We start from the raw sequence: 57176 nt of genomic DNA on the forward strand, positions 1-57176 counted from the left end.
CGCGCAGAAATGAGTTCGTCGCGGTCATAGGTCGCCAAGGCTGCTGCCAGGCTGTACGGCGTGTCGCGATAAGCGTCCTCGGCGGTGGCCAGCCACTGGTCGTGGTCCGCGCAGGCCTTGTCGACCATCGTGAAGACGCTTCGCAGTTGCCGTTCGACGCTCTCGCGCTCGGCCAGGAAAGCCTGATACTTGGCGAGGTCGATCCGCTTGGCCAGCCGTGCGCCATTCGGGGACAGTCGCTCGTCGGTGAGCACCTGGTAGCGCAGTTCTGCAAGCGACAGCTTGGGACGGTTGCCCACCTGTCGGCGCAGGTATTCCGCCCGCTGTAGAACCAGTTGTTCCGGTGGCGGGTTAGCACGGTCGTACATCGCCGCCAGGGTCTGCTCCAGCAAGGTGGCGACGAGGCTCTGGTGGTGATAGTCCTTGCTCTGTGCGCTCAGCTTTTCAACGTCGAGACGAAAGCAGGCGGGGATACTCGGGCGCTCGGCCGATGCGGTCTGGGGCTTGAACGGGCTGGGTTGGGCCGGCTTCAGGTCGCGTGCCTGGTGTTGGTAGGCAGCCACCATCAGGCTCAGGTCCTGGCACAACCCTTCGGCGTCGTTCAGCGCCACGACCACCGGCACCCGGGGTTGCGTGTAGGGATAATGCGCGGCCACGGCCAGCAGGTTCGCCAGCGGCAGGTTGGCGTCGGAGAAGTCGCTGCTCCAGGCCAGCGGCATCCGGTTTTCTTCGGGTTTGTAGTCTTCTACCCATTGACGCACGGCGCTGGCGGGCAGGACATGCGGCTGCGTGGACGGGGATTTTTCCCCGCGGGTGAGTTCCCGCATGTCCAGCGGACGCATGTGGCGCTTGCGCACGTTGACGTCGGAGCTCACCTGGGTGGTCGTCCCGTTAGTCCAGAGGTGCGGGCTGTAGCCAATCCAGACTTCCCTGGCGGTATCCGGGCAGGTGTCCGCCCAGACCCACAGCTGGCGTTTACCGTTCGCCCGGTATCGGTCTCGGCGGCCATACGCTTGCAGGCCTGAATACTTGAGCTCCAGATAGCCGCCCTTGCCATCGTATTCATGGACGATCAACTTTTCGCCCTTGGGGCCTTTCATGAAGACGTAGACATAACCAGGTCGCAACGCACGCAAGGTATAGGCCATCAAATCAAGTGCGGGAAAGCCCTGTTCGAGGCTGAACCCTGAGGCTTCGTAGCGGTAAAGCGGCGCATCTGAAGCCCTGGGGACGACGGCATAGCGAATGGGCAGGATGGGAACGCGCGAACTGCACGCAGGAGCCGATGTTGCACCGCCAGCGGTAGCGTTAGTCATGGGGGGATTCCTTTGCTTGCGCCAGGAGTGCCAGCTTGCGTAGCCGGGCTGGTGGCGATTCGGTCAACTCGTTGAGTAGCGTGCGAGCCGAGTCGCTGTGGAGCAGCCACGGATCATGGGCCAGCAGTTCGATAAGACGTTGCGCATCAGCGTCGTCATGGATATTGAGTTGGCCGGCGACGTTCAGAATCTGTTCCACCCATCGCCGGACCTCCTCAAGGGTGCGGGTGGCATAGTCGGGCATGGCTCGCACCTCATGCACACGACTGAGTAAAAAATGCTCACGGGTATTGGCCTCAAAGCGAACCAGTTCGTGCTCGCGCAAGGACAGCCCTTCATCAGCCTCGCCGGTGGCCGACGTAGCGTGTCGATCAAGGCGAAACCAGTCATGGACCGGCCCCCAGTTGTTGCGCCATAGAAGCGTTGTCATGGGGCCGAGCCAGGCTTCGCGATGGTCCTCATCCAGCGCTTCGAGCCAGGCCGCAAGATGCTGGGGGCGAATATCAGAAGTGGCCATGCTCTGGTCCGGAAGGGCGATCTGGACGAGGCTGCCAAGATGAGTCGACAGCGTGTTCAGATCGGCATCCGAGCCGATGACCAGTACGCCGCCGATGGGGGCCCAGACTGTGAGCGCATGCTCCATGAGGGCGGGCTGGTGGGTTGCATCCACGAGCAAGGGGCCACGCTCGTAATACTCGTCCAGCGGACCGCGTTTCCAGGTCCATGCGTAATGCGGGGAAGCGGCGAACTCATGGACCAGATCCAGCACGCCAGGCGCATAGGCGGGCAGAAGCTCGCCAGTCTGAGGAATAGGGCGGTAGGCCCAGTACTCCAGAAGTTCGGTTATCAGCAACAGATAGCGCAAGGAACTGTCAGGAAGTGAATTTACTGGAATGTCCTTGCCCAGTATCGTCGGCTTCCCCGGCGAAGAGAGTGAGGTCATCTTGCCAATCCCCCAATGCAACGGCAGTCAGCTAGCGGGCAGGTACCGTCAGGGCGACGACCGCATAAGCGATCAAGCGGCTTTTCAAACGCTGGAGCCCCCACAATGGAGAAGGGGTTACCTGAGCCACCGCTTTGCACTTCCATCGGTCCGTTGATCTTGATCGCTATGGCATCCAGCGTGATCCCCGAGCCATCAAGGCGAATCGAGCCACCCGCCCCTTTGATGACCAGCGCATCCGAGACCTGGATTTCATACTCTTTGGTCCAATGCCGAATCGCTTGCCCCGCTTGCAACTCGGCATGTCCTTCAACAATGTGTTCCAGATTTGCGCCGATGCTGACCCAGTGATTGGCGCCAGTCTTGTCGCGACGGTTGTTGTCGACCTCTTCGGTGCGGTCCTTGCCGGTACGGATGCTGTGGTTGCGGCCAATAGTGAGAAATTCGTCCTGACCGATATCGTGGCGGCGGTCCTGGCCGACGGTGATCTGCTCGTCATTGCCCACAGTTTCCTGGCGGTCGTGGCCGATGGTGATGGTTTCATCGTGTTCGACCTGTTCGCTGCGGTCATGGCCGACGAAGGTGGTTTCATCGTGGTTGACGTGGAGGTTCTGGTCCTTCTGGGCGTGGATATAAATCTCTTCCTGCCCAGCCTCATCCTCGAAACGCAGTTCGTTGAACCCCTTGCCCTTGTGGGTTGCGCTCTTGATGGTCATCCGCGTCTTGTGTTTCGGCAGCTCATAGGGCGGCAATTGCAGGCGGTTGTAGGTGCGGCCGATGATCAGTGGCTGGTCGCAGTCGCCGTCCAGGTAATGGATGACCACTTCCTGGCCGATGCGCGGAATTGCCATATGGCCCCAGGTCGCGCCGGCCCAGTTCTGCGCGACGCGGATCCAGCAGGAGCTGTGCTCGTCGTGTTGGCCTTCACGATCCCAGGGGAACTGGACTTTCACCCGGCCGTATTCGTCGGTGTAGATCTCCTCGTTCGGCGGGCCGACCACCACGGCGGTCTGCGGGCCGTCGAGGCGCGGGCGGGGCAGGGGCTCGGCGCGCCATTCGGCGTCATCCGCGACCAGCTCGGCCTCGTAGCGGTAGCGAGTACCCTGCTGGGCATCGGCGCTGTCTTCGGCCTGGCTGGTGTGCTGGATGCCGTGGTGGACCATGCGCACCGGCCGCCAGCCACGATTGAGGTCTTCTCGGGGATGGCCTTCCAGATAAAAAGAGATTCCGGGCTGCAGGCGCGGGTCGTCGCCCTCGACGCAGGCCATGCGCGCATCGCGGCGATGGCCGCGCAGGCGGTTGGTCAGGATCGGCTTGGCGACCTCGTCGAATTTGTGTCGGCCGGGGTAGTCGTAGCGCTCGTAGCCACGGCCCTGGTGGTCGAGGTCCATGCCATCCAGGCTGTGTTGGTGGGTGTAATTCGGGTGCTGGAAGGTGTAGTCGCGTTGGGTCTGGCGAGCGGTGCGCACGTTTTCGCTGTAGGCGAAGCGGCGCAGCGCCGGCTGCGGTTGATCGCCGCCGGGCGCCGGATTGTAAAGCACGGGTTCGTCGTCGAGACGACCGTGGATAAACAAGCGGTCGCTGTGGGTCAGCTGATGGCCCTCGGCGCTGTGGCGGAAGGAATAGAAGAAGCCTTCCTCGCGCAGGATCCGTTCGATGAAGTCGTAGTCCGTGTCGCCAGCCTGCACGCAGTACTCACGGGGTTTGCGTTCGAGAGTGACGCGTTGCTCGTAGTCCAGCGTGAGGCCGTGGGGCTTGAGCACGGCGTGGGCGATTTGCGGGACAGTCAGGGTCTGGAAGATGCGCCAGTCGGAACACAGCTTGAGCCGCGCTAGGCGCGGTTCGACCATGGCGCGGTAACGGGTCCGTCTGAACCCCGTGTCACCTTGCACGAAGGACGACACTGCGCCATGAACAAAGCGTACCGGCGTCTGGCCATGCCAGATCGTCAGCAGCCCCGGGCGATCGAGGACCTGGCCGAAGTCGATGGCGGGGTTGGGGCTGGTCAGTTCCAAAGCAAGCAGGAAGGTTTCGGACAAACCTTCGGTCAGAGTGAATTCGACGACATCGAAGGCGTCGGGGGCTTCACCGCCGAGAATGTCGAAAGTAAAGCGCAGATGGGATTGGCTGGGCATTGACGGGTTCCTTCCGTGCAGTCGCTCGAAAATGGCTGGGATGGTCAGAGTTTGAGAATGCTCTCCAGCGACTCCAGAACCAGTTGGGTGGTAGTACCAAGCTTCATGGCGAAGTAGGTATAAGCGCTTGCCACGATGACCAGGGCGAATGCCCAAGGTGTCCATAGTGGCCATTGGCGACCCAGGTGATAACTGCGGGTAACCACGTTGTCTGGGGCGTCAGTCAGTCGTTCTGGAGCGTCGCCACGTAGCGAACGGAGTGTCTTGTGCAGCTTGCCGATGATGGCGTTGAGGGTGTCCTTGTGGTTGTGCTGTTGGCCGTATTTGCCCTGGAAGCCCAGGCAGAGGCAGAGGTATTTGAACTCCAGGACGTCGCGATACTTGGCCGCGTCCATCTGCATGCGTGCCAGGACGGTGAAGAACTTTTCACCGCCCCAGGTTTCGTTGTGGTGATAGCTGAGCAGTGAGCGCTCTCGCCAGCGGGAGTTGACGCCCCAGGTGGTCGCCATCACAGCTTCGTCGATGAACGCGCAGAGGGCATAGCGGTAGGAAAGTTGTGTAGCGCCGTCATAGCCAAGTTGACGCACTTCCTCTGATAGGGCAGTGATGTGGTCACGCACCCTCTCATAGAGTTGGGTGATGTCGGTTTCTGAAAGCTTCCCGAGTCGGCGCAGGCGAATGACCAGGCCAAAGAGTGGTTGCGCGGCATCTACAAGTGGATTGAGGCTGTGTCCACGTAGTCGGAACTGCAAATCTTCGTCTGTATCGATGCCAGAAGCACCGTCAAACAGGACGTCGTCGATGGAGGTTTGCGGGGCGGTGCGCACAAAGTCGTTTGGCATGTCGAGCGACGTCCCCGTCGGTGTTTTGCTCTCGACGCGGTCATTGCCGACTAATACGGAAGTGTTCATCTCATTGACTCCGAATGGCCCAGAACTGCAATTCAAGCTCGGGGAAATCTCCGGTGATGTGGAAGCCGAACCCGTTGGTACTGTGTTGCATCAGCCGCTGCCAGCTGTCGTGTGTGCGGTCCAGTTGGAAGTAGGTGAAGCCGGCGTGGAATGGCAGATGGCGGGGAGCCACAGGTAGCGGACTGAGCGGTATGCCTGGCAGCTGCAGGCGAATCAGGTCCAGCAAGGATTGCTGCGAAGCGACCTTGGCCTGTTGCAGGAAGAGTTTGCGCATGTGCTCCAGCGGCATTCGCGCGCGCACGGCCAGGATGAAGTCGGCACTTTGCAGCAGGCTGGCGTCGTTCACTTGCGCAGTCAGCACCCCGTGTCCTTGCGCAACCAGTGGTAAAGAGATGGCGCGAGGCTGCAGTACCGTGCTGAGGACGCGACGCAGGGTTTCTTCCAGCATGCGGAACGAGGCATGCGGGTTGTTGTGTTGATAGGCTGGGTACTCCAGCGGCAATCTTCCCTCATCGGTGAAGGTGGTCAGCTCACCACAGGCCTGGCCACAGGCGAGGTAGGCGTCTACCGGACGAACGTCCGCATCCCGGGCCAGATGCCTGAACTGGTGCTGCCAGCGGTTGAGTGCCTGTAAGAGGTTGAAGTCGGTGACGTCGGCCACCCCCGACTGCTCCGGCGAACCGATGCGTTCGGCGATGCTCTTGGCACGCTCATGCATCAGGGCGCAGATTTCCTCCATGAAGTGCGCCAGCGGGCGGATTGCCTGAAGGTGCATGCCGGTCACATAGAACTTGTTATCCAACAGCAAGCTGCCGTCTGGCCGACGGTCGAGGATGCGGCCCAGGGCAAGCCCGGTAAAGGCACTGCGATCATCCCGCTCCAAGGCCAATTGCAGGTTGGGTACCGCGAGGGCGATGGAGGCATGGTCACCCTGATGGCTGTGGGTGTCGCGAATGTCCTCGGTGCGGTGGACGTACCGGGTCTTGGCGAAGGTATCGGGCCAGCGGACTTCTGAAACACCATGGGAGCGAAGTGGCAGCGTCAGGTAGATCGTCTGGTTGGCAGCGCCAGCGTCGATGATCGCCAGCGGCTCGGGTGGTGGCTGATCGTGTGGAATATCGAAGGCTGTGCCGTCGGGCATGATGCCGCGAGCGCGAACGACTGCAATCTTGCCGAAGGAGAGGAACTCCTGATTGAGCTCCAAATCGCAGAAGCCGTACCAGTATTTGCTGCCCAACCGCACATTGACGTAGTGCTCGAGGTAGCGGTCGCTCTGCTGGAAATGCTGGGGCTTGATGAACTGCCCCTCGCTCCAGATAACAGGATTGTGGGTGGTCATGGTGTTGTTCTCGCTTGAGTTGGCGCACGCCGTGCGGTTTGCGAAGGGCGGAAGCTCTCGTCAATGATGGCGACGCGGGTGTTCTGCAGGGTCACCAGTAATGCGTATTTGCGCCCTCGTGGTTCCAGGCGAAATACATCTTGAGAGCGCAAGGCGTTGGGGGCATGGAAGTCTGCGACCACCGCGATGTACCGGGTTTTCTCGTCCAGACTGCCGAAGTCGATGTGCTTGAACTGCCCGGGTACCAGGATGTAGTCGTCCGAGCTCACGTAGGTACTGCCTAGCGCTTTTTTGGGGGCAATGCGAAGCAGGTTCGGGTCTGCGTTTTCCAGAAGAGTGTCATCCTTGAGCTGCAGAATCCGGAAGGCGATGGGCGTAGCGCTGTTGGGCGTAGCGAGCGTAAGGTCTGGTGCAGTGTCCAGGCTGACGCCTGTCAGGTATTGTCCAAGCGCCAGATTTGCGGCTGCCTCCGAGTCGTCTAATACCAGAGGAAAGGGGGGCTGCGCGGCGTCCAGGTATCCCACTGGCGCCAGCAACGGTACCGAGATCGCAGTGTCTTCCTGGAGATGGTCGAGCAGGGTCTGCAGGCTGTGAATGAGCTCGCCCTTGGTCGCACTGTTCAGGTTCACCGCGAACGGGCCATCCTCGTTTGGCTCACTACCCTCTGAGTCGCCATGGGTGACCGTGGCAATGACGTCGGTCACCGGATTAGGGTTGACATCATTGCCTGCGTACAAGCTCAGGGCGATCTGCGTTACCTGGTCTTCGGCGTTACCGACCTGAGTGGAGGGGTCAATCAAAATCTGACCGGTTTTCTTGAATACATTGCCCACGGTGCTGCAGCCAGCAAGCAGCACGCTGGCGAGCAAGAGCGTGATGGCTTGCTTCATTGCGCCTCCGCACGCAATGCCTGGTCGTAGGCCTGGTCGAAAACCTCCCAGAACAGTTTGTCGAAACCTTGCTGGCGGCTCGAAATCAGTTCGTCGTAGTAGTGCTGGTACATTTGCCAGGTCCAGTCGCCAGGCGGTGACTCGTCGACTGGCGCCGAGCGGTAGCGGGCAAAGCGCTGCTCCAATTGCTCTGGCGCGAAGGCGTGCAACAGTGCGTTGAGGCCCGCGGCAGTGGCTTTGAGCATTGCACTCTGTTGCTGGCGAATCTGCTCAAGGGATTCCTCGACGGCCGCGGTCGGCGACAGGTGAACGACGCTGCGTGTGCTGGAGAAAAGCGCATGCACGGTATCGGGGTAGCTCTGGCCAAGGCGCAAGGGATTGTCTTCAATGGGCTGCAAAGTACGGCCAGCCAAGGTCATGCGTTGCTGATGCCCGGGTGGCGCTTCATGCAATGCGGTGAGCCCGCGTATCAACGCGCCGAGTGTCCTGCCAGCTTCAAATAACAGGGCGTGGGCAGCTTGTGGAGCCAATGCACCGACAGGAGCACCGAGCCCCTCCACCAGCGGTGCCACCCATCCGGCAGGATCGCCGCCGCTGGTGTATTGGTCATGCAGCCACTTGTTGGTGGTGCCAAGGCGTGGGTCTTGTTCCGACATGCGTGGGTCTCCAGAAGCAAGCAACGGTGAACCGGAAAAGGCTTCAAATCGGGTAGTGGAGAGGTCAGCCTGAGCAGCGAGTGGCGCCAGGCCATAGTGATTGGCATCGAGTGGGCTGCCGATTTCTGCACTCACCGTATGAGCGCGTTCGGCTTCGTCCAGGGCTTGAAGAGGATCAAGGTGGCCTTGGAGGGGAAGCGGCTCGGACAATGCCAGGAAGTCAGCTGCCACGGCGTCCTGCGGGGAAAAGGCTGGAATTTCATCGATCAAGCCATGCGGCAGACTGTCCAGATCCCCGATAGTCGCGCCAAGCAGTTCGCCTACCTCATGCTGTGAAAGATGCCGGGTAGAGTCCGGTAATGGATGTTGCTCATCGTCTGAACTGACGCAGATGCGGTAGGGGCCAATGTGCAGCGTGTCGGCACCGCTCAGCCTGACGCTGGTGGAGGCTCCGAGCGGATCCGCTTGGCCATTCACGCGAGTTTTGCCAGAGCGATCGAGGATGATGAAATGACCATCTTCGTGGCGGATTTCACAGTGGATGGGCTGGATGTAGCCTTTGTGGTCATGGAGGATCCAGTCGGCCCCCCGGGCTCCGATAGTGCCGCCTGCGGCATCGAAGGTATGTCGGGGGGCGCTGCCTTTCTGCAGCGCTTGAGGATTTTCGACCACCAGGGCCAGGCGATGGACGGAGATAACAGTGTTCATGTGCGCACCGTGACGCGGACGGGAGGTGGCCGACCGTGGTCGGGTTGTTCCAGAAAACTGGTCCAGCCCAACTGGGTACCGTCGGTCTGCCGCAAATGGAAGGGAGGAACTTCGTCTTCACACAACGTCAGTTCCAGATCGCAGGGAATCGGGTCGCGCAGCAGGAAAACGATCAGTTTGCGCAGGCGCTCGAAGTTCTCGCCGTGGGGCAGGAATTCCCGGAAGCGCTCCTGGCTCAACCGGGAAATGACGATGGTGAACTTGCAATGGCGCGTGCGTACGCTTTCGCCGATCTGGAAGTTCTCGCCCAGTTGGCCGTTGCTGCGGCCAAGTCGAATGCGATCGGAGTTGTCGATAACCGAGTAGCGCAGCTCGAAGTCTCGGATGTGGACCTGCGCCAGGTCAAAGCAATGCGCAATCAGGCCCGCCAGCATGGTGGGGGATCGGCTGCGCAGCACTACGGCACCGGCGAAGCTCAGCAGTCGGCTCCAGGCGATGGGGGTGGTCCCACGGGTGGTTCCGTGTTTCAAACCGATAAGCGCAAAGATACGCTGGGACAACTGATCGTCAGCGCCTGGGCGGAAGCGGACGTAGTAGCGATATTTGCGCCAGGCCTGATGCAACAATGTCAGCAGTCGGTGGTTGAAGAAGTCCAGGAAAGCGGGGCGGATACCCACACCTTGTCTGGCCTCATAGGCCAGTTGATCAAGGTAGAAACCGGGCAATGGCGAATCAGCGCCGTGCATTCCGAAGAAGTTCGCCTGAATCTGGTATTGATGCGGATTGCTGTCTTCCAGGCGCACGGCCGAAGCGACGTCAGAGGCTGGAAAACCCAGGCCGGCGTGATTGCTCAGGTAGATACGTTGGTGTTCGGCGTCAAAGCAGTCCGACGACTCCAGATCATCTTCGTGAAGCGCATGCAAGCGCTCCAGCAAGCGGAAGAAGTCGTGCCCTTTCGCTTCGCCCAGCAGGCGTTCACTCAGATCAGGGACTGTATACCGCTGCGCATCGGCCATGCGTAGTGCTCCTGATTGGTCTTGTTGATGGCTTCCAGTACGTGAAACGATGAAATACTGGCGTACAAGGAAAGAAAGTGACTCAACACCGTGCCAAACAGGTAGAGATCTCCCTCGCACGAAAAACCGTCTTGATCCAGGCTGATAACGGTACGCGTGCCGCGAATCGGCAGTCCCTTGAACAGCCGGTCAAGCGGAGTGCTGATGACTTCCTGCATGCTATCTAGTCGTTTTTGCGTGGCTCGTGCCCGCTGGATGTCATGCTGGGCAGCGAAGTCGTAGGTGCCGATGATTGCCTTCAGCGGCTCAGCCGAGAGCAACGACAAGTAGGTTGGAGACAGGTTGGAAATCAGGGTCCAATGCAAGTCACCCGCCAGGATGGGGCGATAGGAAGGTGTCGGTGCCGTCAGGTTCCGGTAGCGAACGAAGGCGGGTGTATCGCGTGTTTGCGCGCTGATATCACCAACGCCAAGTGCCAAAGGCAAGTCGCGATTGGTACAGGTCAGAGAGAAAGACACCGTTTCTTCCCGTCCGATATGGTGATGGTCGTCGCCGCGCACGAAGGCGACGTTGTGTTCAATCCCAGGGTCGATGAGTGACTGGGAAACCCGCGTGCGGTAGTAGAGCGTTGTGCGTCCTCGCTCATGATCTATCTGGTGGCGCAGCGACTCGAACGGCTGGTAGGTGCGCAGCCACTCACCAGGCTGGCCACTGCTCTCGTTCTTCCACCCATCGACTCGGTCGATGCTGAATATTTCGTAGGCATCCTGCCGCTGGCCGACAGGTTGCAAGCGATGCTCAACCACTTTGCCGGTCAACCGCACCGGCTCGGCATCATGTTCAAACAGATTGACTGCGGGTGCGCAGTACAGTGAAAAATCACCCTTGCGCACGCGGACATCCACCGGCATCGGGCGCGTGAAATGGAACTCGAAGCGGATGCCTTCGGTTGCTTCGGATGGCCAGAGTGCGCGCAGGTCATTGAGACCAAAGAAAAAGAAGCGCCGGGGGAACAGAAAGTATTCCTGGAGGATGCGATAGCCGTCCATGGCGTTCTTGGGGTACGGCAGCAATGCTTCTTCCGGATGGAAACCCGGGAAGATGACCTGATTGATCGGGATATACCTAACGATACCGGCAGACTCCATGCGGATCTCGCTCAGGTACCTGGCCAGCCAGAGATACAACGTCTGGGCGTTGTAATCGCTACCACTCAAGTAGAAATCGAGTCGATTGCATTCGTATGTGTCGGGCGGGTTCTGGCTCATGGTGGAAAGGTCTATTCGCACAATCGACTTCTCCAACGAATGCGCGTCGCTCACATCAACCAGATCGAACGGGTATATCCAAGTGTCCGTACAGGTGCGGAACTGGCAGGACATGCCATCGACCGGTCGCGACAGTATGCGAGTACCTTTGGGTACAGCCTGACGACCGGTAAGGGCGTAGCTTGTCGGTTCGAACTGCACGATGGTGGCGCTGGGCAGTGGTCGCAGGTAGTTCGGCCAAAGCATCTGCAATAGGGCATGCGTCAATTCCGGAAAATCATCCTCGATCTTCAGGCGCAGTTTGGCGGTCAGGAAAGCGAAGCCTTCCAGTAGACGCTCGACATCCGGATCAGTGGCCTCCTCTCCAAGAAACTGGACCAGTTGAGGATTGTTGCGTGCAAATACGCGTCGCAAGCGGCGCAGGTAATCCAGCTCCTCGCGAAACTTAGTCTTCAGTGGCATCTGGCCTCCGTGGCACTACTTCACCTTGACCTGTCGATCGTGGTGGTGAAACAGCAGGTCTATCTCCACCCGTTCTTGCATGTGGTTGAGGGGGATCAGACACTGCAAGCGCAAGTGCAAATCCTGCGGCTGTCCAGCAGCGGGCAGGGGGTGAACGTCGATGACCTGGGCCCGCGGTTCATAGGCAGCGACAGCCAGGCGAATATCCTGGCAAATCTGCAGGTGCAGATCCGCGCTACCGGCGTCTGCATCGTTCAGATCCCGTAGACCCAGGTTGGGGCAGCTCTGAGCGCTGCCCTGACGGGTATTGAGTATCAATTCCAGTTGGCGCTTGATGGCCCTGATGCGCTCGGCCGCCAGTTCCTGTCGAGTGCGCGAGCGCCGTGGCGGCAGTTCTGGATCCAGACGCTCGAACAGGCTTCCTTTTCCTGGTGACCGAGGCATGTGTCAGTCTCCCGTCATTCTTTGTCCAGGCGGCCAACAAGGGACAACTCGAAACTGGCGCCCATGTACTTGAAATGAGGGCGCACCGACAAGCCAACCTGGTACCAGCCGGGGCTGCCAGCAACGTTTTTCACTTCGACACTGGCCGCGCGCAGCGGGCGGCGACTGCGTACATCTGCCGAAGGGCTTTCCTGATCGGCAATGTATTGACGTAGCCAATTGTTGAGCTCGCGCTCCAGATCCTGACGCTCTTTCCAGCTACCGATCTGCTCGCGTTGCAAGACTTTGATGTAGTGCGCGAGTCGATTGATGATGAACATGTAGGGCAACTGAGTGCCCAGCATATAGTTGGTTTGCGCGACCATTCCTTCGGCCGTATTCGAGAACGTCTTGGGTTTCTGAACCGAATTGGCCGAAAAAAACACAGCGTTGTCGCTGTCTTTGCGCATGGTTAACGGGATGAATCCTTCACTGGCCAGCTCGAACTCCTTGCGGTCAGAGATCAGTACTTCCGTTGGAATCTTGGCTTGCAATTGGCCCAGGGATTCGTACAGGTGAACCGGCAGGTCGTCCACCGTGCCGCCGGATTGCGGCCCAATGATATTCGGGCACCAGCGGTACTTGGCGAAGCTATCGCAGATGCGGCTGGCCAGAAGGAACGAGGAGTTGCCCCACAGGTAGTTATCGTGATTTCCGTCGATGGTTTCACGGTAGGTGAAGCTGCGAGCCGGGTTTTCCAGTGGGTCATACGGCTGGCGCAGCAAGTATCGAGGCATGGTCAAGCCCAGATAGCGGGCGTCCTCGGAGTCGCGCAGGTTTCGCCATTTGGCAAAGCGCGGCCCTTCGAAAATGTCTTTGATCTCTTTGAGGTTGGGTAGGTCCTGCAAGGAGTCAAGGTTCAGCATCTCCGGGCCGGCCGCGCCCAGGAACGGCGCATGAGCCATGGCGCCGACAGAGGCGACATAGCCGAGCAGCTTGATATCGGGTGCCGAGGGGCCAAAAGTGTAGTTGCTGACCACGCAGCCTATGGGGTTGCCCCCGAACTGGCCGTAGCCGGCGGTATAGACATGCTTGTAGAGCCCACTGCGGGTTATGTCGGCGGCGCTTTCGAAGTCCTCCAGCAGCTCTTCCTTGGTGACGTGGAGGTACTCGATCTGAATGTTCTCGCGAAAGTTGGTCCTGTCCACCAGACCCTTGAGGTCACGCCAGGCGGACTCAAGCGATTGCAGTTCGGGATGATGAAGGATTGCGTCCATCTGCTTGCCGAGTTTGTCGTCGATCTCGGTAAGCATGCAGTCGACCAACTGTTTGTTGATCGGCTGCTCGCGCGTGTCGGATTTGAGTATTTCGCAAATGAAGGCGGCGACTCCGCGTTCGGCGATGGCATAGCCTTCCTGATTCGGCTCAAGACGCGTCTGGGCCATGATCTGGGCCAGCAGGCCGCCTTGCGGTTGGATGTCGTCTGTTGCGGAGACTGCGGCAGATTGCGCTTTCGTCATGTTTGCGTCCTTCAAAACTGGAGAAAAAAGAATGGCCTGGGGTTTGTGGCTTCAGGCTTCAGGAGATTCCAATAGTTGCTCCAGTTCCATGGCCAGCTTGCTGCGTGCGCTTTCGTCACCCAGCAGTGCCTGAATCTGCTTGCGGAAGGCGGGGATGTTGCCCATCGGACCCTTGAGTGCTACCAGAGCTTCCCGCAACTCCAGCAGTTTGTTCAGCTCAGGTACTTGGCGGGCAATGGCGTCCGGACCGAAATCCTTCATGCTCAAGAATTGCAAGTCGACACTGAGGGTATCGCTCTCGCTCCCTGAATCCAGAGTGGCAGGAACCTCCATTTTCAGGTTGAGCCCGGATTTGGCCATGACATCATCGAATGTGTCCTGGTCGATGCGAACGCTCGTGCGCTCTTCCACTGAAATATCTTCTCCGTGTCCCTTGAAGTCTCCTGTTACTAATAACTTCAAAGGAAGTTCAACTTCCTGATGTTGATCGCCTGTGGCGGGGACGTAACGGATGTTGATGCGTTCCTTTGGTGCAATCGAACCGTTCTTTGTTGCCATGGAGCACTCCTTTACTTGGCAAGTTTAATGCGGGTAATGCGACTGTCAGCAAAATTTCAAAACGTTGTCGCAGTGATGACCATGGCGTGACAGCGCTCTATTCACGTGAGTGGTTGGAGAGCTTCATGCCCGCCGTGGAAGTCGAGGCGCACCATTGAATAAGCTGCGCTTGAGCAACAGGACGCGAGGCTAGGGCTTGCACGGGCAGGGGGCAATAGGAAATTTCGCAGTGTGGGGGGTGAAGGTTCCCAACCTATGAAGTGTGTTTTTATGGGGGGGATTTATGTAGTAGGTGAACTTGGGAAATGTCTTACAGACATCAATTGGAGTGTGTGTTTTTCTTCGGCGCTACTCAAAGCTCATTGTGGTGGCGATTGGTTGCCGCAAGTGCCAGGCATCAAGCTTCAGTGATGTTTTTCGCTAGCGCTGGAAGTGTCATTTTTCTCGAGAGTTATTACCTATGATTATGGTTGATCTGGCAGGGCTCCTGGAACGTTTGAATCCAGTTTGTCGACAGGCCTTGGAAGAAGCGGGGAGTCTGTGTATAAACCAGCGCGGCGCTGAAGTAACCGTTGCGCACCTGCTCTTCAAGCTGCTCGATCAGCCGTTGTCCGATGTGCGCTTCGTACTGGCTGATGCCGGCCTGGGTACCGACGAGGTACGCAGGGCGTTCTCCACAATCTTCCCCGAGCAGGACGGCGGTTACGGGCATGCCTATCCATCGTTCTCGCCGTTACTGCTGGAGTTGCTGCAGGAAGCCTTGCTGCTCAGCACCGTAGAACTGGTGCAACCCGAACTGCGCAGTGGCGCCTTGTTTTTGGCCGCCTTGTTGAGTCCGCCTCGCTACTTGCCTTCTGCCGCCGTCCAGATGCTGGGTTGCATCAACCGGGAGGTCTTGCGAAAGCGCTTCGCCGAGATGCTCGCGAGATCGGCGGAGACGCCCGTTATGGCTGATGCCTCGATAGCGGTCAATGCATCGGTGGGTGGGGAAAGCGCCCTGCGCAAATACGGTCACGACTTCACGGCGCAAGCGCAACGAGGTGACATCGATCCCGTCCTGTGCCGGGATGCCGAGATCGACCTGATGGTCGATATCCTTTCGCGTCGGCGCAAGAATAACCCCATCGTGGTGGGTGATGCCGGCGTCGGCAAAAGCGCATTGGTGGAAGGCCTGGCGCTACGCATCGTACAACAACGCGTACCGGAGTCGCTGCGAGCAGTGCATCTGTGGGGGCTCGATCTGGGGGCTCTGCAGGCGGGTGCGTCGGTCAAGGGGGAGTTCGAGAAGCGCCTGAAGGCGGTCATGGATGAGGTCAAGGCGTCGCCGCAGGCCATAATTCTGTTCATCGACGAAGCGCACACACTGATCGGCGCGGGCAATGTTGCCGGTGGGAGCGATGCAGCCAACCTGCTCAAGCCGGCGCTGGCGCGTGGTGAACTGCGCACCATCGCCGCCACGACCTGGTCCGAATACAAGAAGTACATCGAAAAGGACCCGGCGCTGACGCGCCGCTTTCAACTCGTGAAACTGAATGAGCCCAGCCAGGAGCAGGCTTTGCACATCCTGCGCGGCTTGCGCCCGCTGTACGAGCAGGCGCATCAGGTTTATATCGGCGACGACGCCTTGCGGGCGGCAGCGACCTTGTCTGCCCGCTATTTGTCTGGGCGGCAATTACCGGACAAGGCCATTGACGTGCTGGACACTGCTTGTGTGCGAGTCGCGACCGCACGGGCCGAGCCCCCACGTCGCCTCACTGCATTGGAGAACGAACTACGGCAAATCGATGCCGAATCAGAACAGCTCTGGCGCGATGCGGGTGCCGGTCGCAAGGCTGACCCTGCCAGGTTGAGCGTCCTGGATGATGCCCGGCAACAGGCGAAGGAGACTATTGCACAGGTCAGTCAGGCTTGGGAGCGGCAGCGAGTGCTGGTCGATGACATTGTTGCCCTGCGAGCCAAGGGCACTGAGGATGGTCAGCGACCGCTTCTGGCGGACAAGGTTGTGCTGTTGGCCGAGCTGCAACGCGAATGTGCTTTATTGCATGCCGATGTGGGCGCCGAACAGGTTGCACAGGTCATTGCCGACTGGACGGGCATCCCGGCCGCCACCCTCAACAGCGACCAACTGGAGCGGCTCGAGACCTTACCAGTCACTTTGCGCGAGCGCATTAAAGGCCAGGATAAAGCCATTGAAATTATCCATCGCCATCTGCTCACAGCCATGGCGGATCTGCGTCGACCCGGTACACCCCTGGGCTCATTCCTGCTGGCAGGACCGAGCGGCGTCGGTAAAACCGAAACCGCTCTGGCGGTCACTGAAGCATTGTTCGCAGGCGAGCAATTCCTCACGGTCATCAATATGTCCGAATATCAGGAGAAGCACACGGTCTCCAGACTGTTGGGAGCGTCACCCGGATATGTCGGTTATGGCGAGGGCGGGGTGCTGACCGAAGCTATCCGCAAGAAGCCCTATTCCGTCATATTGTTGGACGAAATAGAGAAAGCACATCCTGAAGTGCTGAATATCTTTTACCAGGCCTTCGATAAAGGGGAGTTAGCCGATGGCGAAGGGCGGCGGATCGACTGTCAGAATATCCTGTTCTTCCTGACCTCGAACCTCGGTTTCGACGAGGGTGATGGCAATTTGTGCGACCTCGGTTGTCACGACTTGCGTCAACACCTCATCCGATTCCTCAAGCCGGCCCTGCTGGCGCGGATGCAGGTTGTGCCTTACCACTACCTCGACGAACTGACGTTGAAGGAAATAGTTACCAGTCGGCTGCAACGATTACAGCATCAATTTACTCGGAACTATGGCGCGACGCTGACCATTGAGGCCTGCGCGCGGGACGAATTGCGTACCCGCTGCACTCGGCATCAGAACGGTGCCCGGCAACTTGATACGAGTCTCGACGGTGAAATGCTGCCGCCCCTGTCTCTGGCAGTGTTGAAACGGCTGGCAAGCGCCGAGCCGTTCCAGCGTGCTGTCGTGACCTGGAACGGCTTTGCCTTCGACGCTGTGCTGAGCTGAGTGGAATCCAGATGCAGACTAGAGAGGTCGCCATCTTCGTCCGCGAGCTTGCCCAAACGTCCAGCGTGGGCCCACTGGCCGCACGATTCCTGCAGTCCGCGTGTGCGGTGCCTGGACTTTCAGATGGCGCCTGCTATTGGCGTGCGCCAACAGACGACAGCCTACAGCCCCTTGCCGGGCACGGGTCCAGTGCGGATCTACTCCCCATTTTGTCCATGGAAGAGTTGGACAATCCCCTGGTTTACTGTCTGCTGACGGGCAAGGCATGCCTTATCGAGCGCAAAGGTGCTTTGGTCGACGTGGGTGCAGGCTATGAAGCACTGCGCGAACGGCTGGTCGAAGGCGATGCCTTGATTGCGCTCCCCCTGTTTGATTCACAGCGCAAGGCGATGGGGGTATTGGCCCTGTCAGGGGCTCATAGTGCGCTTTTGGCTTGGCGGGAGGATGGCGTTTGGCAGGAGCTTGTGCAACTGCATGAAATCCTGATGGCTCAGCTCCACGCACAGCAAGGCGCGAAGGCACTTGCACATCATCAACGTGCCGAACAACTGCAGCGGGAAGTTGCGCAGGGACGCTCGCGCACACGGTTACTGGCGGCAGGCTTCATCGGAGTCGGGGCGACGGCCCGCCGTCTGCGCGAAGACATGTTGCGTCTTGCCGATTCTTCTTTGTCATTGCTGATAACCGGCGAAACCGGGTCCGGAAAGGACCATGCCGCCATGCTCATTCATCAGGCGTCTTCGCGCGAAGGCAAGTTTGTACCTGTGAACTGCGCGGCGATTCCAAAAGACTTGATCGAGGCTGAGTTATTCGGCGCAGCGCTCGGGGCTTATACCGGCGCCAAGCGAGCCCGGACGGGTTTGGTGGCCGAAGCTCACGGCGGCACGTTGTTCCTGGATGAAATCGGGGACATGCCGTTGCCGCTACAGGGAACCCTGCTACGGCTGCTCAACGAAAAGAAGTTTCGACCGGTGGGGACGACGCGCGAGCAAACTTCCGACTTCCGGCTGATATGCGCGACCCATCGCCCATTGCCCGATATGGTGCGAGACGGCCACTTCCGGGAAGACCTCTACTTCCGCATCCGCCAGCAGGTCTTACACATCCCTCCGTTATGTGAAAGGCCGGAAGATATCCCGGCCTTGGTGTCGCACGTCCTGCTGGAGCACAACCGAGTACGCAAGGCACGAGTGGCCGGCATTTCAGCCAGCGCCGTGGCCCGGCTCCAGGCGTATGGGTTTCCCGGCAACGTGCGGGAGTTGCGTAGCCTGGTGCTTTCTGCTGCGGAGCGCACGCCACCGGGTAAACGCATCCGCATCAACCTGTTGGCGGAACTGGAAGTAAAACCGCAAAAGGCGGCTACGGAACAGAACGCGCAGGCTGCTTTCGAGGATCTGTGGCGCACCGACAGCCTGCCCAAGGCACTGGCGACCTTCGAGCGTCTGTTGTTGGACGATCGCTTGAACCAGGTTTCGGGTTCTCGGCGGCAAGCGGCGCTCAGCCTCGGTATTCCCAAGCGCACCTTGGCGCGTAAATGCCTGGATTGGAACTTGAAGGGGAAGGACTCTTGATGAGGTTATATGGGGTACCGATACTGGTAGCAATTACCCTGCTGGGTTGCGATACGGGTCAAGCTTTGGTGGCAGCCGGACGCGATTGCACGATCATTGTATCGGCATTGGAGCGGCTGGCATGTTTTGATTCCACAGCAGGTACTCCACCGACACCACAAGCCGCAGCCTCAGTACCGGCTGAAGTATCGCCTGCACGTGCAAGCGTGCCGGATATTGTCTCGCTGGTCCGCCGTAATGAATCCGGGCGACAGCCGGAACAGACGAGCATGCTGTTGCTGCGTACTGACGACGCCTTGCCGGGGCAGTCGCAGGTGGTGATTTCCGCTCCAGCGCTTGATGGCCCGGAACCGCGTACGTACTTAGCCATCAGTTGCTTGCAGAATATCTCGCGACTGCAGTTGTTGACCGCTCAACCGGTGACGGTGAACCGAGCCAACATCCGGTTGCTGTTGGATGGTCGCCCGCTCTCTGCCAGCCGTCCCTGGCAGGTGCTGGAAGTCGGCACCGTGACGGATGGTGGCCGAGGCCTGGTCGCTATCGAACAGCTGCGCCACCTGACCCGACCCGGCCAGCTTCTGAAGGTGGAAAGTGATCACGCACCCTTCGATGGGCTGGAGTTCGATGCAGGCGCGCTGCACGAGCGGATGAACCAGCAGCGGGAGGCCTGTCATTGGTGAATCCACTTCCCCCGCTTGATATCGATGCGTTGTTGTTCCCTGTTGACGTCCAGCAACCTGCAGGTGTCTTCGATGAGGAAGATAACGTATTCCAAGGCATCGACAGCGAAATGATGAAACTAGGCAGTCTGCAGGAGCCCCGAATCGATTGGGGCTACGTGGATGAAGCCGCTTGCCGATACCTGACCACTCGATGCAAGCATTTTCGCATTGCGGCCCACTTGTCGACGGCGCGCATGCGCGCCCGAGGTTGGCGCGGCTGGGCCGAAGCGGCCGGTGTACTGGCCGGCATGGCGAGTCGCTATTGGGAGACCGGATTCCCCAAGCCAGGCGCCTCAGGCCTGGTGGCCAAGAGACGCCTTATGGCGCTGCTATTCGAGCGACTGGGTGAAGCCCTGACGACACTCGATGCCAAGAGTTTTGGCGAGGAGTATTACAAGGCGGGCCAGCAAGCGCTCGATCAACTGCAAAGTATTGCGGCCCAAGTGAAGCTTGATGCATCAGCACTCACACGGCTCGAAGGTCAATTGCGACTGGCGGCCGAAGCTACGCGCGCGCCCGAACTGGTGGAAGCGCAGCTGGATATTCCATCACCCACGCCGGTGATAACCGAAGCATTTTTTACGTCCGCCAACCTTGCCTCGGGTAACGAGCGCGAGAGTCGGCGCTCTCTATTGGCCATTGCCGAGATCATCAACCAGCAGGATGCATACGATCCAACCGGCTACCTGCTGCGACGCTTTGCCCTTTGGGCGCATCTGAGCGCTGCACCCTCGCCAGGCAAGGATTTGCGCACGGAATTGATGGCGGTTTCCGCTGATACCGCGGATGCCTATGGGGATGCAATGAATACCAATGCCGTCGACCCGGTGTTGCTTCAGCGGGTCGAAAAAAGTGCAACGTCGTCCCCTTACTGGCTGCGCGGCAGCTATCTGGCCGCCGGTATTGCCCGTCGTCTGGAAATGCAAAGTGTGGCCGAAGCCATCCGCCAGGCGACCGAGCGATTTGTCACGCGCTTGCCCGCACTGGTCAAGTTGCAGTTTGCAGACGGGCGCCCTTTCGTCGATGGCGAAACGCATGCCTGGATCATCGGCGGCGATAGCGGTGCCGCTCCTCCAGGCGCCAGTCAGGAGTACCCCACATTACGTGAGGAGCTGCGCGGTCTGCTGGAGATGGCAGGAGTGGAATCGATGCTCCGTCGACTCGAAGCAATTCAACTGGAGTCCTCTCATCCGCGCCATTGTTGCTACGTGATGACCATCGCTGCCGAGCTGCTTGCTGCACGAGGATTGAGTTGGCTGGCCGATGGCTTGTTCTTCCGTGCTCATGTCGCCATGCAAGGAGCATCGGTGCCCGAATGGGAGCCAGATCTCTTCACTCTCCTTGAACGGCACATGCCTGCCGCAACGGGACACAAGGATTAAGTCAGGAGAATTGTCATGAAGAAAATCTGGTCAGCTCTGCAACCCTATATGCAGCCGGTGTCGCGCTGGGCTCGACAGGGGGCACCACTGGCTTCGCTGATGATCCTGCTGATTGCGCTGGCGGGTATCTGGTGGTTGGGGCCGAGTTCGATCTGGGACGCCACGCCTTTGGGCAGCCTGGCAGCACGTGTACTGGCGACCGTTGCAGTCCTTCTTGTTCCGTTGTTGGGGTGGGTCTTGCAGCTTCGCAAGCGCAACCAGGCCCTGGAAGCAGAGCGTAACCGGGACGAAGAGAAGCGAATAGATCCTTGCCTGCGCTACGTGCAGGCTCAAGGGCGCGACTTGGACGGCAGCTTGAATATCCTGCAGTCCAACCTCAAGGGACGTAATGCGTTATACCAACTCCCTTGGTATTTGGTATTGGGACAGGAAAACGCGGGAAAGACCAGTTTCGTCAATCGTTCCAGCCAGAGTTTCTCACTGACGGGGGAAGTCAGGGCGGGCAGCCGACGCCGGCAGGAGGACCCCGACAGAATTTACACAATTGACTGGTGGATGGGGGACCAGGCGGTACTGATTGACCCGCCCGGTGAACTGATCAGTCAGCCTCGCAAACAGCCTCAGCCCGGACCGCCAGCTATAGAGGTTGAGTCCGATGGAGTAGAACCGGATGTTGCCCAAGTGCCACCCCAGGCTGCAGCCTTGCCGGATGATCTGCATGCGCGTCTGTGGGACAGCTTCGTCGGATGGCTAGGGCGCAATCGGAGTCGCCGACCGCTCAATGGGGTCGTGCTGATGGTCAGTCTGGAGATGATGCTGAACCAAAAGGCGAGCGATCGCAAGGCACTGGCCGCCGTGCTGCGTGCCCGACTGGCCGAACTGAGCAGGCAGCTCGGAACCCGTCCGCCGTTGTATGTGGTACTTAGCAAATTTGACCTGCTTGAAGGGTTCGAGATGTTGTTTGCACGCCTACCTAAATCGGTCAGGGAAGACGTCTTCGGCTTTACCTTCACCCTCGATTCGGTGCAGAACTACGATGCTTGGCTGAAGGAGCTGGGGGCGGGTTACGACGTATTCCTCGGCCGTATGAATGAGCAGGTGTTTGATGCGCTCGCCGAAGTCAATGAATTGGAGCAGCGCGAGGCACTCTACTCGCTGGTTCGCCAACTGACTGGCATAAGACCTCTGCTGTTGGAGTTTCTCGCGCAAGTGATGGGTAGCGACCGTTACCTTACTCCGGCGCTGCCGCGGGGGGTGTTCTTTTCTTCTGTTTACCAGCAGGGAGTGCTGGCCAACGCCTTTGTGGCCTCTGCCTCGCAGAGATATGAAATTCGCGAGTCGGTGCCATCAATGCACCCCAGCGGAAGAGCGATGGTGTATTTCGCACAGCAGTTGTTCCAGCGCGTTATTTATCCCGAGTCAGGCCTGGCGGGGGACAACCCAAAGGTGTTGGCCGACAAGAAGTCCGCCCTTGCCGTGCGTTTTGGCATTGCTTCACTGGGGAGCCTGCTGTTGATCGGCGGCTTTTATCACTTTTATTCGCTGAACCGCGACAAGGCAATGAGCGTCATGGAGCGCAGCCGCGCTTACAGTGCGCATGCCATCGATGGCAAGCTTGATCCGACCGGGCGCAACCTGCTGCAACCGTTGGACCAGATCAGCAGCGCAGTGTCCGTTTATGGAGATTATCGGAACGCCTGGCCGGTGCTGGCTGACTTGGGCCTTTATCAGGGGCGTGCGATCGGCCCCAAGGTTGACCAAGCCTATCTGACGTTGTTGTCCCAGCGCTTCCTGCCAGCGCTGGCCAGTGGCGTGATGGTAAATCTGGACGGCGTCGATGCCGACAGCGATGCGCAACTCGCAGCGCTGCGCGTCTACCGCATGATCGAAGATCGACCAAGCCGTCGAGCTCCCGTGGTGGAGCGTTGGATGGCCGATCATTGGCAAGTTGCCTTTCCCGGCGAAGACCAGGTGCAGCGTGCGTTGATGGGCCATCTGGAATACGCCATGAAATATGCCGACACTCGCCTGCCGCAGTATCAGACTCGAGTAGCTGCCGTTCAACGCGAGCTAAGCCAGATCCCGTTACCGCAACGTATTTACATGTCCATGCGCCGCCAGGCGGGTGAGTCACTTCGTGCCCCGCTGGACCTGCGCAACGTCATCGGCCCAGCCTTCGAGATCGTCTATGCGCCTGGCAATGCGGTCAAAGACGAGGAGGGGCGGGCCGCAATCAACGGTCGCATAGATACTTTGTTGACGGCCAAAGGTTATCGAGACTATTTCGCGCCGCACAGCCTGGACTTGGCCGAACTGGCAATGATCGACCAATGGGCCTTGGGTGAGCGTCGCACCATCGACTACTCGCAGGAGGATAAGCGTGCGCTCGCCGACCGCATACGCGCCCTCTACAACCGTGACTACATTGATACCTGGCAGCGCAACCTCAATCAACTGCATGTGCGCGACTTCCAGGACATCGCTCAAGCGGTCAATGTGCTCGGTAGCGTGACCAGCCCAGCGGCACCTCTGCAACGCCTGGTGGAAACAGTACGCGACAATAGTGAGTTCATCCCCGCTTCAATATTCGTCGGCAACGAAAGGGCAGTCGATCAGGCATCGCCGCTAGCGACCAAGGTCGCTGGCTCCGGCGAAGCCCAAGAGCTTTCGCATGTCATGGGCATTACCCGGGCATTTGCTCCCATCAGCCAATTGCTGGAAGTCAGCGGTGAGCGTCCGTCTTACCTGGATGAAACCATGCAGGCTATCGGCAGTGTTCAGGATAAAGTGCGCACGGTTCACGACAGTCCTGATCGCGGCAAAGCTGCGCTGACCGTGGTAGTGGACCGCTTCAGCCTTAAAGGCCCGGATCCCATCAGCAATCTGCAGCGGATTGCTTCAGGTCTGCCCGAACCTCTGAACCACCAGGTCAGCAAGCTGGCCAACGAGTCCTCACGGGTCATTCTGGTGGAGGCGCTGCGAGAGTTGGAGCGGCGTTGGGAGATCGACGTATATCGCTTCTACCGTGAGCGGCTGGCGAGTCGCTACCCGTTTAACCCAGCCAGTCGCACCGAGGTGGCGCTTGACGATTTCACTGCTTTCTTTGGGCCTGAAGGCCACCTGCAGCAGTTCCGGCAGAAGTATCTCAACCTGTTCCTCGAAGACAATCTCGAAGCGCTTTATTCCGACCGTTTGGGTGGCTACCTTGTGCGTGCCGACGTGCTGACCCAACTGGAAGCGGCGGAGAAAATTCGCGATGCTTTCTTCAATAGTCGCGGCATGCTCGGGGTACAGCTTTTCGTCGAACCGCTGGGGTTGGCGCCGAATAAACGCAGCAGTTCCTTCAGTGTTGAAGGACAACTCGTTACCTACAACCACGGTCCCAGCACCAGCACGGCGCTCATCTGGCCCAACACTCTGGCTGCCAGCAATGAAAGCCGGGTCACACTGGTCAATGCTGGCGGCAACAGTAGCGGTCTGGTCTACCGGGGGCCTTGGTCTCTCTATCGCCTGCTGAGCCAGGCGCGATTGAACGGTGCCACCAGCACGAGTGTGGATATCAGCTTCTCTGCGTCGGATGGCGGTATGCGCTATCGCATCAGTACCGAGAAGGCCAACAATCCTTTCACACAGCCATTATTCAAAGGCTTTGCGTTGCCCCGCACGCTTCTGCAAGACGGACTGCGCAACAGTGCCTTGATAACAGAGCCGAGCAATAGCAGAGCGGGGTAGGGCGCAGGAATCGGCCATAGCTGAATTGCAAGGTAATTTCAGAAGCGCATAGCCTTCAAGACTATGCGCTATTTTTTTACGCGAAATTCACATCACCAGGCTCGGCAGAAGCTGCCGAACCTGGTAGTTGACCTGACTCAGGCCTCTTGCGGTTTACGCCAGTCGTCGGAGGCTTCCGTACCGGAAATGTTGTGCGTCCAAGTGATCTTGCGGTATGCCATGGAGACTTTGATCAGTTGGGTGTACCCCTCTTTGCTCGGGTCTTGTGCGTGTGGCAAATGAGTGTGTATCTGCACGATGGTGGCGTCTTCCAGCTTGGTGGTGAAAAAGTGTTCCTGCTTGCCCTCGGTGGAAGTGCGGTACCACTTGACTTCCACTTCAGTCAGCATCTCGCCAGTGGCTAGAGCTCCATACAGCAGAGGAGTTGCCTTATTTAGCGCAGCGGTAAAGGAAAACGGCTTGTGAACGCGCTGACCTGAAGGCTGGCCGCTCTGTGGGTCGGTTGGGGTGGCGATGAGGTGGTCAATCTCCTGTACCAGGATTTGGTCTTCATGACCTTCGACGTAGATATTGCCGACGGAGTCGGCGGTGAAGGCGTCCTTGGTGATATGGCCCTGGGTTTTACCTGTGATGCTGATATAGGCGGGAGTTGACATCGATAGTTATCTCTTGGTTGCTGATCAAAAAGGCCAAACCGGCCGTGTTGTCACTTGATGACCCTCGCTATATCGCAATCGCTGTGCCAGCCTTCGAGTTGTTGTTTATTTTCCTTATAAATCAAAATCTTATGTGATCTTGCGTGTGCATCCTCAGAAGCTGCAATCCGGTCAAACGCTTAAAATCGTTTTTTAAAGGTGTATATCGGGCCAACTTTGGCTCGATCTCGCATAAGTTATTGAAATTAAAGTAATAAAATCGGGTCATTTTTGTCCCGCTCGGGTCATTTCTGGCCTGATCGGAGAAGTGTTGTGTATCAACCCCCTGTCATTTCTGACAGTAGTCAACCACTCCAAAATGGCGCGACCATGCACTCCATCGCAACAACAGCGGGAGTCAACGGCCATGGATAACGCCTGCCGGACACAGCTTGGCTTTTACAAGGTTGGCGAGTGCATCACCGTCTACGGCCGCTTTGCTGCTGATGGACGAATGCTCGACTTTCGCTGCGGAAATTTGAAGAAAATTGACTGGAAGGGCGAGAGGGTGTTGTTGCGCACGGATGATGACGAGCGAGTGGAACTCACGTTTTCGGCCATCTACCGGGTTTCGTCGAAAGTGCCAGATCCTATAGACGAGTACCGGTGGCTGGACTTCCTCTGAGGGGAGACGTGCAGCAGGGGGCTGCACGTTAATGCTGCTTACGTATCAGTGCTTGCTGTCTTCACCCGACAGGCTCAGCAACTGCTTTTCCTGGTTCCAGTCAAACGGCTCATCGTTCTCTTCGGCTTCAAACCGGCGCTCTTCCAGCGCCTGGTACAGCGCGATTTCTTCGTCGGGCATGTAGTGCAGGCAATCACCGGCGAAGAACCACAGCAGGTCGCGTGGTACCAGGTGAGCGATTTGCGGGTAGCGGGTGATGACCTGGCAGATCAGGTCCTGGCCCAGGTACTGGCTTTCGATAGGCTCTACCGGCAGTTGGGCGCGCAGTTCGTCGAAACGCTCCAGAAACAGGGCATGACTTTCTTCCGGCACTTGCTCGGCTTCACCCAGGGCGACCAGGATGCTGCGTAGGTGGTCGAGCAGGATGAGCGTGTGGTCGAGTTGTGAATTGGCCATGATGAAGGTCCTCTTGAGCGAAACGGGCGCGGGAGTATACGGCTCCACGCGCCCGATGTCTTGGCGATGCAGGTGTTGTCAGCGCACGCGGCCCTCGCTGGGCGCCAGTTCTGCTTTGCTGAAATCGTCCACGTCGATCACGTTGCGGCGCGCCACTTCGGCCTGGCGCAGGCTTTCGGCTTCGCCGGTTTGCAACACGCCGGCATGCAGCGCGGCGTCGATCAGGTGTTCGCCGGGTTGCGGGTTGAATTGCCCGGCCTTGTAGGCAGCCTCCAGTTTTGTCTGCGCCGGGGCGCTGGCGGCCAGCAGATCGCAAGCGTGCTGCAGTGCGCCGACCGGGTCGTCGGTGGACTGTGGGCGATAGCACCCGCTCAGCAATTCCTCCAGCGCCGGGTCGCCCTTGGCGCGGCCGATCAATGCAGCTACTTCGGCATCCTGCGCATCGGACGGGCCGGTATGGCGTCGGCCGAAAGGGAAGACCGCGACCCGCAACAGCCAACCGAGGACGCGGTTGGGGAAGTTGTCGAGCAGTTTATCCAGCGCGTGCTCGGCCCGCCCAAGGCTTTCTTTCATGGCCCAATGCAACAGCGGGCGCAGGTAGTCGGGGGAATTGAGGTCGTTGTAGCGCTTGAGCGCCGCCGAGCCCAGATAGAGGTTGCTGAGGACGTCACCCAGGCGTGCAGACAACCGCTCGCGGCGCTTCAGGGTGCCGCCGAGCAGCATCATGCACAGGTCGGCGAGCATCGCAAAGGCGGCCGCCTGGCGATCCAGTGCACGGAAGTAGCCTTGGCTCAGCGCATCGCCGGGCTTGTCGTCGATACGTCCCAGGCCGAGGTTGAGGATGAAGGTGCTGGCCGCATTGCTGACGGCGAAACCGATGTGCTCGAGCAGCAGCTCATCGAATTCCTTCAGCGCCTGATCGTGGTCTTCACGCCCGGCCAGGGCCATTTCCTTGAGCACGAAGGGGTGGCAGCGAATCGCCCCCTGGCCAAAGATCATCAGGTTGCGCGAGAGGATGTTGGCGCCCTCGACGGTGATAAAAATCGGCGCCCCTTGCCAGTTGCGAGCCAGGTAATTGTTGGGGCCCATGATGATGGCCTTGCCGCCATGCACGTCCATGGCGTGGGCGATGCACTCACGGCCACGTTCGGTCAGGTGGTATTTGAGGATGGCCGACAGCACCGAGGGCTTCTCGCCCAGGTCGACGGCGCTGGCGGTCAGCATTCGTGCGCTGTCCATCAGCCAGGCATTGCCACCGATGCGTGCCATCGCTTCCTGAATGCCTTCAAAGGCCGCCAGTGGCACATTGAATTGCTCGCGCACCTGGGCGTACTGGCCCGTCACCAGGCTGGTGTACTTGGCGGCGCCGGTGCCTACCGCCGGCAGGGAAATGGAGCGCCCCACTGACAGGCAATTCATCAGCATCATCCAGCCTTTGCCGAGCATTGCCTGGCCACCGATCAGGTAGTCCAGCGGGATAAATACGTCCTTGCCTGAGTTGGGGCCATTCATGAAGGCGGCGCCCAGCGGCAGGTGACGGCGGCCGATCTCCACACCAGGCATGTCGGTGGGGATCAGCGCCAGGCTGATTCCCAGGTCTTCTTCTTCGCCCAGCAGGTGCTCCGGGTCATAGGCCTTGAACGCCAGGCCGAGGAGGGTGGCTACCGGGCCGAGGGTGATGTAGCGCTTTTCCCAGTTCAGACGCAGGCCGAGGACTTCTTTACCTTCCCACTCGCCACGGCAGATCACGCCGGTATCGGGCATGGCACCGGCATCGGAGCCGGCCAGGGGGCCGGTCAGTGCAAAGCAGGGGATTTCGTCGCCACGGGCCAGGCGCGGCAGGTAATGGTTGCGTTGTTCATCGGTGCCGTAGTGCAGCAGCAGTTCCGCCGGGCCGAGGGAGTTGGGCACCATCACGGTGGAGGCCAGGTCGCCACTGCGGGTGGCCAGTTTCATCGCCACTTGTGAGTGGGCGTAGGCCGAGAAACCTTTGCCGCCATATTCCTTGGGAATGATCAGCGCAAAAAAACCGTTCTCCTTCATATGGGCCCAGGCCTCGGCCGGCAGGTCCATGTCCTGGCCGATCTGCCAGTCGCTGACCATCGCGCAGAGCGCTTCGGTGGGGCCGTCGATAAAGGCTTGCTCTTCCTCGCTCAGCTGCGCCTTGGGGTAGTCGAGCAGGGTGTTCCAGTTTGGCCGGCCACTGAACAGCTCGCCATCCCACCAGACGGTTCCGGCGTCGATGGCCTCACGTTCGGTGACTGACATGGGCGGCAGGGTACGCTGGAACCAGGCGAACATGGGCGCGCTGAAGTGTTTGCGGCGCAGGTCCGGCAATAACAACGGCACTGCCACAGCGGCCACGCCGAGCCAGAATATCGCCATCAGCCACCCTGGGGCGGCGCTGAAGATGCCCATCAGCACCAGGTACACCGCCACAATCCCAAGGGCCGGCAGCGGGGCGATGCGCCGGTGCGCAAGCCAGGCGATACCGACGATCAGAACCAACAACCACAACAGCAACATATGCATTCCTCCGTGAAGACCAGGCAAGACTCCATCCAGCTTAGTCAGCTTCAGGCAAACGACCCGCAGGTGTGCCAGCGTCTGGATTGGGACCTTGCGGGGGTGGTGGAGTTCGGTGGCTGGAGTAGACTGGTCGCCCACTCGGTTGATGGCGCAAGGATCATGCTGAAGATTTGGGGAAGGAAAAACTCGACAAACGTTCGCAAGGTGCTGTGGTGCGCACAGGAGTTGGAATTGCCGTACCACAGTATAGATGCCGGCGGGGCGTTCGGCCTGGTCGATGGCCCGGAGTACCGCGCCTTGAACCCTAACGGCCGTATCCCCACGCTGGAAGACGATGGGCTGGTGCTGTGGGAGTCCAATGCCATCGTCCGTTACCTGGCGGCCCGATACGCACCGGATTCGGCCTGGTACCCGGCGGACCCTGTCGTACGCGCCAAGGCCGATAAATGGATGGATTGGACCTCGACGTCGCTGGCCGAACCTTTTCGGCATTTGTTCTGGGGCATTCTGCGCACACCGGCCGACCAGCAGGATTGGGTGGCCATCAATGCTGCTCACAAAACCTGCGCGCAGCTGCTGTCGATTGCCGATCAGGCCTTGGCCTCGCAGCCTTACCTGAGCGGTGACGAACCCGGCATGGGTGATATTCCGCTGGGGGCTTTTGCCTATGCCTGGTTCGAGATGCCGATCGAGCGCCCGGACATGCATCACCTGCGTGCCTGGTACGAACGCCTTCAAGAACGCCCGGCCTACCAGGCCGCGGTGATGACCGCCTTGACCTGATAGTTACTATCGATATCCCTCACTGTACTTGCGCGGCGGCACCACGCAGCATTGGTCTTATCCGCCGCGATTGTATTTAATGATCCGGATCCAATTTCTGAACGTACTTGATCGGGTGCCTAACCGCTTATGAGTTCCGCTCTGTCCATTCGGCAGCTAACCAAAACCTACGGCAATGGCTTCCAGGCCCTGCATGGCATTGACCTGGAGGTGGCCGAAGGCGACTTCTTTGCATTGCTGGGCCCTAATGGAGCCGGCAAATCCACCACCATCGGCATTCTCTCCACCCTGGTCAACAAGACCAGCGGCACGGTGAATATCTTCGGTCACGACCTGGACCGACAGCCAGCCGCGCTCAAGCGCAGCATTGGCGTGGTGCCGCAAGAGTTCAACTTCAACCAGTTTGAAAAGACCTTCGACATCGTCGTGACTCAGGCCGGCTACTACGGCATTCCGGCCAAGCTGGCCAAGGAACGCGCCGAGCAGTACCTGACGCAGCTGGGGCTGTGGGACAAGCGCGACGTGCCTTCGCGGTCGCTGTCCGGAGGCATGAAACGCCGCCTGATGATCGCCCGGGCGCTGATTCACGAGCCGCGCCTGCTGATTCTCGATGAGCCCACCGCCGGCGTGGACATCGAATTGCGCCGCTCGATGTGGACCTTCCTGACCGAGCTTAACCGCAAGGGCATCACCATCATCCTGACGACGCACTACCTGGAAGAGGCCGAGCAGCTGTGCCGCAACATCGGCATCATCGACCACGGCACCATCGTCGAGAACACCAGCATGCGTGCGCTGCTCGGCAAGCTGCATGTGGAGACCTTCCTGCTCGACCTCAAGCAGGACCTGCAGACCGCGCCTCACCTGGAAGGCTACCCGTGCCGACTGGTCGACCGGCATACCCTGGAAGTCCAGGTCGACAAGGCCATCGGCGTGACCGCGCTGTTTGGCCAACTGGCCCTGCAAAACATCGAAGTGCAAAGTTTGCGCAACAAGACCAATCGCCTGGAGGAGTTGTTCGTGTCGTTGGTTGAAAAAAACCTCGGGAAGGTGGCGATATGAGTTCGGAATTGCGCCCCAACCTGGTCGCCCTCAACACCATCGTCTACCGAGAGGTGCGCCGCTTCATGCGGATCTGGCCACAGACCCTGCTGCCGCCAGCGATCACCATGGTGCTGTACTTTGTCATCTTCGGGAACCTGATCGGGCGCCAGATCGGTGACATGGGCGGCTTCACCTACATGCAGTACATCGTGCCCGGCCTGATCATGATGTCGGTCATTACCAACTCTTACGGCAATGTGGTCTCAAGCTTCTTCGGCAGCAAGTTCCAGCGCTCGATCGAGGAATTGATGGTTTCACCGGTGTCGCCTCACACCATTTTGGTCGGCTACACCCTGGGCGGGGTGTTGCGCGGTCTGGCAGTGGGGCTGATCGTGACCCTCCTGTCGATGTTCTTCACCGACCTGCAGGTTCATCACTTGGGTGTGACGGTGCTGGTGGTATTGCTGACGGCAACCATCTTCTCGTTGCTGGGTTTTATCAACGCCGTCTTTGCGCGCAACTTCGATGACATCTCGATCATTCCGACCTTCGTGCTGACGCCGTTGACCTATCTGGGCGGGGTGTTCTACTCGATCACCTTGTTGCCACCGTTCTGGCAGACCGTGTCGATGGCCAACCCGGTGCTGCACATGGTCAACTCGTTCCGCTACGGCATACTCGGGGTGTCGGATATTCGTATCGGTGTGGCGATCAGCTTTATGCTGGTGGCGACTGTGGTGCTGTATGTCGCTTGTGCCCGCCTGCTGGTCAGCGGTCGCGGCATGCGCACCTGACTTTGTAAAAGGTTCGCAGGCGGCTTTGTGGGAGCAAAGCTCGCTCGCGATACAGGCGCCGCGGTGTCTCTGACGCACAGCGGAGCGGTTACGACGACCGCTGCTTGCGCCGCCGCCACTGGCGCCCCACCCACCAGCGCCAATAGAGCATGGTCATGCAATAGGCCAGCGCGCCCAGCAACACTCCACACACCAACGAACCCAACAGAAACGGCTGCCACAACGTGGCTAGCTGGCCGCTGATCCATTCCCAGGTGAGTTCGTCCGGCAAGTGCCGGGGCGGTACGCCCATCAGCCAGGCGCCCATTTGATAGGTGCAAAAAAACACCGGCGGCATGGTGATCGGGTTGGTCAGCCAGACCAGGCTGACAGCAATCGGCATGTTGCCGCGAACCAGGATCGCCAGGCTCGCTGCCAAAAGCATTTGTAACGGGATCGGAATAAATGCAGCGAACAGGCCGACTGCCATGGCGCGTGCCACCGAGTGGCGGTTCAGGTGCCAGAGGTTGGGGTCGTGCAGCAGACGGCCGAGAAAACGCAGGGATTTGTGCTCCCTGATAATGGTCGGGTCTGGCATGTAACGTTTGAACAAGCGACGCGGCATGTGGATTCTCAGCTGGTGGTACCGGGCCAGTATGCACAGATTCTACAAATGGCGAGGTCAGACTTTGTGACAATTAATAAAGCGCGGGGTCGGTGATTGATCTAAGCCTGTTTCACTGGATCAGGTTGCGAAGGCTGTACTTCAATGCGCACAGGGATGATTGCGCTGGCGCTCGGGCTATTATGCCTGCGCTTTTTACCGGCTTTGCCGCCGGTCGGCGGATGCGTGATGTTGGCGTTGGCAGGCGCGGCATTGCTGCCGTTTCGCGGCTACCCGCTGGGTTTTTTTCTGCTGGGATTGAGCTGGGCTTGTGTGTCGGCGCAATGGGCGCTGGATGATCGCCTGGCGCCCGACCTGGACGGTCGTACCTTATGGGTGGAAGGGCAAGTCGTTGGGCTGCCGTCCACAACCGCGGGCAGCGTTCGTTTCGAATTGGCCGACGCCACTTCGCGGCGGGTCCGCTTGCCGGCCACCATAAGACTGGGCTGGTACGCTGGGCCGCCCGTCCAGAGCGGAGAGCGCTGGCGTCTGGCGGTAACCCTCAAACGCCCATCGGGGCTGCTCAACCCTCATGGGTTCGATCAGGAAGCGGCGCTGTTGGCTCGGCGCATCGGGGCGACGGGCACGGTCAAGGCCGGGGAACTCGTGGCACCTGCAGCCGGTGCCTGGCGTGACAGTGTTCGCCAGCGCCTGCTGGCGGTTGAGGCCCATGGTCGGGAAGGGGCGTTGGCCGCGCTGGTGCTGGGGGATGGTTCAGGGCTGAGCAGTCAGGATTGGCAGGCGCTGCAGGCCACCGGCACGATCCATTTGTTGGTGATTTCCGGTCAGCATATCGGTCTGCTGGCGGGGTTGGTGTATGGCCTGGTGGCAGGATTGGCACGGTGGGGTTACTGGCCGCGCCGGTTACCGTGGCTGCCATGGGCCTGTGGTCTGGCGTTCGCGGCTGCGCTCGGTTACGGCCTGTTGGCCGGGTTTCAAGTACCGGTGCGGCGAGCCTGCATCATGCTTGGGCTGGTGTTGCTGTGGCGCTTGCGCTTTCGCCACCTGGGCGTGGCCCTGCCTTGGTTGTTGGCGCTTAACGGCGTGCTGATTCTGGAGCCGCTGGCGAGTTTGCAGCCGGGCTTGTGGCTGTCATTTGCGGCGGTGGGCATCTTGATCCTGGCCTTCAGCGGGCGTCTGGGTGCCTGGCGCTTCTGGCAGGCCTGGCCGCGCGCGCAGTGGATGGTGGCCATCGGGCTGTTGCCGATTTTATTGATGCTCGGGTTACCCATCAGCCTGAGCGCGCCTTTGACCAACCTGATTGCAGTGCCTTGGTTGAGCGTCGGTGTGCTGCCCTTGGCGCTGCTCGGCACCGCCACCTTGCCCGTCCCCTATGTGGGCGAAAATCTGTTGTGGTTGGCTGCGGGTTCACTCGACCTGCTGTTTCGCTGGCTGGCATGGGCTGCCAGTCTATTGCCGGCCTGGGTGCCGCCCGCCATCCCCTTATGGGCCTGGCTGCTCTGCGCTGCCGGCGCACTGTTGCTGTTGCTGCCCAAGGGCCTGCCCATGCGCATGCTCGGTTGGCCACTGATGGTGCTGGCTGCGCTGGCGCCACAGGTAAAGGTGCCAGAGGGCGAAGTGCAGGTGTGGCAACTGGATGTGGGGCAGGGGCTGGCCTTTGTGCTGCGTACCCGCAATCACACGGCTCTCTATGATGCCGGGCCGGCCATGGGTGGTTTCGATCTGGGCGAACGTGTGGTGCTGCCAACCCTGCGCAAGCTGGGCGTGCGCGAGCTGGACCTGATGCTGCTCAGCCACGCCGACGCCGATCATGCCGGCGGTGCCTCGGCGATCATGCGTGGCCTGCCGGTCAAACGGGTGCTGAGCGGCGAAGCAGCGGCGTTGCCGAAGCTGCTCGGCGCACAAGCCTGTGTCAGCGACGAGCGCTGGGAGTGGGATGGCGTGCGCTTTTCGCTATGGCAATGGGACGACGCCACCGACAGCAATCAGGGGTCATGCACCTTGCTGGTCGAAGCCAGGGGGGAGCGGCTGTTGTTGACCGGCGATATCGATGTTCGAAGCGAACGCGCCTGGCTCGGTGGCCCGCAGGCCGGGCCGGTCGATTGGCTGCAGGCTCCCCATCATGGCAGTCGCAGTTCCTCCTCGCGTGCCTTTCTGCAGGCGACCCGGCCCAGAGGCGTGCTCATCTCCCGGGGCCGACACAATACCTTTGGTCACCCGCACCCGCAGGTCATGGCGCGCTTGCGAAACCTCGGCATCAGCAGCTACGACAATGTCGACCATGGCGCACTGCACTTGCAGCTGGGCACCTTCGGCGTGCCACGTGGAACGCGCGAACAACGGCGCTTCTGGCGTGAACCTGCACCGCCTGCCGATGAGCCGACATGACGTTGTTCGGCACCGGGGCCCCCTATGTTAAAGTGTCGAACTTTTTCAGGGGGATCGTTACTGTGTGGGAATTGGTCAAGTCCGGTGGTTGGATGATGATACCGATCATTCTGAGTTCCATCGCCGCCGTCGGCATTGTCGCCGAACGCCTGTGGACACTGCGCGCCAGTCGAGTCACCCCGCCGCACCTGGTTGGCCAGGTCTGGCGTTGGATCAAAGACAAGCAACTGAACAAAGACAAGCTGCGCGAGCTGCGCAACAACTCGCCGCTGGGTGAAATCCTCGCCGCGGGTCTGGCCAACTCCAGGCATGGCCGCGAAATCATGAAAGAGTGCATCGAGGAGGCGGCCGCGCGGGTTATCCACGAGCTGGAGCACTACATCAATGCATTGGGCACCATTGCCGCCATGGCGCCGCTGCTCGGTTTGCTCGGCACCGTGCTGGGCATGATCGATATTTTCAGCTCCTTCATGGGCTCGGGCATGACGGCCAACGCTGCCGTGCTGGCTGGCGGTATTTCCAAGGCCTTGATTACGACCGCGGCTGGCCTGATGGTCGGTATTCCGGCGGTATTCTTCCATCGCTTCCTGCAGCGCCGCATTGACGAGCTGGTCGTGGGCATGGAGCAGGAAGCGATCAAGCTGGTTGAAGTGGTGCAGGGTGACCGTGACGTCGATCTGGCCGAGGGCAGGGCGTGAAGTTCCGTCGCAAGCCTCGGGAAACCGTCGATATCAACCTCGCATCGCTGATCGATGTGGTGTTTATCCTGCTGCTGTTCTTCGTGGTCACTACCACCTTTACCCGCGAAACCCAACTGCGGGTTGAGTTGCCGGAGGCCGTGACCGGCACGCCGGCACCGGATTCGGAGCTCAAGCGCCTGGATATCACCATCAGTGCCGATGGTGTCTATTCACTGAATAACCACTTGCTGCCCAAGGCGGACCTGGTCACGCTGATGGATGCCCTGCAAAAGGAATCGGCCGGTGACACGCAGTTGCCGCTATCGATCAGTGCAGATGGCAAGACTCCCCACCAATCGGTGGTCACGGCGATGGATGCGGCCGGCAAACTGGGCTTCAGCCAACTGCGCATGACCACCGTCGAGGCGCAGGTCAGTCCCTGATGGCTTTTTCTGATCGCCTGCTGGCCGCCTGGTATGAAGGGCACCCGGCCCTGACACTGTTACGGCCGCTCGAGGCCCTTTATCGGCGCGTCGTCCAGCGCAAGCGCGAGCGCTTTGTCGCTGGAGAAGGGCAGATCTACCGCTCACCGGTGCCGGTGCTGGTGGTCGGCAATATCACCGTGGGCGGTACCGGCAAGACGCCGATGATTCTCTGGTTGATCGAACATTGCCGCCGTCGGGGCGTGCGGGTCGGCGTGGTTAGTCGCGGTTATGGCGCGCAGCCCCCGCAGTTGCCCTGGCGTGTCAGTCCTGGTGACAGTGCCGCCGTGGCGGGTGATGAGCCGCTGCTGATCGTTCAACGCACCGGGGTCCCGCTGATGATCGACCCGGATCGCAGCCGGGCGGTGCAGGCGCTGACCGAAGCCGAATCGCTGGACCTGATTCTGTCTGACGACGGTTTGCAGCACTACCGCTTGGCCCGCGACCTTGAACTGGTATTGATTGATGCCGCACGCGGCCTGGGCAATGGTCGCTGTCTGCCGGCCGGCCCCTTGCGCGAGCCGGTCGAGCGCCTGCAGTCGGTTGACGCGGTGCTCTACAACGGCGCGATCGTGGGCCACAACGACGGTTTTGCCTTTCGCTTGCAGCCCACCGCGCTGATCAACCTGCGCAGCGGCGAGCGTGTCGCACTTGACCATTTTCCTGCCGGGCAGGCCGTGCATGCCGTGGCTGGCATCGGCAACCCACAACGTTTCTTCACGACCCTTGAGGGGCTAAACTGGCGGCCAAGCGCACATGCGTTTGCCGACCACGCTGTCTACAGCGCCCAGGCCTTGAGCTTCGAGCCCGCATTACCATTGATCATGACGGAAAAAGATGCGGTCAAATGCCGTGCCTTCGCCGCCCCTGACTGGTGGTACCTGGCGGTCGATGCTGTGCCGTGCGAGGCGTTTGTGGCGTGGTTCAATGCCCAGCTGTCACGCGTGCTGCGTGAGCCCTGACCCTCTTTAATCGCTCTGTGCCTGAGGATTTTTCCATGGATACCAAACTGCTCGACATTCTGGCCTGCCCGATTACCAAGGGGCCGCTGAAACTCAGCGCCGACAAGACCGAGCTGATCAGCAAGGGCGCCGGGCTGGCCTATCCGATTCGTGACGGCATCCCGGTGATGCTGGAAAGCGAGGCCCGTACCCTGACCGACGACGAGCGCCTGGACAAATGAGCAACGCTTTTACCGTAGTGATTCCTGCGCGTTTCGGTTCCACCCGCTTTCCGGGCAAGCCGCTGCAAATCATCGCTGGCAAACCCATGGTCCAGCACGTCTGGGAGCAGGCGCTCAAGAGCGGCGCGGCACGTGTGGTCGTGGCCACCGATGACGCGCGCATCGTCGAGGCCTGCCAGGCCTTTGGCGCTGAAGTGCTGATGACCCGCAATGACCACGTTTCCGGCACCGACCGGCTGGCCGAAGTGGCCCAGCAGTTGGGGCTGGCGGCCGACGCGATCGTGGTTAACGTCCAGGGCGATGAGCCGATGATTCCACCGAAGGTGATCGATCAGGTAGCCGCCAATCTGGCTGCTCACCCTGAGGCGGGCATCTCGACCTTGTGCGAGCCGATCGAAGACGCGGAAACCTTGTTCAACCCTAACGTGGTCAAGGTCGTCAGCGACCTCGATGGCCTTGCCCTGACGTTCAGCCGTGCGCCGTTGCCCTGGGCGCGTGACGACTTTGCCAAAAGCCGTGATCAACTGCCGAAGGACGTTCCCTATCGTCGCCATATCGGCATTTATGCCTACCGTGCCGGATTTCTTCAGAATTTCGTGGCCTGGGGCCCGTGCTGGCTTGAAGAAACCGAGTCGCTGGAACAACTGCGCGCCCTATGGCATGGCGTGCGCATTCACGTGGCCGATGCGCTCGAAGCGCCGCCACCTGGGGTCGATACCGCTGAAGACCTTGAGCGCGTAAGGCGCTTGCTGGAGGCATGATGCGGGTTTTGTTCGTCTGCATGGGCAACATCTGCCGTTCACCGACGGCGGAAGGTGTGCTGCGCCACAAGCTGCAGGCCGCCGGGCTCGGCGATAGGGTGGTCGTGGCCTCCGCCGGCACCGGCGACTGGCATGTGGGCAAGGCTCCGGATTCGCGCACCTGCCGCGCCGCACAATTGCGTGGCTATGACTTGTCACGTCAGCGTGCCCAGCAGGTCAGCGCCGATGACTTCGCCCGTTTTGACCTGATTCTGGCGATGGACGAAGACAACCTGAGTCGCCTGACCGCGCTGCAGCCGGCGGGCGGCAAGGTCGAACTTGACCTGTTTTTGCGTCGCTTTGAGGGTGTCGTCAGCGAAGTGCCAGACCCATACTATGGCGGTGAACAAGGTTTCGAGCAGGTCCTGGACCTGATCGAACACGCCTGCGACGCCCTGGTGACTGAATTGCAGAGGCGCGCATGAGCCTGCAGGTGCGATCGCAGGTGTCGCTCAAGCCTTTCAATACCTTTGGCATTGACGTTAACGCCAACTGGTTTGTCGAGGTGCATGATGACGCCGAAGTCCGTGAGGCGCTGGCCTATGCCTGTGACCGGCAGTTGCCAGTGTTGCTGCTCGGCGGTGGCAGCAACCTGCTGTTGACCGGTGATGTGTCGGCACTGGTCGTGCGCATGGCCAGCCGCGGCATTCGCGTGCTGCACGATGACGACGAGCAGGTCATCGTCGAATCCGAAGCGGGCGAGCCCTGGCACCCGTTCGTGCAGTGGAGCCTGGAGCAGGGGTTGGCGGGGCTGGAAAACCTCAGCTTGATCCCGGGCACGGTCGGCGCGGCGCCCATGCAAAACATCGGCGCCTACGGTGTCGAGATCAAGGATGTGTTCGCAGGTTTGACCGCGCTGGATCGCCAAAGCGGTGAGTTGCGGGATTTCACGCTTGAAGAATGCGCCTTTGGTTATCGTGACAGCGTGTTCAAGCAAACGCTGGATCGTTGGGTGATTCTGCGGGTTCGCTTCAAGTTGGACCGCAAGGCCCGGCTGCACCTGGATTATGGCCCGGTCAGGCAGCGTCTGGCAGAGCAGGGTATCGATCATCCAGCGCCGCTCGATGTCAGTCGGGCCATTTGCAGTATTCGGCGCGAAAAGCTGCCAGACCCGGCCGAGTTGGGCAATGCCGGCAGTTTCTTCAAGAACCCGGTGATCAGCGCGGCGCTGGCGGCACAGATCAAGCTTGGCCATCCGGGCCTGGTGGCGTATCCACAGGCTGATGGCCGGGTGAAGCTGGCGGCAGGCTGGCTGATCGAGCAAGCCGGATGGAAGGGCTATCGTGAGGGGGATGCGGGCGTGCATCGGTTGCAGTCTTTGGTGCTGGTCAACTATGGGGCCGCAACGGGCACCCAATTGCATCGGTTGGCCCGGATGATCCAGGCCGACATCGCGCAACGCTTTGCCGTGACGCTGGAGATGGAACCTAATCTGTATTGAGCGGCGATATCGCCTTTCACCCGGCCATAAAAAACCCCGCTTGCTTTTCAGCAGCGGGGTTTTTTATGGCCTGTGGGATCAGACGAAAGGCTTGTGCTCTTTCGGCTCGACCTGGGTCTTGTGGTTGTGTTCCACGACCACGTCTTGTACCGGCTGCGATGCCTCTTCGGCGGCTGCGGGTACAGCTTCGACGACAGGCTGTTCGGCAGCAGGAGCTGCTTCAGGCGCCACTGCAGGGGTTTCTACGACGGCTTCTGCGGTACTGGCTGCAGCGGCGGCGGCCCGCTCGGCTTCCAGGCGCTCGGCTTCACGCTTGCGACGACGCACTTCACGCGGGTCGTTCGGTGCGCGACCGCTGGTAGTCAGCGGGATGGCCGGTGTTTCGACGACCGGAGTCGGCTCGACAGCCGGGGTTTGGACAACCGGTTGCGCTTCAACCACTGGCGCCTGAACCACTGGCTCGGCTTCTACCACCGGTGCTGGCGCTTCGGTTACCACGACTTCTGGCGCGGTCCGAACCACTGGAGTTGCTGCAGGCTCTTGGGCGACGATTTCAGTCGGTGCTTCAACCGGCGCTTCAACCTGAGCAGTTTCAACCGGAGCGACTTCTACCACAGGGGCAATGCTCGGCTCTTGTGCCACTGGTGTAGCAGGCTCCTCGGCAACGTACGGCAGCTCGATCACCGGCGCGATTTCAGTGGCAGGCGCTTCAACGGCGGCTGCGGCTGGAGCGGGTTCTGCCTGAGCAACCGGTGCGACTTCGACTGCTTCGACAGCCGGTGCGGGTGCTTCGACAGTTTCCTGTACGGCGGCGGTAGCGACTTCGGCCTGGCGGTTGGCTTCGGCTTCGGCAGGTGCGCTGATGGTGCTGGAGGCAACGGCTGCGGTAACGACCAGGCCAGCGGCCAGTTCTGCCCCCAGGTCTTCGCTGCCGTCTTCCGAACCTTCAACCACGTTGCCGTTGGCATCGCGTTGACGCTCGCGACGGTTGCTGCGACGACGCTGCCCGCGGGAGCGGCGACGTGGACGGTCGCCTTCGGTGGCTTCCAGGTTGTCGTCCTGCAGCAGCTCTTCGTTCGGCAGGGCTTCTTCAGCCGCTTCGGCAGTGGCGGCGGCCGGTTCTACACGTGGCTGACGCTCTTCACGAGGCGGACGTGGCTGACGCTCTTCGCGTGGTGCGCGTTCCTCGCGAGGTGCGCGCTCTTCGCGTGGCGCACGTTCTTCACGTGGGGCGCGCTCTTCGCGCGGTGCGCGCTCAGGGCGCTCTTCGCGAACGGCTGGGGTAGTGGCGTCCAGCGGCTCACGCAGTTCACGCACCGGGCGATCTTCACGGGCGCGACGCTCTTCGCGTGGCGGACGTGGCTGGCGCTCTTCGCGAGGCTGGCGACGTTCTTCGCGGGCTGGCGCTTCCTCACGGGCTTCGCGAGGGGCGCGCTCTTCACGTGGGGCGCGTTCTTCGCGCGGTGCACGCTCTTCGCGTGGCTTGCGATCTTCATCGCGACGGCCGTTGCGGTTGCGGGTCTGCTGGCGACCGGTGCGACGCTCTTCAGTGCGCGCTGGGCGTTCGGTGGCAGGCTTCTCGACCACGGCAGCGGCCGGTGCAGCCGGCTCTTCCTTGCCTGCGAACAGGCTGACCAGCGATTTCACCAGGCCCTTGAACAGGCTTGGCTCTGCCGGGGCAGGCGCAGGTGCGGCCACTGGAGCCGCTTGCTCAGGCGTGACAGGAACAGGCGCGGAAGTGCGTGGTGGCGCGGTCTTGACTGCGGCTTCCTGGCGAACCAGGGTGCGGGTCGCGGCGACCGGTTGCACTTCTTCGGCTTCGGCAGCGGCGATTTCGTAGCTCGACTGGATGGTCTGGGCTTCCGGATTGTCGTCGCGCAGGCGCTGCACTTCAAAGTGCGGCGTTTCCAGGTGATCGTTCGGCAGAATGATGATGCGAGCGCGGGTGCGCAGTTCGATCTTGGTGATCGAGTTGCGTTTTTCGTTGAGCAGGAAAGCTGCAACCGGGATCGGCACCTGGGCGCGGACTTCGGCGGTGCGGTCTTTCAGGGCTTCTTCTTCGATCAGGCGCAGGATCGCCAGCGACAGCGATTCGACGTCACGGATGATGCCGGTGCCGCTGCAGCGTGGGCAGACGATGCCGCTGCTTTCACCCAGCGAAGGGCGCAGGCGCTGACGGGACATTTCCAGCAGGCCGAAGCGCGAGATGCGACCGACTTGCACGCGAGCGCGGTCGGCTTCCAGGCATTCGCGGACTTTCTCTTCCACGGCGCGCTGGTTCTTGGCGGGGGTCATGTCGATGAAGTCGATCACGATCAGGCCGCCGATGTCACGCAGGCGCAGCTGGCGAGCGATCTCTTCGGCTGCTTCCAGGTTGGTTTGCAGGGCGGTTTCTTCGATGTCGCTGCCTTTGGTGGCGCGCGCCGAGTTGATGTCGATGGACACCAGGGCTTCGGTCGGGTCGATCACGATCGAGCCGCCCGATGGCAGTTCGACAACGCGCTGGAAGGCGGTTTCGATCTGGCTTTCGATCTGGAAGCGGTTGAACAGCGGAACGCTGTCTTCGTACAGCTTGATTTTGCTGGCGTACTGCGGCATCACCTGGCGGATGAAGGTCAGGGCTTCTTCCTGGGCTTCGATGCTGTCGATCAGCACTTCGCCGATGTCCTGGCGCAGGTAATCGCGGATAGCGCGGATGATGACGTTGCTTTCCTGGTAGATCAGGAACGGCGCGGTGCGGTCCAGCGAGGCTTCCTTGATCGCGGTCCAGAGTTGCAGCAGGTAGTCCAGGTCCCACTGCATCTCTTCGCTGCTACGGCCAAGGCCGGCGGTGCGAACGATCAGGCCCATGTCGGCAGGAGCGACCAGGCCGTTGAGGGCTTCACGCAATTCGTTGCGCTCTTCACCTTCGATGCGACGCGAGATGCCGCCGGCGCGCGGGTTGTTCGGCATCAGCACCAGGTAGCGACCGGCCAGGCTGATGAAGGTGGTCAGGGCGGCGCCCTTGTTGCCACGTTCTTCTTTTTCGACCTGAACGATGACTTCCTGGCCTTCGCTCAGGACGTCCTTGATGTTGACGCGACCCTCGGGGGACTTCTTGAAGTATTCGCGGGAGATTTCTTTCAGTGGCAGAAAGCCATGACGTTCCGAGCCGAAGTCGACGAAGGCGGCTTCAAGGCTGGGTTCGATGCGGGTGATGCGGCCTTTGTAGATGTTGGCCTTTTTCTGCTCGCGCGCGCCGGACTCGATGTCCAGGTCGTAGAGGCGCTGGCCATCTACCAGGGCAACACGCAACTCTTCGGGTTGAGTTGCGTTAATCAGCATTCTTTTCATGTAGTACCGTCGGTTTCCGGGCTGCCGGAAACGGCGTTCGGCACACACGACTTCTCACGGTCGGTGTCAGGGTGCGTCAGGAGTGGCTGGCCACTCCAGTGTCTAGCGACGCTCAACCGCTACTGGTAACCAGTGGGGCGAGGTGGCGACAACGCGTCCTGCTAGCTGTGGTGTCAAAAGCACTCAGTCAGGAGGAGGAATCAGCCTTCGGCCGCGGACACCTTGCCAGGCGTCTTGATCAGGACCGGATCAGGTCGGGAATGTAGCCAATACGTGGCTTCTCGACTGATGCGGTGCTACACGGTCCGACGGTTGTGCATCTCCACCCTACACGTATCCCTGATAATTCGGGTGCTGCCGCGCGCTGAATCCGCAACGGGTTGGCATTAATCGCGATCTCCGATTCGGGAGCTCGCGCACTTTGGCTAATAAGGCTCGGTTTCCGAAGCATTCGCCGGGAGTGCGTGAAGGTGACCGTGCGGAGGGATGGACGTCGAAAAAAACTGAAAGTGAGTGCGAAACACCGTTCTTTTTTGTCTTTTATCGGTCTTCTCTCATCTGCGCTGGTTACGTTTCCAGGCATTCCGTAAACTAGCGAAAACCCCGTCGGACGGCCTCGCGTCCTCGTGAATCGTGTCGGTCAGGGTCGGCTTGAAGCCGGTGATCCGCTGGCCAGCCGCTTTTGGCGGCGTTCGCGACTATAGCAGCAATCATTAAGTGCTTCAAATCCATAAAAAATTGTTATGATCCGCAAATGACGACTATTGCCCCCCCGACCTCCGGCGTTCAGCTGCTTGAGGTCGCGCCGGAACTTGCCGGCCAACGCATCGATAATTTCCTCTTCACCGCGCTCAAGGGTGTTCCAAAAACCCTCGTCTATCGCATCCTGCGAAAAGGCGAAGTGCGCGTGAACAAAGGTCGTATCAAGCCCGAATACAAACTCCAGGCCGGCGATATCATTCGCGTGCCGCCGATTCGGTTGCCCGAGCGCGATGAGCCGGTGCCGCTGGCCCAGGGCCTGCTGCAGCGCCTGGAGGCGTCCATTGTCTTCGAAGACAAGGCGCTGATCGTGATCAACAAGCCGGCCGGTATTGCCGTGCATGGCGGTAGCGGCCTGAACTACGGTGTGATCGAGGCATTCCGCCAGCTGCGCCCTGACGCCAAGGAACTGGAACTGGTCCATCGCCTGGACCGCGACACTTCCGGCCTGCTGATGATCGCCAAGAAGCGCAGCATGCTGCGCCACCTGCATGCCGCCTTGCGCGGCGATGGCGTCGACAAGCGCTACATGGCGCTGGTGCGGGGCCATTGGGCGACCGCGAAGAAGCAGGTGCGTGCACCGCTGCTCAAGAGCAACCTGCGCTCTGGCGAGCGGATGGTCGAAGTCAATGATGAGGGCAAGGAGGCGCTGACCCTGTTCAAGGTGCTGCGTCGCTTTGGCGAGTTTGCCACCATGGTCGAGGCTCGCCCCATTACCGGTCGTACTCATCAGATTCGCGTACACGCCCTGCATGCCGGCCATTGCATTGCGGGTGACAGCAAGTACGGCGATGAAGACTTTACCCGTGAGATTCGCGAACTGGGTGGCAAGCGCCTGTTCCTGCATGCCTACGCCTTGACTGTGCCGTTGCCCGAGGGTGGCGAACTGAAGCTTGAGGCGCCGGTGGATGAGATGTGGTCCAGGACCGTGGAGCGTTTGAGTGCAGGCTGATTATGAACTGCTGATTTTCGATTGGGACGGTACCCTGGCTGACTCGATCGGTCGGATTGTCGAGGCCGTCAAGCTCGCGGCTGACTCGTACGGCTGGGCGCGCTGTGACGATACAGCTATCAGGGGTATTATTGGTCTGGCATTGCCTGAGGCGATTCGCACCCTGTACCCCGAAAGCAGTGACGAGGAGGTGATTGCCTTCCGTGCGCACTACGCTGATCACTATATGGCAATGGATGCAGAGCCGTCGCCGCTGTTCCCGGGTGTGGTCGAGTCGCTGGAGGCGTTTCGCGCCCAGGGGTATCGGCTCGCGGTCGCCACCGGAAAGGCGCGTCGCGGCCTGGATCGGGTCTTGCTGGCCCATGGTTGGGAAGATTATTTCGACATCACTCGCGCGGCCGATGAAACGCTCAGCAAACCGCATCCATTGATGCTGGAGCAGATTCTGGCGCACTGCGATGTGGCGCCGAGCAAGGCGTTGATGGTGGGTGATTCGGCGTTTGACCTGCTGATGGCGCGCAATGCCGGGATGGATTCAGTGGCGGTGGGCTATGGCGCCATGGCCTTGAGCGAGCTGCGCGAGCACGCGCCGCGGCTTGAGATCGACAGTTTTTCGCAGTTGGGCGTCTGGCTGAATGAGCAGCGGGCCTGATTTCTGATTCCAGGGTAGGTGAGTATGTCGGATGAGTGGAAGGCGCCGCGCGCCGAAAAAAGCAGTGACGATAAAAGTTGGCAGTTGCTGGAGAAGGCCTTGCTGGCCAGTGTCCAGGAGCAGCGTCGCTCGCGTCGCTGGGGTATTTTCTTCAAGTTGCTGACCTTCGTTTACCTGTTCGGCATCTTCATGCTGTTTTCGCCATTCGTGGACATGGAGAAAGCCGCTGTGCGTGGGGCCAGCCACACGGCGTTGGTCGAGGTGCGTGGCGTGATCGCCGATAAGGAAGCGGCCAGTGCCGACAATATCGTCGGCAGCTTGCGCGCCGCCTTCAAGGACCCGAAGACCAAGGCTGTGATCATGCGCATCAACAGTCCGGGTGGCAGCCCTGTGCAGTCGGGCTATGTCTATGACGAGATCCGTCGTCTGCGCACCGAGCATGTGGATATCAAGCTGTACGCGGTCATCAGTGATCTTGGCGCTTCTGGCGCGTATTACATTGCCAGCGCTGCCGACCAGATCTATGCGGACAAGGCCAGCCTGGTCGGTTCCATCGGTGTGACGGCGGCCGGTTACGGCTTTGTCGGCACCATGGAGAAGCTCGGTGTCGAGCGGCGGACCTACACCTCCGGTGAGCACAAGTCGTTCCTTGATCCGTTTCAGCCGCAAAAGCCTGAAGAAACCAAATTCTGGCAGGGTGTGCTGGATACCACTCATCGCCAGTTCATCGCCAGTGTGAAGCAGGGTCGTGGCGACCGCCTGAAAGACAAGGAGCACCCGGAGTTGTTCTCGGGGCTGGTGTGGTCGGGTGAGCAGGCCGTGCAGCTGGGGTTGGTGGACGGGCTGGGAAGTGCCAGTTCGGTGGCGCGTGATGTGGTCGGCGAAAAAAACCTGGTCGACTTCACGATCGAGGAATCGCCGTTTGATCGCTTCTCCAAGCGCCTGGGTGCAAGTATTGCCGAGCATCTGGCGATGTGGATGGGCTTTCAGGGGCCATCCCTGCGCTGATCGAGCGACCGCGCAAAAAAAACCGGCCCAGGCCGGTTTTTTGACGTTCAGGGGATTTGTACCCCTTCGGCTATCAGCATGTCGACCAGGCGGATCAGGGGGAGCCCGATCAGGCTGGTGGCGTCGGGGCCGTGGGTGCACTGGAACAGGCTGACGCCCAGGCCTTCGGCCTTGAAGCTGCCGGCACAATCATAAGGCTGCTCGGCATGCAGGTAGCGCTCGATGTGCGCCAGGTCGAGTTCGCGCATATTGACCGTGAAGGGCACGCAGTCGACCTGGCAGTGGCCGCTGGCGCTGTTGAGCAGTGCCAGGCCGGTCAGGAAGGTGACGTGGTTGCCGCTGGCCGCCAGCAGCTGTTCACAGGCCTTCTCGAAGGTGTGGGGCTTGCCGAGAATCTGCTCGCCGAGCACGGCGACCTGGTCGGAGCCGATGATCAGGTGGTCGGGATGTTCGGCAGCCAAAGCCTGGGCTTTTTCTCGGGCCAGGCGCTTGACCAGCTCCACGGCGGCTTCGTCCGGCAGGCGCCGTTCGTCGATATCTGGCGAGCTGCAAGTAAAAGGCAGGCGCAGGCGCGCCAGCAGTTCGCGGCGGTAGGGTGAGCTGGAGGCCAGTAACAGCGGTAGCATGAGTAACTCCTGTGCAGGTAGGCTGATTCTAGTCCTTTCAGTACCTTGCCGGGCCTAATTTCCTTTGACACAGACAGGGGTCGTCCCTAGAATGCTGCGCCTATGTTGAATGACCAGATTCCACCTCACGTTGACCCGCGCAAATTGGCCGATCGTGGCGTAACCTTCGAAGGTTCGCTGCTACTTGCCGACTTGGAGAGACTCTGCGACCCGCTTTCTGACAATGTCGGAAGGGTGCAGGCTAAATTCGTTTTTGGACGAGATGAACAGAAAGCTGTGGTCATTCACAGCGAGCTGGATGTTGAAGTCAAAATGGTTTGCCAGCGTTGTCTTGAGCTGGTCACCCTGCCGATCCACAGCGAAAGTACTTATGCTGTGGTGAAGGAGGGTGCGAATACCCAGTCGTTACCGAAAGGTTATGACGTGCTGGAACTGGGCGAAGATCCTTTGGATCTGCAGGCATTGGTTGAGGAGGAGCTTCTGCTCGCCCTGCCCATTGTGCCTGCTCATCATCCGGAAGAATGCCAGCAGCCGGCGGGCGCCGATGAGCCCGAACCGAGCAAGGACGAGGTAACACGGTCCAACCCGTTCAGTGTATTGGCGCAGTTAAAGCGTGACCCAAACGTTTAGGAGTTAATCAAATATGGCTGTTCAGCAGAACAAAAAATCCCGCTCTGCCCGTGACATGCGCCGTTCGCACGACGCTCTCTCGGAGAACGCTCTGTCCGTAGAGAAAACCACTGGTGAAGTGCACCTGCGTCACCACGTATCGCCAGAAGGCGTATACCGTGGTCGTAAAGTGATCGACAAGGGCGCTGACGAGTAATCCTTGTCCGCTCAGATCATCGCGATCGACGCAATGGGCGGGGACTTCGGTCCCCGCAACATTGTTCAGGCCAGTCTTGCCTGTCTTAATGCTACGCCCTCGCTGCACCTGACCCTTGTCGGTCAACCCTCCCTCCTTGAAGAATTGATTGCTGACCATTCGGCAGCGGATCGCTCGCGCCTGACGATTGTGGCAGCCAGTGAAGTCATTGGCATGGACGAAAAGCCTTCCCAGGCGTTGCGTGGCAAGCCCGATTCTTCGATGCGGGTGGCGCTGCAGTTACTGCGTGACGGCAAGGTGCAAGCCTGCGTGAGTGCCGGCAATACCGGTGCGCTGATGGCATTGTCGCGCTATGTGCTCAAGACCTTGCCGGGCATTGATCGCCCGGCGATGGTGGCCGCCATTCCCACTCAGACCGGTTATTGCCAGTTGCTGGATCTGGGGGCCAATGTCGATTGCAGTGCCGAGAACCTCTACCAGTTTGCGGTCATGGGGTCCGTCGCGGCGCAGGTGTTGGGTATATCCCGGCCGCGGGTGGCATTGCTCAATGTCGGCACCGAAGACATCAAGGGTAACCAGCAGGTCAAGCTGGCGGCCAGTTTGTTGCAGGGTGCGCGTGGGTTGAACTACATCGGCTTTATTGAAGGTGATGGGCTCTATCGCGGTGAAGCGGATGTGGTGGTGTGCGACGGCTTTGTCGGCAATATTCTGCTCAAGTCCAGCGAAGGGCTGGCAACCATGATTGCTGCGCGAATCGAGGCGCTGTTCAAGGTTAATGTGGCGTCGCGTATCGCCGGTGCGGTGGCGATGCCGTTGCTCAGGCGCTTGCGGGCTGACCTGGCGCCTGCGCGGCATAACGGTGCGAGCTTTCTCGGGTTGCAGGGCATTGTGGTCAAAAGCCATGGTTCGGCGGGTGTGCAGGGTTTCCAGAGTGCGATTCAGTGCGCGCTGGTCGAGATTCAGGAGAATCTGCCCGAGCGTCTGCATGGTCGTCTTGAAGACCTGTTGCTTTAGTCATATTCCGCGGGAAGTGGTTAAATGTGACCGCATGGTTTTCGATACCATCCAAAACAGAGTTTCTCGCGAGCAGCCAGGCTGCTCGTTCTTTATTTCGCCGACAAGATCACTAGGGGCTTGTTCAATGTCTGCATCCCTCGCATTCGTCTTTCCCGGTCAAGGTTCTCAATCGCTCGGCATGCTCGCCGAATTGGGTGCGCAGCATAAGCTGGTCGCCGACACCTTCCAGGAGGCCTCCGAGGCTTTGGGCTATGACCTTTGGGCGCTGACCCAGCAAGGTCCGGAAGAGCAACTCAATCAAACCGACAAAACCCAGCCGGCCATTCTGACCGCCTCCACCGCCTTGTGGCGCCTGTGGCTGGCGGAAGGCGGCGCACGTCCTGCGTATGTCGCCGGTCACAGCCTGGGCGAATACAGCGCGCTGGTTGCCGCTGGCAGCCTCACGCTGGCTGATGCGGCCAGGCTGGTCGAGCGTCGCGGTCAATTGATGCAAAAGGCCGTGCCGGCCGGGCAGGGTGGCATGGCCGCCATTCTCGGTCTGGAAGATGCCGATGTGCTGGCTGCCTGTGCAGAAGCTGCGCAGGGTGAAGTCGTCAGTGCCGTCAATTTCAACTCGCCAGGCCAAGTGGTTATTGCCGGTGCCAAGGCTGCGGTCGAGCGCGCCATCGAGCTGTGCAAGGCGAAGGGCGCCAAGCGTGCCTTGCCGTTGCCGGTCAGTGTGCCCTCGCACTGTGCGTTGATGCAGCCCGCTGCCGAGCGTTTTGCCGATGCCGTGGCCGCTGTTGCCTGGCAAGCGCCGCAAATCCCGCTGGTGCAGAACGTCAGCGCCGCTGAAGCGACCGACCTGGACGCCCTCAAGCGCGATCTGCTGGCTCAGCTGTACATGCCTGTACGCTGGGTTGAATCGGTCCAGTACCTCGCAGGCGAAGGCGCCACCCAGCTGGTCGAGTGCGGTCCGGGCAAGGTCCTTGCAGGTCTTAACAAGCGCTGCGCTGACGGCGTGAACACTTTCAACCTCAACACCCCAGACGCTTTCGCTGCCGCCCGTGCAGCGCTGGCCTGAATCAAGGAGAAGCTTGCATGAGCCTGCAAGGTAAAGTTGCACTGGTTACCGGTGCGAGCCGCGGCATTGGCCAAGCCATTGCCTTGGAATTGGGCCGCCTGGGCGCCACTGTCATCGGTACGGCCACCTCGGCATCCGGTGCCGAGCGCATCGCTGCAACCCTCAAGGAGCACGGCATCACCGGTACCGGCCTTGAGCTGAACGTGACCAGCGACGAGTCTGTGGCCGCGACCCTGGCTGCTATTCAAGAGCAGTACGGCGTACCGACCATCCTGGTCAATAATGCTGGCATCACCCGCGATAACCTGATGTTGCGCATGAAAGATGACGAGTGGTACGACGTGATCGATACCAACCTCAACAGCCTGTTCCGTCTGTCCAAGGCGGTGCTGCGCGGCATGACCAAGGCGCGCTGGGGCCGGATCATCAGTATTGGCTCGGTGGTGGGTGCCATGGGCAACGTCGGCCAAGTAAACTATGCTGCGGCCAAGGCGGGTCTGGAAGGTTTCAGTCGCGCGCTGGCGCGTGAAGTCGGTTCCCGTGCAATCACAGTCAACTCGGTGGCGCCAGGCTTCATTGACACCGACATGACTCGCGAACTGCCGGAAGCCCAGCGTGACGCACTGTTGACGCAGATCCCGCTGGGACGTCTGGGCCAGGCTCAGGAAATCGCCAATGTGGTCGCTTTCCTGGCTTCGGAAGGTGCAGGTTACGTGACTGGCGCTACAATTCCGGTCAACGGCGGCATGTACATGTAATCGAATGTGACGGATTGCTTCAAAAAAATGTCATACGTGCTGTCTAAAATCCGTTATAAAGCTGCAATCAAATTCTAGTCAGCGGGTGGGTGTGGAGCAGGGGCGACGCTTTCAGCTTGAAAAGCCAGGCTCTTTCTATAAACTTACACACCGGCCAGCTGCCTGACTATGTCCATTAGGAGTGAAAACAAGGTATGAGCACCATCGAAGAACGCGTCAAGAAAATCGTCGCCGAGCAACTGGGCGTTAAAGAAGAAGAAGTGGTTAACACTGCTTCTTTCGTAGAAGATCTGGGTGCCGATTCCCTTGATACCGTTGAGCTGGTGATGGCTCTGGAAGAGGAATTCGAGACCGAAATCCCTGACGAAGAAGCCGAGAAGATCACTACTGTTCAAGCAGCTATCGATTACGTCACCTCTCACCAGGCGTAAGACGTTGTAATCGTCGCTTCTTGTCATGGAAAAACCGCACTGCCTTAACTGGCGTGCGGTTTTTTCTTTAGACGGGATGCCTGACGTCGTTCATAGAATAAGGAGAGTGCTGTGTCGCGTAGACGCGTTGTGGTCACTGGTATGGGTATGCTGTCGCCACTGGGTACGGATGTGCCGAGCAGTTGGCAGGGCATTCTGGCTGGCCGCAGTGGCATTGGTCTGATTGAGCATACTGACCTATCTGCCTACTCCACCCGTTTTGGCGGCTCGGTCAAGGACTTCAAGGTTGATGAATACCTTTCAGTCAAGGAAGCCCGCAAACTCGATTTGTTCATCCAGTACGGCCTGGCGGCCGGTTTCCAGGCGGTGCGCAATTCTGGCCTGGAAGTCACCGATGCCAACCGTGAGCGCATTGGCGTGGCCATGGGCTCGGGTATCGGCGGTCTGACCAATATCGAAGAAACCAGTCGGACCTTGCATGAACAAGGGCCGCGGCGTATTTCGCCGTTCTTTGTGCCTGGCTCGATCATCAATATGATTTCAGGGTTTCTGTCCATCCACCTGGGTGCGCAGGGTCCCAACTACGCCATCGCCACGGCGTGTACCACCGGTACGCACTGCATTGGCATGGCAGCTCGCAATATTGCCTTCGGTGAAGCGGATGTGATGATCGCCGGTGGCGCTGAAATGGCGGCCTGCGGTCTGGGTATGGGCGGTTTTGGCGCCGCGCGTGCCTTGTCGACCCGCAATGACGAGCCAACGCGTGCGAGCCGTCCGTGGGACAAGGGCCGCGATGGCTTCGTGCTGTCCGACGGTGCCGGTGCGCTGGTGCTCGAAGAACTCGAGCATGCCAAGGCTCGCGGCGCCACCATCTATGCCGAGCTGGTGGGCTTTGGCATGAGTGGTGATGCCTACCATATGACCTCCCCGCCGGAAGACGGTGCCGGTGCTGCACGCTGCATGGTCAACGCCTTGCGCGATGCCGGCATGGATGCCAGTCAGGTGAGCTACATCAACGCCCATGGCACCTCGACGCCGGCAGGCGATCTGGCTGAAGTCCAGGCCATCAAGTCGGTATTTGGCGAGCATGCCTACAAGCTGGCTGTCAGCTCGACCAAGTCCATGACCGGCCACCTGTTGGGGGCTGCTGGTGCGGTGGAGGCGATTTTCAGCGTGCTGGCCATCAACGGCCAAGTGGCGCCGCCGACCATCAACCTGGATGAGCCGGATGAAGGCTGCGACCTGAACTTCGTGCCTCATGAAGCACGCAACATGCCGATCGATGTGGTGCTCTCCAACTCGTTCGGTTTTGGCGGTACCAATGGCTCTCTGGTGTTCAGCCGGTTCGTCGGTTGATGCACAGTTGGGTCGATGGTCAATCGGCTGATGCCCTCTCGCTGAAAAGCCGGGGGCTGGCCTATGGCGATGGGTTGTTTGAAACCATTGCCGTCAAGGCGGGGCATCCACTGTTGCTGGAGTTGCACCTGCAGCGCCTGGCGCTGGGGTGCCAGCGTCTGGGCATCGCTGCGGACCAGGCCCTGGTTCGCAGTGAGGTGTGTGCCTACGCGGCGGGTATGGGCGAGGGCGTGCTGAAGTTGATCCTCGTCCGTGGCGACAGCCAGCGCGGTTATGCGCCGGACCCTCATGCACCCGCTCGCAGAATCCTGCAGGCCAGTCCGCCTGCGGCGTACCCGGCAAGTCATGCTGAGCTCGGCGTACGCCTGTACCCCTGCAAAACCCGACTGGCGGAACAGCCGCTCCTGGCCGGTCTCAAACACCTTAATCGCCTGGAGCAGGTGTTGGCTCGCGCCGAGTGGCACGACAGCGAACACGCCGAAGGGTTGATGCTGGATACCTCGGGGCGGCTGATCGAAGGGGTGTACAGCAATCTGTTTCTGGTCAGGGACGGGCAGCTCCTGACGGCTGATCTGAGCCGTTGCGGTGTCGCGGGCGTCATGCGTGCGGCGCTGCTGGAGCAGGCGCCGAGCCTGGGGTTGTCTGTCAGCATCGCTGAACTATACCCGCAGGATCTGGAACATGCGGACGAAGTGTTTGTCTGCAATAGCGTGTACGGCATCTGGCCGGTCCGCGCCTTCACATCACTGAACTGGTCGGCGGGTCCTGTCACCCGTAAACTTCAGCACATTGCCCGCGCGCTATTGGATATTTGAGTTGTGATACGTAAATTCTTGGTGCTGCTGGAAACAGGTCTGATTCTGGCAGGCCTGATGTTGGGATTGGCTGCCTGGAAAATGCAGTCAGCCCTGGAGCAGGCCTTGATCCTGCCGCAGGAACAACTGCTGGAAGTGCCCAAAGGTTCGACACCGACTCGGGTGTTCTATCAGCTCGAGGCCAACGGCATCATCGATGATGCGTTCTGGCTGCGCCTGTACTGGCGCTTCAATCTGGCTGGCACGCCCCTGCACAAGGGTGAGTACCGCTTGGCGCCGGGTATGAGCGTGCGGGACCTGCTGGGTGTCTGGCAGCGTGGCGAGATGGTCCAGTACAGCCTGACCCTGGTCGAAGGCTGGAACTTCCGCCAGCTGCGCGCCGCCCTGGTCAAGCAGGAGAAGCTCGAGCAAACCCTGAACGGGCTGAGTGACGCCCAGGTGATGGAAAAACTCGGCCACCGTGGCATTTTCCCCGAGGGGCGGTTCTTCCCCGATACCTATCGTTTCGTGCGTGGCATGAGTGACGTCGAGTTGCTCCAGCAAGCCTACGCACGCCTTGAGGATGTTTTGGCCAAGGAGTGGAACGCCCGTTCGCCACAAACGCCTTACCGCGACCCTTACCAGGCGCTGATCATGGCCTCCCTGGTTGAAAAGGAAACCGGCGTTCCTCAGGAGCGTGGGCAGATTGCCGGCGTGTTTGTACGGCGCATGCAAATCGGCATGCAATTGCAAACCGACCCGACGGTCATCTACGGCATGGGCGAGCGCTACAATGGCAAGCTCACCCGCTCGGATCTGCGTGAGTCGACGCCCTATAACACCTATGTGATTTCCGGATTGCCGCCGACGCCGATTTCAATGGTCGGTCGCGAGGCGATTCATGCAGCGCTCAACCCGGCGGCGGGCAGCAGCTTGTATTTCGTTGCGCGTGGTGACGGCAGCCATGTCTTTTCCGATGACCTTGATGCGCATAATTCCGCCGTGCGCGAATACCAGCTCAAGCGCCGCGCCGATTATCGCTCAAGCCCCGCGCCCAGCGATGATGAGGCCACCCAGCCGCCGGCGGGCAGCGGTGCTCAGCCGGACCCGGAGGCAGAGTCCGCACCTGCAGCTGAGTCGGCCGAAACTTCGCAACAAGATGCGCAATAACCCACTGTAAGGACTGCCTGTGACTGGCTTGTTTATCACCCTGGAAGGCCCCGAAGGCGCGGGCAAAAGTACCAACCGTGAATACCTGGCCGAGCAGTTGCGGGCGGCGGGCGTTGATGTGGTACTCACCCGGGAGCCGGGCGGCACGCCGCTGGCTGAGCGCATTCGTGAGCTGCTGCTGGACCCCAGCGACGAGAAAATGGACGCCGATACCGAGCTGTTGCTGGTATTCGCCGCGCGTGCCCAGCATTTGGCCGAAGTGATTCGCCCAGCGTTGGCGCGTGGTGCGGTGGTGCTCTGTGACCGCTTTACCGATGCAACCTATGCCTATCAGGGCGGTGGTCGTGGCCTGTCGGTGGCGCGCATCGCGACCCTGGAGCATTTCGTCCAGGGTGATTTGCGCCCTGACCTGACCCTGGTGTTCGACCTGCCGGTGGACATCGGCCTGGCCCGCGCGACAGCCCGTGGGCGGCTTGATCGTTTCGAGCAGGAAGGCCGGGCGTTTTTCGAAGCGGTACGCAATGCGTATCTTCAGCGCGCAGCCTCCCAGCCCGCCCGCTACGCACTGGTCGATGCTTCGCTGCCGCTGGCGCAGGTCCAGCAATCGCTGGACGCATTGATGCCACAGATCCTCGGGCGGATTCATGGCTGAGACTTACCCGTGGCAAGCAGCCTTGTGGCAACAGTTGGCCGGGCGCACCCAGCATGCCCATGCGTACCTGCTGCACGGTGCCAAGGGCATTGGCAAGCGTGCGCTGGCCGAGCGCCTGATGGCGTTGCTGCTGTGTCAGCGGCCTGAGGGGCTCAACGCCTGTGGTCAGTGCAAGTCGTGCCTGCTGTTGGCGGCGGGCAGTCACCCGGACAACTACGTGCTGGAGCCTGAAGAGGCGGACAAGGCGATCAAGGTCGACCAGGTTCGTGATCTGGTCAGCTTCGTGGTCCAGACCGCCCAGCTGGGCGGGCGCAAGGTGGTGCTGATCGAGCCGGCCGAGTCGATGAACATCAACGCCGCCAATGCCTTGCTCAAAAGCCTTGAGGAGCCTTCGGGCAATACGGTCCTGCTGCTGGTCAGTCATCAACCCAGTCGCTTGCTGCCAACCATCAAGAGCCGCTGCGTGCAGCAGGCCTGCCCGCTGCCAGGGACAGCCCAGAGCCTGGAGTGGCTGGCGACTGCCTTGCCCGATTGCGACGAAGCCGAGCGCGCCGAGTTGCTTACCCTTGCAGCCGGGTCGCCGTTGGCGGCGGTCACTCTGCAGGCCCAGGGTGTGCGCGAGCAGCGTGCACTGGTGGTAGACGGGGTCAAGAAGCTGCTCAAGCAACAACAGTCGGCCAGCCAGTTGGCCGAAGCGTGGAATGCAATCCCGCTGCTGCTGCTATTCGACTGGTTTTGCGACTGGTCCAATCTCATCTTGCGCTACCAGTTGACGCAGGACGAGGAGGGGTTAGGCTTGGGGGATATGCGCAAGGTGGTGCAGTACCTGGCGCAAAAAAGCGCGCAAGACAAAGTCTTGAGCATTCAGGACTGGATTCTCGTCCAGCGGCAGAAGGTCTTGGCCAAGGCCAACCTTAACCGTGTGTTGTTGCTGGAGGCCTTGCTGGTGTCTTGGGCGACATTGCCCGGCCAGCGTTGAGGCACGGACTCCAGGCAGTCGGTCGCAACGAGGAAGCGCCTGTGAACCAACCTGTAAGCCCCGGTCCGCGCAATGGCATCCTGTCTCTGACGATCAAGGGCAAGGCGGTGTTGTACGCCAGTGCGGCGGGTGTCGGCGTGCAGTTCAATGAAGGCGACAACACCGCCCGCGATAAAATCGAAACCTACCTGGCCGGTGCCTTGAAGTCCGACCGTCCCACTCACACGATGTAAGTAGCCATTCCTGCCATGCTTGTAGATTCCCATTGCCACCTGGACCGTCTCGACCTCACCGCGCATCAGGGCTCTCTTGATGCTGCCCTGGAGGCCGCGCGAGCGCGGGGTGTAGGCCATTTCCTCTGCATTGGCGTGAGTGCCGATAATGCCGCGGCCGTCAAGGGCCTGGCCGAGCGCTATGCCGATGTGGATTGTTCGGTGGGCATTCACCCGCTGGACCTTGAACCGGGCGCCGAGCCAGCGCTGGATTGGCTGTTGCGTGAACTCAACCACCCGCAGGTGGTGGCCATTGGCGAAACCGGCCTGGATTACCACTACGAGCCTGAAGCGGCCGAGTTGCAGCAGGCCTCCTTTCGGCTCCACCTGCAAGCGGCGCAGATCACCGGCAAGCCGGTCATTGTGCATACCCGCGCGGCGCGCGCCGATACCCTGGAGTTGTTGCGTGAGGCGGCGTTGCCGCAGGCCGGCGTGCTGCACTGTTTCACTGAAGACTGGGAGATGGCCAAGGCCGCCCTGGATCTGGGTTTCTATATCTCGCTCTCGGGGATTGTCACTTTCCGCAATGCCGACGCCCTGCGTGACGTGGCGCGTCAGGTGCCGGCAGATCGCCTGCTGGTGGAAACCGATTCCCCTTACCTGGCGCCGATCCCATACCGCGGCAAGCCAAACCTGCCGCAATACGTGCGGGAAGTGGCCGAGTACCTGGCCATGCTCAGAGGGGAGCCGTTCGAGCGCTTCGCGCAGCAAACCACCGCCAACTTCAAGCGGCTGTTCCCGCTGGCGCGCGTCTGAACGGCAGGCAAAAAAAACCCGGGTTCTGGGGGGTGAATCCGGGTTAAGACCATTAGGAGTAAAACAAAGGCGAGCGTTCCTTGGACACCTTTATCGGCGCGTCATTTGGGGGGGGTATGTCGCGCCAACACTTCAAGTATTGGCGAGTCTTGGCGCGATTCCACTGCGGGGTGGGTGTTTTTTAAACAGATTTGGAATACGTCCAAGTCGGCCAGGTAATCACCGCGCTGCGATTTTTCCAAGAATGCCCAATGTTTCGTCGATCACGCGCCGTGTGGTGTAGAAATGCGGAGAAAACCGAATCCCCGGGCCGCGCGGAATACACACCACCTGTTCAGCCTTGAGCCGCTCGTAGAGTCGCCTATTATCAATGCCGTCGATACTGAACGAGACAATGCCCGAACGGCGATCCGGTTCACGCGGGCTGTGGATAACGGCACCGGGAATTCGATCGAGGCCCTCAATCAGCCATTGCACCCGTTCGTCCAGGCGGCGTGCAACGTCCTCCATGCCTACTTCTTCCAGCAATGACAGGCTAGCTTCAAGCGCTGTTGCGCCCAGCATATTGGGGCTGCCGCATTCGAAGCGCCGAGCGCTTTTGGCCGGCTCCCACTCGTTACGGGTGTAGTCGCCCATGTGTTCGAGCATGTGCCAGCCATATTCGCTGAGCTTGAGCTGCGGTCGG

At 60.2% G+C, this 57176-nt stretch carries 52 protein-coding genes (1 of these 52 running past the window's edge); 33 read left to right on the forward strand and 19 right to left on the reverse strand.

The window, feature by feature from the left end; translation table 11 throughout:
* The 12 genes from GUY40_RS04050 to tssB form a co-directional block, all read right to left on the reverse strand.
* Positions 1–1316 (reverse strand): T6SS effector BTH_I2691 family protein (locus GUY40_RS04050; RefSeq protein ID WP_306092835.1); only part of this gene is annotated, 1316 nt, incomplete at its 3' end.
* Positions 1309–2259, reverse strand: coding sequence for a DUF4123 domain-containing protein (locus tag GUY40_RS04055; RefSeq protein ID WP_166567664.1), 951 nt, complete (start codon positions 2257–2259; stop codon positions 1309–1311). The genes GUY40_RS04055 and GUY40_RS04050, both read right to left, overlap by 8 nt.
* A complete protein-coding gene (locus tag GUY40_RS04060) occupies positions 2256–4394 on the reverse strand; it encodes a type VI secretion system Vgr family protein (RefSeq protein ID WP_166567665.1) in 2139 nt (712 codons plus the stop codon). Before GUY40_RS04060 ends, GUY40_RS04055 begins: the two co-directional genes overlap by 4 nt.
* Before the next feature lie 44 nt (positions 4395–4438).
* Positions 4439–5305 carry a type IVB secretion system protein IcmH/DotU gene (gene icmH, locus GUY40_RS04065; RefSeq protein ID WP_166567666.1) on the reverse strand — a complete coding sequence of 289 codons (867 nt, stop codon included), beginning with the start codon at positions 5303–5305 and terminating at the stop codon, positions 4439–4441.
* A 1-nt stretch (position 5306) separates the two neighbouring features.
* Positions 5307–6644, reverse strand: coding sequence for a type VI secretion system baseplate subunit TssK (tssK, locus tag GUY40_RS04070; RefSeq protein ID WP_166567667.1), 1338 nt, complete (start codon positions 6642–6644; stop codon positions 5307–5309).
* Positions 6641–7534, reverse strand: a complete 894-nt coding sequence (gene tssJ, locus GUY40_RS04075) for a type VI secretion system lipoprotein TssJ (RefSeq protein WP_166567668.1) — start codon at positions 7532–7534, stop codon at positions 6641–6643. Before tssJ ends, tssK begins: the two co-directional genes overlap by 4 nt.
* On the reverse strand, positions 7531–8898 hold the full coding sequence (gene tagH, locus GUY40_RS04080; protein WP_166567669.1) for a type VI secretion system-associated FHA domain protein TagH: 1368 nt from the start codon (positions 8896–8898) through the stop codon (positions 7531–7533). The genes tssJ and tagH overlap by 4 nt, the downstream gene beginning before the upstream one ends.
* Positions 8895–9914, reverse strand: a complete 1020-nt coding sequence (gene tssG, locus GUY40_RS04085) for a type VI secretion system baseplate subunit TssG (protein ID WP_166567670.1) — start codon at positions 9912–9914, stop codon at positions 8895–8897. The genes tagH and tssG overlap by 4 nt, the downstream gene beginning before the upstream one ends.
* On the reverse strand, positions 9878–11644 hold the full coding sequence (gene tssF, locus GUY40_RS04090) for a type VI secretion system baseplate subunit TssF (protein WP_166567671.1): 1767 nt from the start codon (positions 11642–11644) through the stop codon (positions 9878–9880). The genes tssG and tssF overlap by 37 nt, the downstream gene beginning before the upstream one ends.
* A gap of 15 nt (positions 11645–11659) precedes the next feature.
* Positions 11660–12088: a type VI secretion system baseplate subunit TssE gene (gene tssE / locus GUY40_RS04095; RefSeq protein WP_166567672.1), complete on the reverse strand. Its 429-nt coding sequence runs from the start codon at positions 12086–12088 to the stop codon at positions 11660–11662.
* Between the two features lie 14 nt (positions 12089–12102).
* Positions 12103–13587, reverse strand: a complete 1485-nt coding sequence (gene tssC / locus GUY40_RS04100) for a type VI secretion system contractile sheath large subunit (protein ID WP_166567673.1) — start codon at positions 13585–13587, stop codon at positions 12103–12105.
* Between the two features lie 51 nt (positions 13588–13638).
* Positions 13639–14145, reverse strand: coding sequence for a type VI secretion system contractile sheath small subunit (tssB, locus tag GUY40_RS04105; RefSeq protein WP_166567674.1), 507 nt, complete (start codon positions 14143–14145; stop codon positions 13639–13641).
* Positions 14146–14605: 460 nt separating this feature from the next.
* Between tssB and tssH the strand changes: the two genes are divergently transcribed.
* From tssH to tssM, 5 genes are all read left to right on the forward strand, one after another.
* On the forward strand, positions 14606–17176 hold the full coding sequence (gene tssH, locus GUY40_RS04110; protein ID WP_166567675.1) for a type VI secretion system ATPase TssH: 2571 nt from the start codon (positions 14606–14608) through the stop codon (positions 17174–17176).
* A 215-nt stretch (positions 17177–17391) separates the two neighbouring features.
* A complete protein-coding gene (locus tag GUY40_RS04115; RefSeq protein ID WP_256675643.1) occupies positions 17392–18747 on the forward strand; it encodes a sigma 54-interacting transcriptional regulator in 1356 nt (451 codons plus the stop codon).
* On the forward strand, positions 18747–19427 hold the full coding sequence (gene vasI / locus GUY40_RS04120; RefSeq protein WP_166567677.1) for a type VI secretion system-associated protein VasI: 681 nt from the start codon (positions 18747–18749) through the stop codon (positions 19425–19427). Before GUY40_RS04115 ends, vasI begins: the two co-directional genes overlap by 1 nt.
* Positions 19424–20851, forward strand: coding sequence for a type VI secretion system protein TssA (gene tssA / locus GUY40_RS04125; protein WP_166567678.1), 1428 nt, complete (start codon positions 19424–19426; stop codon positions 20849–20851). The genes vasI and tssA overlap by 4 nt, the downstream gene beginning before the upstream one ends.
* Positions 20852–20866: 15 nt before the next feature.
* The gene (gene tssM, locus GUY40_RS04130) at positions 20867–24583 is read left to right on the forward strand and encodes a type VI secretion system membrane subunit TssM (protein WP_166567679.1); all 3717 of its coding nucleotides are present in this window, start codon (positions 20867–20869) and stop codon (positions 24581–24583) included.
* 137 nt (positions 24584–24720) lie between these two features.
* On the opposite strand, the gene GUY40_RS04135 is transcribed toward tssM, so the two are convergent.
* Positions 24721–25239, reverse strand: a complete 519-nt coding sequence (locus GUY40_RS04135; protein ID WP_166567680.1) for an Hcp family type VI secretion system effector — start codon at positions 25237–25239, stop codon at positions 24721–24723.
* A gap of 406 nt (positions 25240–25645) precedes the next feature.
* On the opposite strand from GUY40_RS04135, the gene GUY40_RS04140 reads away from it, so the two are divergent.
* Positions 25646–25903 carry a hypothetical protein gene (locus tag GUY40_RS04140; RefSeq protein ID WP_166567681.1) on the forward strand — a complete coding sequence of 86 codons (258 nt, stop codon included), beginning with the start codon at positions 25646–25648 and terminating at the stop codon, positions 25901–25903.
* Positions 25904–25948: 45 nt separating this feature from the next.
* Here the strand turns inward: GUY40_RS04140 and GUY40_RS04145 are convergent, their stop codons facing one another.
* On the reverse strand, positions 25949–26359 hold the full coding sequence (locus tag GUY40_RS04145; RefSeq protein ID WP_166567682.1) for a PA2817 family protein: 411 nt from the start codon (positions 26357–26359) through the stop codon (positions 25949–25951).
* 78 nt (positions 26360–26437) lie between these two features.
* Positions 26438–28885 (reverse strand): acyl-CoA dehydrogenase, encoded by a 2448-nt coding sequence (locus GUY40_RS04150; protein ID WP_166567683.1) that lies wholly within the window; start codon positions 28883–28885, stop codon positions 26438–26440.
* A 162-nt stretch (positions 28886–29047) separates the two neighbouring features.
* Between GUY40_RS04150 and GUY40_RS04155 the strand changes: the two genes are divergently transcribed.
* From GUY40_RS04155 to GUY40_RS04165, 3 genes are all read left to right on the forward strand, one after another.
* Positions 29048–29671 carry a glutathione S-transferase family protein gene (locus tag GUY40_RS04155; RefSeq protein WP_166567820.1) on the forward strand — a complete coding sequence of 208 codons (624 nt, stop codon included), beginning with the start codon at positions 29048–29050 and terminating at the stop codon, positions 29669–29671.
* A 129-nt stretch (positions 29672–29800) separates the two neighbouring features.
* On the forward strand, positions 29801–30733 hold the full coding sequence (locus GUY40_RS04160) for an ABC transporter ATP-binding protein (RefSeq protein ID WP_166567684.1): 933 nt from the start codon (positions 29801–29803) through the stop codon (positions 30731–30733).
* The gene (locus GUY40_RS04165) at positions 30730–31509 is read left to right on the forward strand and encodes an ABC transporter permease (protein ID WP_166567685.1); all 780 of its coding nucleotides are present in this window, start codon (positions 30730–30732) and stop codon (positions 31507–31509) included. The genes GUY40_RS04160 and GUY40_RS04165 overlap by 4 nt, the downstream gene beginning before the upstream one ends.
* 88 nt (positions 31510–31597) lie before the next feature.
* Here the strand turns inward: GUY40_RS04165 and GUY40_RS04170 are convergent, their stop codons facing one another.
* Positions 31598–32113 carry a DUF2062 domain-containing protein gene (locus GUY40_RS04170; RefSeq protein ID WP_166567686.1) on the reverse strand — a complete coding sequence of 172 codons (516 nt, stop codon included), beginning with the start codon at positions 32111–32113 and terminating at the stop codon, positions 31598–31600.
* A gap of 144 nt (positions 32114–32257) precedes the next feature.
* Here GUY40_RS04170 and GUY40_RS04175 point away from each other — a divergent pair, with 144 nt between their 5' ends.
* The 8 genes from GUY40_RS04175 to murB all read left to right on the forward strand — a co-directional run bounded on the left by GUY40_RS04175 (position 32258) and on the right by murB (position 39087).
* A complete protein-coding gene (locus tag GUY40_RS04175) occupies positions 32258–34501 on the forward strand; it encodes a DNA internalization-related competence protein ComEC/Rec2 (protein ID WP_166567687.1) in 2244 nt (747 codons plus the stop codon).
* 62 nt (positions 34502–34563) lie between these two features.
* Positions 34564–35199, forward strand: coding sequence for a MotA/TolQ/ExbB proton channel family protein (locus GUY40_RS04180; protein ID WP_166567821.1), 636 nt, complete (start codon positions 34564–34566; stop codon positions 35197–35199).
* The gene (locus GUY40_RS04185; protein ID WP_166567688.1) at positions 35196–35624 is read left to right on the forward strand and encodes a biopolymer transporter ExbD; all 429 of its coding nucleotides are present in this window, start codon (positions 35196–35198) and stop codon (positions 35622–35624) included. Before GUY40_RS04180 ends, GUY40_RS04185 begins: the two co-directional genes overlap by 4 nt.
* Complete coding sequence (lpxK, locus tag GUY40_RS04190; RefSeq protein ID WP_166567689.1) at positions 35624–36625, forward strand: tetraacyldisaccharide 4'-kinase; 1002 nt, start codon at positions 35624–35626, stop codon at positions 36623–36625. The genes GUY40_RS04185 and lpxK overlap by 1 nt, the downstream gene beginning before the upstream one ends.
* A 35-nt stretch (positions 36626–36660) precedes the next feature.
* Positions 36661–36846: a Trm112 family protein gene (locus GUY40_RS04195; RefSeq protein WP_003247142.1), complete on the forward strand. Its 186-nt coding sequence runs from the start codon at positions 36661–36663 to the stop codon at positions 36844–36846.
* On the forward strand, positions 36843–37607 hold the full coding sequence (gene kdsB / locus GUY40_RS04200; RefSeq protein WP_166567690.1) for a 3-deoxy-manno-octulosonate cytidylyltransferase: 765 nt from the start codon (positions 36843–36845) through the stop codon (positions 37605–37607). Before GUY40_RS04195 ends, kdsB begins: the two co-directional genes overlap by 4 nt.
* The gene (locus GUY40_RS04205; RefSeq protein WP_166567822.1) at positions 37607–38071 is read left to right on the forward strand and encodes a low molecular weight protein-tyrosine-phosphatase; all 465 of its coding nucleotides are present in this window, start codon (positions 37607–37609) and stop codon (positions 38069–38071) included. The genes kdsB and GUY40_RS04205 overlap by 1 nt, the downstream gene beginning before the upstream one ends.
* Positions 38068–39087: a UDP-N-acetylmuramate dehydrogenase gene (murB, locus tag GUY40_RS04210; RefSeq protein WP_166567691.1), complete on the forward strand. Its 1020-nt coding sequence runs from the start codon at positions 38068–38070 to the stop codon at positions 39085–39087. Before GUY40_RS04205 ends, murB begins: the two co-directional genes overlap by 4 nt.
* A gap of 78 nt (positions 39088–39165) precedes the next feature.
* Here the strand turns inward: murB and rne are convergent, their stop codons facing one another.
* Entirely contained in the window at positions 39166–42420 is a 3255-nt protein-coding gene (rne, locus tag GUY40_RS04215; protein ID WP_166567692.1) for a ribonuclease E, read from the reverse strand.
* 754 nt (positions 42421–43174) lie between these two features.
* Here rne and rluC point away from each other — a divergent pair.
* Genes rluC through GUY40_RS04230 form a run of 3 tightly spaced genes read left to right on the forward strand, consistent with a single transcriptional unit; the run spans position 43175 to position 45791 of the window.
* Entirely contained in the window at positions 43175–44131 is a 957-nt protein-coding gene (gene rluC / locus GUY40_RS04220) for a 23S rRNA pseudouridine(955/2504/2580) synthase RluC (RefSeq protein ID WP_166567693.1), read from the forward strand.
* Positions 44121–44783 (forward strand): HAD-IA family hydrolase, encoded by a 663-nt coding sequence (locus tag GUY40_RS04225; protein WP_166567694.1) that lies wholly within the window; start codon positions 44121–44123, stop codon positions 44781–44783. Before rluC ends, GUY40_RS04225 begins: the two co-directional genes overlap by 11 nt.
* A gap of 24 nt (positions 44784–44807) precedes the next feature.
* Positions 44808–45791 (forward strand): S49 family peptidase, encoded by a 984-nt coding sequence (locus GUY40_RS04230; protein ID WP_166567695.1) that lies wholly within the window; start codon positions 44808–44810, stop codon positions 45789–45791.
* Positions 45792–45838: 47 nt separating this feature from the next.
* Here the strand turns inward: GUY40_RS04230 and GUY40_RS04235 are convergent, their stop codons facing one another.
* A complete protein-coding gene (locus tag GUY40_RS04235; RefSeq protein ID WP_166567696.1) occupies positions 45839–46417 on the reverse strand; it encodes a nucleoside triphosphate pyrophosphatase in 579 nt (192 codons plus the stop codon).
* A gap of 102 nt (positions 46418–46519) precedes the next feature.
* Between GUY40_RS04235 and GUY40_RS04240 the strand changes: the two genes are divergently transcribed.
* From GUY40_RS04240 to GUY40_RS04300, 13 genes are all read left to right on the forward strand, one after another.
* Positions 46520–47047, forward strand: coding sequence for a YceD family protein (locus GUY40_RS04240; protein WP_166567697.1), 528 nt, complete (start codon positions 46520–46522; stop codon positions 47045–47047).
* A 13-nt stretch (positions 47048–47060) separates the two neighbouring features.
* Positions 47061–47243, forward strand: a complete 183-nt coding sequence (rpmF, locus tag GUY40_RS04245; protein ID WP_010223221.1) for a 50S ribosomal protein L32 — start codon at positions 47061–47063, stop codon at positions 47241–47243.
* A 3-nt stretch (positions 47244–47246) separates the two neighbouring features.
* Positions 47247–48257 carry a phosphate acyltransferase PlsX gene (gene plsX, locus GUY40_RS04250; RefSeq protein WP_166567698.1) on the forward strand — a complete coding sequence of 337 codons (1011 nt, stop codon included), beginning with the start codon at positions 47247–47249 and terminating at the stop codon, positions 48255–48257.
* Positions 48258–48384: 127 nt separating this feature from the next.
* Positions 48385–49323 (forward strand): ACP S-malonyltransferase, encoded by a 939-nt coding sequence (fabD, locus tag GUY40_RS04255; RefSeq protein ID WP_166567699.1) that lies wholly within the window; start codon positions 48385–48387, stop codon positions 49321–49323.
* A gap of 17 nt (positions 49324–49340) precedes the next feature.
* A complete protein-coding gene (fabG, locus tag GUY40_RS04260) occupies positions 49341–50081 on the forward strand; it encodes a 3-oxoacyl-ACP reductase FabG (protein ID WP_166567700.1) in 741 nt (246 codons plus the stop codon).
* A 194-nt stretch (positions 50082–50275) separates the two neighbouring features.
* Positions 50276–50512 (forward strand): acyl carrier protein, encoded by a 237-nt coding sequence (gene acpP, locus GUY40_RS04265; protein WP_003175607.1) that lies wholly within the window; start codon positions 50276–50278, stop codon positions 50510–50512.
* A 111-nt stretch (positions 50513–50623) separates the two neighbouring features.
* Entirely contained in the window at positions 50624–51868 is a 1245-nt protein-coding gene (gene fabF, locus GUY40_RS04270) for a beta-ketoacyl-ACP synthase II (protein WP_166567701.1), read from the forward strand.
* Positions 51868–52683 (forward strand): aminodeoxychorismate lyase, encoded by an 816-nt coding sequence (gene pabC / locus GUY40_RS04275; protein ID WP_166567702.1) that lies wholly within the window; start codon positions 51868–51870, stop codon positions 52681–52683. Before fabF ends, pabC begins: the two co-directional genes overlap by 1 nt.
* Before the next feature lie 3 nt (positions 52684–52686).
* Entirely contained in the window at positions 52687–53832 is a 1146-nt protein-coding gene (mltG, locus tag GUY40_RS04280) for an endolytic transglycosylase MltG (RefSeq protein ID WP_166567703.1), read from the forward strand.
* A 19-nt stretch (positions 53833–53851) separates the two neighbouring features.
* The gene (gene tmk / locus GUY40_RS04285) at positions 53852–54484 is read left to right on the forward strand and encodes a dTMP kinase (RefSeq protein ID WP_166567704.1); all 633 of its coding nucleotides are present in this window, start codon (positions 53852–53854) and stop codon (positions 54482–54484) included.
* Complete coding sequence (locus tag GUY40_RS04290; protein ID WP_166567705.1) at positions 54477–55463, forward strand: DNA polymerase III subunit delta'; 987 nt, start codon at positions 54477–54479, stop codon at positions 55461–55463. Before tmk ends, GUY40_RS04290 begins: the two co-directional genes overlap by 8 nt.
* A 41-nt stretch (positions 55464–55504) precedes the next feature.
* On the forward strand, positions 55505–55696 hold the full coding sequence (locus GUY40_RS04295; RefSeq protein ID WP_166567706.1) for a hypothetical protein: 192 nt from the start codon (positions 55505–55507) through the stop codon (positions 55694–55696).
* A 15-nt stretch (positions 55697–55711) separates the two neighbouring features.
* Positions 55712–56491 carry a TatD family hydrolase gene (locus tag GUY40_RS04300; RefSeq protein WP_166567707.1) on the forward strand — a complete coding sequence of 260 codons (780 nt, stop codon included), beginning with the start codon at positions 55712–55714 and terminating at the stop codon, positions 56489–56491.
* A 219-nt stretch (positions 56492–56710) separates the two neighbouring features.
* Here the strand turns inward: GUY40_RS04300 and GUY40_RS04305 are convergent, their stop codons facing one another.
* Positions 56711–57176 carry the final stretch of an aminotransferase class V-fold PLP-dependent enzyme gene (locus tag GUY40_RS04305; RefSeq protein WP_166567708.1) on the reverse strand. 668 nt of this gene lie beyond the right edge of the window, so only the last 466 of its 1134 coding nucleotides appear in the window; its start codon lies beyond the right edge, outside the window; it ends in the stop codon at positions 56711–56713.

This window comes from Pseudomonas sp. R5(2019) (assembly GCF_009905435.1).
Lineage (GTDB): Bacteria > Pseudomonadota > Gammaproteobacteria > Pseudomonadales > Pseudomonadaceae > Aquipseudomonas.

What these genes read in the sequence shown, in the direction of transcription:
- GUY40_RS04055 (WP_166567664.1), bottom strand. Translation starts at nt 2,259, where the DNA reads ATGACCTCACTCTCTTCGCCGGGGAAGCCGACGATACTGGGCAAGGAC.
- GUY40_RS04060 (WP_166567665.1), bottom strand. Translation starts at nt 4,394, where the DNA reads ATGCCCAGCCAATCCCATCTGCGCTTTACTTTCGACATTCTCGGCGGT.
- icmH (WP_166567666.1), bottom strand. Translation starts at nt 5,305, where the DNA reads ATGAACACTTCCGTATTAGTCGGCAATGACCGCGTCGAGAGCAAAACA.
- tssK (WP_166567667.1), bottom strand. Translation starts at nt 6,644, where the DNA reads ATGACCACCCACAATCCTGTTATCTGGAGCGAGGGGCAGTTCATCAAG.
- tssJ (WP_166567668.1), bottom strand. Translation starts at nt 7,534, where the DNA reads ATGAAGCAAGCCATCACGCTCTTGCTCGCCAGCGTGCTGCTTGCTGGC.
- tagH (WP_166567669.1), bottom strand. Translation starts at nt 8,898, where the DNA reads ATGAACACTGTTATCTCCGTCCATCGCCTGGCCCTGGTGGTCGAAAAT.
- tssG (WP_166567670.1), bottom strand. Translation starts at nt 9,914, where the DNA reads ATGGCCGATGCGCAGCGGTATACAGTCCCTGATCTGAGTGAACGCCTG.
- tssF (WP_166567671.1), bottom strand. Translation starts at nt 11,644, where the DNA reads ATGCCACTGAAGACTAAGTTTCGCGAGGAGCTGGATTACCTGCGCCGC.
- tssE (WP_166567672.1), bottom strand. Translation starts at nt 12,088, where the DNA reads ATGCCTCGGTCACCAGGAAAAGGAAGCCTGTTCGAGCGTCTGGATCCA.
- tssC (WP_166567673.1), bottom strand. Translation starts at nt 13,587, where the DNA reads ATGACGAAAGCGCAATCTGCCGCAGTCTCCGCAACAGACGACATCCAA.
- tssB (WP_166567674.1), bottom strand. Translation starts at nt 14,145, where the DNA reads ATGGCAACAAAGAACGGTTCGATTGCACCAAAGGAACGCATCAACATC.
- tssH (WP_166567675.1), top strand. Translation starts at nt 14,606, where the DNA reads ATGATTATGGTTGATCTGGCAGGGCTCCTGGAACGTTTGAATCCAGTT.
- GUY40_RS04115 (WP_256675643.1), top strand. Translation starts at nt 17,392, where the DNA reads ATGGAAGAGTTGGACAATCCCCTGGTTTACTGTCTGCTGACGGGCAAG.
- vasI (WP_166567677.1), top strand. Translation starts at nt 18,747, where the DNA reads ATGAGGTTATATGGGGTACCGATACTGGTAGCAATTACCCTGCTGGGT.
- tssM (WP_166567679.1), top strand. Translation starts at nt 20,867, where the DNA reads ATGAAGAAAATCTGGTCAGCTCTGCAACCCTATATGCAGCCGGTGTCG.
- GUY40_RS04135 (WP_166567680.1), bottom strand. Translation starts at nt 25,239, where the DNA reads ATGTCAACTCCCGCCTATATCAGCATCACAGGTAAAACCCAGGGCCAT.
- GUY40_RS04140 (WP_166567681.1), top strand. Translation starts at nt 25,646, where the DNA reads ATGGATAACGCCTGCCGGACACAGCTTGGCTTTTACAAGGTTGGCGAG.
- GUY40_RS04145 (WP_166567682.1), bottom strand. Translation starts at nt 26,359, where the DNA reads ATGGCCAATTCACAACTCGACCACACGCTCATCCTGCTCGACCACCTA.
- GUY40_RS04150 (WP_166567683.1), bottom strand. Translation starts at nt 28,885, where the DNA reads ATGTTGCTGTTGTGGTTGTTGGTTCTGATCGTCGGTATCGCCTGGCTT.
- GUY40_RS04155 (WP_166567820.1), top strand. Translation starts at nt 29,048, where the DNA reads ATGCTGAAGATTTGGGGAAGGAAAAACTCGACAAACGTTCGCAAGGTG.
- GUY40_RS04160 (WP_166567684.1), top strand. Translation starts at nt 29,801, where the DNA reads ATGAGTTCCGCTCTGTCCATTCGGCAGCTAACCAAAACCTACGGCAAT.
- GUY40_RS04165 (WP_166567685.1), top strand. Translation starts at nt 30,730, where the DNA reads ATGAGTTCGGAATTGCGCCCCAACCTGGTCGCCCTCAACACCATCGTC.
- GUY40_RS04170 (WP_166567686.1), bottom strand. Translation starts at nt 32,113, where the DNA reads ATGCCGCGTCGCTTGTTCAAACGTTACATGCCAGACCCGACCATTATC.
- GUY40_RS04175 (WP_166567687.1), top strand. Translation starts at nt 32,258, where the DNA reads ATGCGCACAGGGATGATTGCGCTGGCGCTCGGGCTATTATGCCTGCGC.
- lpxK (WP_166567689.1), top strand. Translation starts at nt 35,624, where the DNA reads ATGGCTTTTTCTGATCGCCTGCTGGCCGCCTGGTATGAAGGGCACCCG.
- GUY40_RS04195 (WP_003247142.1), top strand. Translation starts at nt 36,661, where the DNA reads ATGGATACCAAACTGCTCGACATTCTGGCCTGCCCGATTACCAAGGGG.
- kdsB (WP_166567690.1), top strand. Translation starts at nt 36,843, where the DNA reads ATGAGCAACGCTTTTACCGTAGTGATTCCTGCGCGTTTCGGTTCCACC.
- GUY40_RS04205 (WP_166567822.1), top strand. Translation starts at nt 37,607, where the DNA reads ATGCGGGTTTTGTTCGTCTGCATGGGCAACATCTGCCGTTCACCGACG.
- murB (WP_166567691.1), top strand. Translation starts at nt 38,068, where the DNA reads ATGAGCCTGCAGGTGCGATCGCAGGTGTCGCTCAAGCCTTTCAATACC.
- rne (WP_166567692.1), bottom strand. Translation starts at nt 42,420, where the DNA reads ATGAAAAGAATGCTGATTAACGCAACTCAACCCGAAGAGTTGCGTGTT.
- rluC (WP_166567693.1), top strand. Translation starts at nt 43,175, where the DNA reads ATGACGACTATTGCCCCCCCGACCTCCGGCGTTCAGCTGCTTGAGGTC.
- GUY40_RS04230 (WP_166567695.1), top strand. Translation starts at nt 44,808, where the DNA reads ATGTCGGATGAGTGGAAGGCGCCGCGCGCCGAAAAAAGCAGTGACGAT.
- GUY40_RS04235 (WP_166567696.1), bottom strand. Translation starts at nt 46,417, where the DNA reads ATGCTACCGCTGTTACTGGCCTCCAGCTCACCCTACCGCCGCGAACTG.
- GUY40_RS04240 (WP_166567697.1), top strand. Translation starts at nt 46,520, where the DNA reads ATGTTGAATGACCAGATTCCACCTCACGTTGACCCGCGCAAATTGGCC.
- rpmF (WP_010223221.1), top strand. Translation starts at nt 47,061, where the DNA reads ATGGCTGTTCAGCAGAACAAAAAATCCCGCTCTGCCCGTGACATGCGC.
- fabD (WP_166567699.1), top strand. Translation starts at nt 48,385, where the DNA reads ATGTCTGCATCCCTCGCATTCGTCTTTCCCGGTCAAGGTTCTCAATCG.
- fabG (WP_166567700.1), top strand. Translation starts at nt 49,341, where the DNA reads ATGAGCCTGCAAGGTAAAGTTGCACTGGTTACCGGTGCGAGCCGCGGC.
- acpP (WP_003175607.1), top strand. Translation starts at nt 50,276, where the DNA reads ATGAGCACCATCGAAGAACGCGTCAAGAAAATCGTCGCCGAGCAACTG.
- pabC (WP_166567702.1), top strand. Translation starts at nt 51,868, where the DNA reads ATGCACAGTTGGGTCGATGGTCAATCGGCTGATGCCCTCTCGCTGAAA.
- GUY40_RS04290 (WP_166567705.1), top strand. Translation starts at nt 54,477, where the DNA reads ATGGCTGAGACTTACCCGTGGCAAGCAGCCTTGTGGCAACAGTTGGCC.
- GUY40_RS04300 (WP_166567707.1), top strand. Translation starts at nt 55,712, where the DNA reads ATGCTTGTAGATTCCCATTGCCACCTGGACCGTCTCGACCTCACCGCG.